Genomic DNA, 54,552 nt, shown 5'->3' with positions numbered 1-54,552 from the left:
CCTGACTTTCGACCATCACGACAGCATTCGGGTTCGAGGCCGACGGCCGCCCGCCGATCTGACGTCGGCAGAGAAGCGTCCACGGTCTCAAGGGAGACGAAACCCATGACGTCCTTCGCCCAATTTTCGCGCCGAGCGGCGCTGCTTGGAGCCGCGGTGCTGGCCGCTCCGTTCGCAGCATCTCCGGGCGCGGCCGCCGAGACGCTCAAGGTCTGCGCCTCCAAGATCGAGGCGCCCTATTCCACGGCGAAGGGCGACGGGCTCGAAAACAAGATCGCGAAGATCGTAGCCGGCGCGATGGGTCGCGATGTCGAGTTCGTCTGGTTCGACAAGGCCGCGATCTATCTCGTCCGCGACGGCCTCGACAAAAGGCTCTGCGACGTCGTGTTCGGCGTCGACGCCGACGACGAGCGCGTGAAGACGACGAAGCCCTACTTCCGGACCGGCTACGTCTACGTCACCAAGGTCGACGGGCCGAAGCTCGGCACGAGCTGGAAGGACATCGAGACGGCGCCGGTCAGCAAGATCGCCGTCCGCTTTTCGACGCCGGGCGAGCTGATCCTGAAGGCGACCGGCAAGTACGAGGAGAACGTCTCCTACGGCCTGTCGCTCGTGAACTTCGAGGATAAGCGCAACAAATACACGCAGGTCGCAGCCGACCGCCTGGTGAACGAGGTCGCGAACGGCGACGCCGACGCCTCGATCGCCTTCGCGTCCGACGTCGCGCGCTACGTCAAGGCGTCCGCGACGCCGCTCAAGATGACGATGCTCGACGACGATTTCGCGCGCGCCGACGGGCTCAAGATTCCGCTGCATTTCGACCAGGCGATCGGCGTCCGCAAGGACGACGCGGCGCTCGCGGCGGCGATCGACGAGGCGCTCGTCAAGGCGAAGCCGGAGATCGACCGAGCCCTCGCCGACGAGGGCGTCCCCGTGCTGCAGCCCAACACGTGACGCCGACGGCCCGTCAGCGCCGCTCCCGCCAACAATCAACGCGAGTTCTGATGCCGATACATCTACGCCTGAACGCCGTCGTCGCCTGCGTCGCACTGCTGGCCGGCGCGCCCGCCGCGAAGGCCGACATCACCCTGAACAACACGGTGACCGGAGAGCCGCTCAACCTCGACGACGCCCCGCCGGAGGGCAAGGACGCCGCCGCTTTCAAGGAGTTCATGCAGACCGGCAAGAATCCCTACGTCGGCAAGGAGGACTGCCTGGCGAAGGGCGAGGAGCTGTTCAACGGCGCCTGCTCCGGCTGCCACGGACACGTCGCGGAAGGAAAGATCGGGCCAGGTCTGAACGACGCCTATTGGACCTATCCGCAGAACGCCACCGACAAGGGCATGTTCGAAACCGTGTTCGGCGGCGCGAGCGGCCAGATGGGGCCGATGTACAACTCCGTCAACGTCGACGAGATGCTTCTCGCGATGGCCTGGGTCCGACATCTCTACAAGGACGATCCGAGCACCGCCGAGTGGCTCGAGGCCGACGCCCGATCAAAGCTCAAGCCGTATGACGGGAAACCTGCGCCGAAGCCCGGCCCGAACGCTCCCGAGGAGTGCAAGATCGGCGGCTGACGAGATCTGCGCCGGACACGGCGCGGGGCGGGACGCGAACGCAATCCGCGTCCCGGCGACTGCAAGACCACTGCAAGAACGCGCAAGAACCCTGCACAAGAAGGAAACGCCATGTCGACCCTGTCCCGTCTCCCCGGCGCCGTCCTCGCGGCCGCCTTCGCCCTCGGCCTCGCGGCGCCCGCGCTCGCCTATGACGGCACCAACTGCAAGGAGCCCGGCGTGTGCTGGGAGCCGAAGCCCGGATATCCGGAAAAGGCCAAGCTCGCGGGCTCGAAATACGATCCCAAGCACGACCCTAAGCAGGTCGCGAAGCAGGGCGACAGCATCAAGGCGATGGAGGAGCGCAACAAGAAGCGCGCCGACAACTTCGCCAAGACCGGCAAGTTCCAATACGACGTCTCGAAGATCGCCAACTGATCGTCGACGTCCGGCCGGAGCCCGCCGTTCGGCGGCGGGCTCCGAGGCCGCGCACAGATCCCGCCGTGGTCCGCATGTTTGTCGGACCGCTCCCTCTCGTCGTCGGGGCGGATGTCTTCCGGCCGCCCCATGGGATGACGACGCGCAACTGACGGCCGCCGGCGACCGAGCTGACGTGACGCGCGTTCGGCCCGGCGCGGCGGCCGCCTTTCCGACCCGCATGAAGGCTGCGCCCCATGGCCACCACCACGATCGCCGCCGAGCGCCGTCCTGAGGGAAGCGACGCGCTCGACCGCTGGCGCTCACAGGCCGTCGCTTTCGAGGCCGAAATCGGCCGCGCCATCGTCGGCCAGCCGCATGTCGTGCGGCTTCTGACCATCGCGCTGTTCGCCCGCGGCCATGTGCTGCTCGAGGGCGACGTCGGCGTCGGCAAGACCACCATTCTGCGCGCCGTGGCGCATGCGCTCGGCGGGCCGTTCGAGCGCATCGAGGGCACGGTCGACCTGATGCCGACCGACATGCTCTACACGGCCTTCGTCGACGACGAGGGCAAGCCGCGCGTCGAGCCCGGCCCCGTGCTGCGCCACGGCGAGGAGCTCGCGGTCTTCTTCTTCAACGAGATCAACCGGGCCCGGCCGCAGGTTCACTCCCTGCTGCTGCGTCTGATGGCCGAGCGCAGCGTCACCGCCTTCGGCAAGGAATGGAGCTTTCCCCACCTGCAGGTCTTCGCCGACCGCAACCGCGTGGAGAAGGAGGAGACCTTCGAGCTGCCGGCCGCCGCCCGCGACCGCTTCGTCATGGAGATCGGGGTCGAGACGCCGCGCGACGCCGAGGTGCGGCGCGAGCTGGTGTTCGACCCGCGCTTCCACGACGTCGACCGGCTGATCGGCGAGCTGCGCTCGGGCGTGCTCGACCACCGCGCCCTGAACGAGGCGGGGCGCGAGATCCAGTCCTCGGTCAGGACGAGCCGCGTGCTGGAAGGCTACGTGCTCGCGCTCTGGGACGCGCTGCGGGCGCCGGCCAGCGCCGGCGTCGCGATCGAAGGCGTCGACATGGACCGCCTGATCGTCGGAGGCGGCAGCCCGCGCGGCGTCAGCGCGCTCGTCCGCTGCGCGCGCGTCCGCGCCTGGCTCGAAGGCCGCGACATGGTGCTGCCGGAGGATCTGCGCGCCGTCTTCGCGCCGGTGATGGCGCACCGCATCTTCCTCGACCCGATCTACGAGATGCGCCGCGACCGGATCGTGCGCGACCTCTGCGGGCAGGTCTTCGAACGGGTCCCCGCGCCGTGAACTCCGCCGCGGAGAGGCGGGCGAGCGCGCGAACCGACCTCCCCTACCGCCTGTTCGGCCGCGCCCGCGGCGTCGCGCCCGGCGCGCACCGCGCGCTCGGCGCGGGCCAGAACGGCGCGTTCCTCAGGCATTCCTCGATCCTCGAGACGCCGGACGCGCGCCGGATCGACATGAGGGCCTCGCTGCTCGATCCGTTCGGCGGGCTGAAAGTCCGCCGCTTCGAGAACCGGGCGCGGATCGACGTCCAGATCGTGCTCGATCTGTCCGGCTCCATGGCGTTCGCCCGCGGCGACCGCGACGACGATCCGGTGGCCGAGCTCTGCGCCGCCATCGCGCACGCCGCGATCCGCGGCCAGGACCGCTTCGGCATGGTGGCCGCAGGTCCCTCCCCGCGCGCCGACCTCGCGATCCGCGCGACCCGGCGGCGCGGCGTGCCGGACGAGGTGTGGCGCCGCCTGACGGACGCGCCCGGCGAGGGCCAGGGGATCGCCAGTCTTCTCGCGGCCGTCGAGGAGCTGCCGCAACGCCGGTCGCTCGTGTTCGTGGTGTCGGACTTTCTGATGCCGGAGGCGACGGTCGAAGCGCTGCTCGAACGGCTCTGGCGCCACGACGTCGCGCCGATCGTCGTCCGCTCAAGCGCCTTCGAGACCCGCCTGCCGCGTTTCGGCCTGATCGAGACGCGCGACCTCGAGACCGGACGGCGCCGCCTCGTGGTGATGCGCCGGTCGCTCAGGGAGCGCTGGATCGCCCAAGCCCGCGCCCGCCGAACGGCGCTCGACGCGGTGTTTCGACGGCATGGCCGCGCGGCGTTCGACCTGGTGGACTCCTACGATCCGGACGCCTTCGCCGACCACCTGCTGACCGGAGGCTCGTGATGCGGTCCTTCGCAGCCGCTCTCGTCCTGGCGGCGCTCGCCGCCGCGTCGGCCTCGGCGCAGGTGAGCGGGCTGCAGATGACCGGCCCGCGACCGTTCGGGATCCTGCTCGGCGACGTCTTCACGCTGCGCACGCAGCTCGACGTCGCGGCTCCCTTCAAGCTGGAGCAGGCCGCGCTGCCGAAGCCCGGACCGGTGACCTATTCGCTCGATCTGCGCGGTCTCCGGGTCAGCGAAGCGGCCGGTCCGCCCGGCGCGACGCGCTACGTGATCGAAGCCGAGTACCAGACCTTCTACTCCGCGCTCGAGACGATCGAGCAGTCCGTGCCGCCCATCACGCTCGCGGTCTCCGACGGCGCGGGACAGCGCGTCGAGCGGCAAAGCGCGTCCTGGACCTATCTCACCTCGCCGCTGCGCCCGGTCGCGACGGTCGCGGGCGGCTCGGCCTACACTCTGAGGCCGGACGCGCGGCCTGCGCCTGTGAGCCTGCGCGCAGCCGAGCGTATGACCGCGGCGGCCGCCGGGCTCGCCGTCTTCGCTCTGGCGCTGCTCGCCTGGAGCCGGGCCTGGCCGCCCTTCCACGCGCGCCCCTCGCGGCCGTTCGCGGCGGCGGCGCGCGCGGTCGCGAAGGCGACCCGCTCCGGTGGCGAGGCCGGCTGGCGCGCGGCGCTGCTCGCGCTGCACCGCGCCTTCGACGCCGCGGCCGGCCGCCGGCTGCTCGGCGACGATCTTCCCGCCTTCCTGTCCGCGCGGCCGGCCTTCCAGCGGCACGCGGCGTCGATCGAGTCGTTCTTCGCCGTGTCGCGGCGCGCGTTCTTTGGCGGCGCCACGGGAACCGACGACCTGCCGCCGCATGCGCTGAGCCGGCTCGCGCGCGATCTCGCGGCCGCGGAGCGCGAGACGTGACCAGTTTCGGCCTCGACCATCCCTGGGCCCTGCTGCTTCTGCCGCTCGCCGCCCTGCCCTTCCTGGCCTCGCCGCTCCGGCTGTCGCCGGTCCCGTCCAGCGACGTCGCGCCGGACGATCCGCTGTCCGCCGCGATCGGGGCCGCGCTCTCGATCGCCGGCGCGCTCGCGATCCTCGCGCTCGTGCTCGGCCTGTCCGGCCTCCACCGCCGCGACCAGACGGTGGAGCGCCACGGCGCAGGCGCCAACATCGTGCTGCTGCTCGACCGCTCGTCCAGCATGGATTCGACCTTCGCCAACCGCTCGCCCGAGGGACGCGAGGAATCGAAGTCGGTCGCGGCGCGACGGCTGCTCACCGACTTCGCCTCCCGGCGCCCGGCGGACCGCGTGGCCGTCGCGGCCTTCTCCACCGCGCCGATGCCGATCGTGCCGATGACGGACCACCACGACGCGGTGCGCGCCGCGATCGGGGCGATCGACCGGCCGGGCCTCGCGCATACGGATGTCGGCCGCGGCCTCGTGCTGGCGTTCTCGATGTTCGACGACGCCTCCAGCGAGAGCTCGCGCGCGCTGGTGCTGGTCTCCGACGGGGCCGCCGTGATCGACCGCCGCGTGCAGGACGCGCTGCGGGACGCGGCGCGTCGGGAGCCGGTCCGGCTCTATTGGCTGTTCCTGCGGACGCAGGGCTCCAAGGGGATCTACGACAAGCCGCCGCCCGGCGAACCCGACACGCCGCAGATCTATCCCGAGCGCCATCTCGACGTGTTCCTCAAGAGCCTCGGCCTGCCCTACCGGGCGTTCGAGGCGAAGGGCGCCGCCGAAGTCTCGGCCGCGATCCGCGAGATCGACCAGCTCGAACAGCGCCCGACCGTCTACAAGGAGACGATCCCACGCCAGGATCTCGACTGGATCTGCTACTGGGCGGCGAGCTTCGCCCTGCTGCTGCTGCTCGCGGCCAAGCTGTCCGAGCGCCGGCTCGACCAGGACCGCGAGGACCATTTCGGCGAGCCGCGCGCGCGCTCCGCATCGTCTGAAAGCGGCGCGCCGCGGTCGAGAGCGCCCGCCTTCGACGATGCCCGTTTCGCTGCGAGGGCGTCGTGAGGCCGGCCGACCTCAAACCGCTCATCCCGGCGCTGATGCTCGCCGGGGCGCTGGCGTGGCTCGCGCAATCCGCGTGGACGCTTCGTGAGGCTCACGCGGAGCGCGCGGTCGCGCGCGCGCTGGCGTCGAACAGGGACGTCGAGCCGCCCCACGGCGCGAGCGGCGAGCTGCTGTTCGCCCGGGCGCATTTCCTGCTCGTCCGCGATCGCATCGACGAGGCCCAGGCGCTGTCCGGGCGCATCGTCGAACGCGGCGGGCCGAGCGTCGCGGCGCGCTTTTTCTACGACCTCGGCAACGCCCGCTCGCGGCGCGCGGTCGGCGCCGTGGAGTCGAGCCAGATCGACAAGGCGATCCCCGAAGTGCGGCTCGCCAAGGAGGCCTATCGCTCGGCGCTCCGGGCCGATCCCGAGCTGTGGGACGCCCGCTACAATCTCGACGTCGCGATGCGGCTGGTGCGGGATTTTCCGGAGCTCGAGGCCGGCGAGCAGGAGACCAAGGCGCAGCCGAAAAAGCTCTGGACCGATCTGCCCGGGCGCCCGCGGGGGCTGCCGTGACCCGGCCCGACTGGCGGACGCTCGCGCTCGGAGCGGCGCTCGCGCTCAGCGTCGCGGCGGCGCTGCAGCCGGAGATCGAGGCGAAGCGGGCGACCTACGACGTCGTCGCCTTTGTCGACGTCACGGGCAGCATGATGGCCCGCGACTATGGCGGGAGCGGCGCGCCCCAGAGCCGTCTCGACGCCGTGAAGGCGCGGCTCTCGACGGCTGTCGGCCGCCTGCCCTGCGGCTCGCGCTTCGGGCTCGGCGTGTTCACGGAACGACGCGTGTTTCTGCTGTTCGAGCCGATGGAGACCTGCCGCGGCTTCTCCGCCATCGCCGGCGCGATCGCCGGCCTCGACTGGCGGATGGCGTGGGAGGGCGACAGCCGGATCTCGGCGGGCCTGTTTCGCGCGATCGAGATGGCGGCGGGGCTGGGCGCCGACGTCGTGTTCCTCACCGACGGCCAGGAGGCGCCGCCGCTGCGCGCCGATCTCTCCGATCCGTTCGAGGGCGAAAAGGGCAAGGTCAAGGGCCTGATCGTCGGCGTCGGGGGAACGGAGCTCGTTCCGATCCCAAAGTTCGACGATTTCGGGCGGGAGTCCGGCTTCTTCTCGATGTCCGACGTGCCGCAGGCCTCGCGGCTCGGGCCGCCGCCCGAGGGCGCGGAGGAGCGTCCGGGCTACAACGCCCGCAACGCCCCGTTCGGCGAGATGCCCGAAGGCGACGAGCACCTGACCTCGGTGCGCGAGCCCTATCTGCGCCAGCTCGCGGGCGAGACCGGCCTGGGCTATGCGCGGCTCGCCGAACCCGACGCGCTCGCGGCGGCGATCGCGACCAACGCGAACCCGCGCCCGATCGCCGTGCCGGTCGATCTCTCACCCATCCCCGCGGCGCTCGCGCTGATCGCGCTGGCGGCGCTCTACGGCGCGCCGCTGACCGCGGGTCTCAGGCGGCGGCGCGCCGCTGCAAAAGGAGCCTCCTGATGCGTTTCAAACTGATCGCCGCCGCCGTCCTGGCGCTCGCGCCCTTTGCGGCGCAGGCGCACGGGCCGACGCCCCAGAAGGTCGAGGAGAAGATCGAGATCAAGGCCGAGCCAGCCAAGGTGTGGGCGCTGGTGAAGGATTTCGCCGCGCCGCAGGCCTGGCATCCCGCCATCGCCAAGGTCGCGGTCGCCGGAACCGAGCGCACCGTCACGCTGAAGGCCGGCGGCGTCGAACTGGTGGAGTCGCAGGACGAATCCGACGACGCCACGATGACGCTCGGCTACCGCCTGTCGAACGAGGGCGTCGACGCCTTTCCCGTGAGCTCCTACTCCGCGAGCCTGGTCGTGACGCCGAAGGACGGCGGCTCCGAGGTCGTGTGGCAGGGACGCGGCTACCGGCTCGACACCTCCAACGAGCCGCCGGAAGGCAAGGACGACGCCTCCGCCGTCAAGGCGCTGCAGGACTTCTTCCGGACCGGGCTTCAGGGCCTGAAGGCGAAGGCCGAGGGGGCGGGATGACCCTCCGGGCGCTCGCAGAGGCGTCGCGCGCGGTCGCGGCGGGCGTCGTCGGCGCGCTGTTGATGCTCGCAGGCGCCGCGGCGGCCGAGGAGCCGGTGCTGGCCGTCGTCTGCCAGACCGACGGCGCGGTGCGCCTGCTGCCGCTCGGCGAGGACGCTCCGGAGCGCGTCGAGGTCGGCGAGCTCCCCGCGGGCGTCGCGGTCGGCCCGGACGGCCGGACCGTGTACGTCACCTCGCCCGACCGCGGGCGCGTCACCGTGCTCGACGCGGTGACGAAGCGGGTCACGGCGTCCTTTCCGGTCAAGGGCCAGCCCTTCGGGGCGGCCGCGACCGACGAGTTCCTGCTCGTCACCGACTGGAGCCGCAGCGTCGTCCACCGGCTGGACGCGCTGACCGGCGCCACGATGGGGGAGATCGCGACCGGCAAGTCGCCCGCGGCCATCGTGATGGACCGGGCCGGCCGCCGCGCCTATGTCGCCGCCCGCGAAGACGACGTGGTCAGCGTCATCGACGTCGCGGCGAACGCCGAGATCGGCCGGATCCCCGTCGGCCGCGCGCCCTTCGCGCTCGCGCTGTCGCCCGACGAGCGGCGCCTCTACGTGGCGAACGTCCAGAGCGGCGATCTCTCCGTGATCGATGTGACGGACGGGCCGGAGGGCGGCCGCGAGGTCAAGCGCGTGCCCGTGGGCCGCATGCCCTATGGGGTCGCGGTCGCCCCCGACGGAGCGCGGCTCGCGGTGACGCTGCAGCACGACAACGCGCTCGCCATCGTCGACGCCGCGACGCTCGAGGTCACGGCGCGCGTCAAGGTCGGCTCCTATCCCGAAGGCGTGGCGCTGACCCCCGACGGCAAGCGCGCCGCGGTCGCCAACTGGTTCGACGACACGGTCTCGCTCGTCGATCTCGACGCAGGCCGGGTCACGGCCACGCTGAAGGCCGAGGGCGGGCCCCGCACCCTGCTCGCGCTCGCGCCGTGAGCCGGCGCGGTCCTTCACCGCATACGCAGTTACAGACTCCAGGAGACGACCCATGCGCATCCTTCTCTTCGGCGCGGCCTGCGCCGTTCCGCTCCTCGCGGCCGGGACCGCGGCCTTCGCCCAGCGCGCGGCCGACCTGCCGGCGCTCGACGTCGCGTCCGCCGTGGGCGAGCCCGGCCCCGGCTGGGTGAAGCGCCAGACCGGCGAGGAAGGCGTAACTTTCGTCTGCGAGAGCGAGGCCTGCGGCGGCCGCGGCGTGCTCGGCCTCGGCCAGGCCAAGGTGACGCCGGACTATGTCAAGGAGGTCGTGGCGGACCCGGAAAAGACGCTGAAGAGCTACCGTTACGCGACCGACGAATCGATGAGGCCCTCGGGCTGCACCTTCGCGAGCTACGAGATCCGCCGCCGCGGCGACCGGCGCGTGCAATATGACAGCAAGGGCGCCTGCAGCGGCGGGGCTGCGGCCGCGATGACGACGATCTTCGACCTCGACCGCCCCACCATGCTGTCGGTCCAGGTGCTGACCGGCGCCGAGGCCAAGGCCGTCGCCCTGCGCGACGCCTCGATCGAGAAGATCGTCACGGCGCTCGACGGGGGCGCCGCGGGCAAGTGAGCGCCGGCCGCGCTCGCGCTCCGCAAATGCGGCCGACCCTCGACGGACCGGGGCCCCGGTCGGCGCCGCCCGACCGATCCTCGCGACGCCGTTGGGGCTTGCCGCGGGAGATCGAAAACGGTAGAGGGACCGCTCCGAAGATCGGCGCCCGGCGCGCCGCGTCCGCGGACCCCTGCTGGGGGATAGTTTAACGGTAGAACCGCGGACTCTGACTCCGCTAGTCCTGGTTCGAATCCAGGTCCCCCAGCCAAGTTAACCCCTTCAAAAACCGAAGCTTTCGGCGCTATTATTTCCGGGGAAAGTCCCGCGAAACGAGAGCAAAACCGGAACAGAGCGCGGATGTCCGACGCACAGACGTCGCGCACCCTGGCGACTCGTGTTCCGGGGTCGTTCACCCGATTCCTTTCGGGCGGGCGTCATGACCACAACCGCTTCCCGCTCGCATGGCCGCTCGGGTCGGCCTCCCGGCTTGTTCTGGACCTCGACGGCTTCGCCGCCACCGCAACGCGTACGGCTGCCGCGCCACGGCGAAGGAGGCGCGGCGGAGGCCGAGGCGGCGTATGCCCGACCCCGGCGAGCCGCCATTCGACGAGGACACCCTGCAGGCCTTCAGCGACAAGCTCGCCGAGGATGCGCTCGAGGCGGAGCGCATGCAGGAACGGCCGAGGAGGCCTATCGCCGGATCGCGGAGATCAAGCGGCGGAACGACATCAAGCCGCCAGACCGTTCCGGACGCAAAACGCGCCCGCCCCGGCCGAAGCCGAGACGGGCGGCGCGATCCAGACGTGACCACTCCTCTGGCGGCCGTTCGTGAGTTCGGTCAGTTTGTCCTCAGCGCCGATAACAACCAGTCGAGCCGCACACGCGCTCGCACGGCGTCAGGGGGACGTTTCCATGCGCATGATCCTAGCCGCCGCCGCCTGCTGCGCTCTGCCCGCTTCGCCTGGTGCGGCCCAGACGCCGCCGCCCGAGACCGTCTTCACCGCCGTCGCACCGTGCCGCGCCTTGCTGACGCCGACCAAGATCCCGGCCAACACGTCGCGGCTGGTGCAGATCGTGGGCTCCGGCCTCGCCTCGCAGGGCGGCCCCGCCGCCGGCTGCGGCGTGCCCGCTTCGGCGACCGCCGTCGCAATGTCGTTCACCGCGTATGGAGCGTCGACGCCGGGCTACCTCACGGCCTACGCGGCGGGGTCGGCGCGGCCCACCATCATCACCGTCAGCTATCCCGGAAACGCGCCGGCGACGGCCGGAACCATCGTCCAGCTCGGCGATCAGGGCCGCATCTCGCTGTTCGCGGCGAAGGATGTCCACGTCGCCGGCGAGGTCACCGGATACTACGCTCCGCAGATAAGAGGGACGATAAACCTCGACGGGTCGATAAAGTACGCGACATCGAGAATCGTAAGCAGCACCAGTACAGGCACTGGCGCTTATAGCGTCACCCTTGATCGCAACGTCACTGGATGCGCCGCAAGTGCTGCGCCATTTGGCGCCGGCAGCTACATAATTAATGCATATCCATCGGGGAATACTATCTCGGCTTGGGCTTATAGGACGACCACAGGGGAGGCTGCCAACATCTACTGGCAGTTTCACGTAACCTGCTGACGACCGGCCAAGGAACGGAGGGGCGCATGTCGGAAAGCTCTCGTCAGCGATCCCAGCGCTCAGTCCGTCCGCGCCGAGCCTGGCCGCGTCGCGCTGTCAGCGCTCAGCGTCCGGAACGCAAAACGCGCCCGCCCCGGCCGAAGCCGAGACGGGCGGCGCGATCCAGACGTGACCACTCCTCTGGCGGCCGTTCGTGAGTTCGGTCAGTTTGTCCTCAACGCCGATCTCGACCCGACGAGCAGCCCCGCTCGCCCGATCGGCGGAGGGGGGATCTCATCATGCGCATGCTTCTTGCGGCTCTGGTCTGCTGCGCCCTGCCCGGTTCGCCGGCCCTGGCGCAGACGCCGCCGCCCGAGACCGTCTTCACCGCCGTCGCGCCCTGCCGGGCCCTGCTGACGCCGACCAAGATCCCGGCCAACACGTCGCGGCTGGTGCAGATCGTGGGCTCCGGCCTCGCCTCGCAGGGCGGCCCCGCCGCCGGCTGCGGCGTTCCCGCTTCGGCGACCGCCGTCGCGATGTCGTTCACCGCGTATGGAGCGTCGACGCCGGGCTACCTCACGGCCTACGCGGCAGGGGCGGCGCGGCCAGGCGTCACCACCGTCAGCTATCCCGTGAACGGGGCGGCGACGGCCGGGACCATCGTCCAGCTCGGCGATCAGGGCCGCATCTCGCTGTTCGCGGCGAAGGACGTCACCGTCGCCGGCGACGTCACCGGATACTATGCTCCGAAATTGTTCGCCTTCGTAGCCAAGAACGGCACGCTGTATCGTGGAAATCGCGTCACTGCCGTCATAAGGCCCACTTACGCGAAGTACTCGGTTTTTTTCGATAGAAATATCGACAATTGCGTTGCGCATGTTACCTCCGAGTACGCGCCATATTTTATGAGCGCTCAAGTTACTGGCGATAAAGTCGACGTGTACACGTATGATAAAACCGGCACGGCGAGCGAATATTATTTTTATCTGTCCGTTAATTGTTAATCATGATCCGGGCGGCCCGCCCGCCCCGGCCGACGCGGGGCGGACGCCTCCTCCCTCAGGGCGCCGGACGGGGCCGCGCCGTCTCGACCCGGCCGCGCCGATGCCGGAGGTTGAGGATCACGTCGGTGGCGAGGCCCGGGGGTGCGACCGGCGCAGCATTTTCGTCAGTCACTCGAACGCGCCCTTACGCCAGCGGCCGGGTGGCGGTTTTACGGCCATACCAAGCGAAGGCCGCCCGATCGGCGACACCGGGGGGTGGCGACCACGTCGCGGGCGTCGCCCTCGGCGATTTCGACGCCGGCAAGCCGGCCGACCGCGACGAGCAGCGTCGCCGCCAGGCGTTCGATCTGCCGGCGGGGCGTGGATCGGCGGGCATCACGCGACGTCAGCAGGACCCGAACGGCTCCCGCCAAAGACGGCTCTCACCCCCCTCATGCTAATCACCGGCAGGAACGCGGCGCGTGAGTCGGGGCGGGAGAGGAACTTCGTTGGAGACGGCGCTCTATCCTCCGGTGAAGCGGTTTCTTGAGGCGCTGGGCTACGCCGTGAAGGGCGAGATCGGCGGCTGCGATCTGCTCGGCCTCAAAGAGGGCGAGCCGACGATCGTCGTGGTCTGCGAGCTCAAGCTCGCCTTCAATCTCGAGCTCGTGCTGCAGGGCGTCGACCGGGCGGCGGCGGCCGACGAGGTGTGGCTTGCGGCCCGGCTGTCGCCTTCCGGCCGCGGCCGGGAGCGCGACGCGCGGTTTCGCAATCTGTGCCGCAGGCTGGGCTTCGGGCTGATCGGCGTGACCGCCTCCGGCCGGGTCGAGCTCCTGCTGTCGCCGGCGGCCCCCGCGCCGCGCCGCGACCCGCGCCGCCGCTCCCGGCTGATGGACGAGCACCGCAGGCGCCGCGGCGACCCGATGGCGGGCGGCGGTTCGCGCGCGCCGATCATGACGGTCTATCGCCAGCAGGCGCTGGCCTGCGCGGCGGCCCTCGAGGCCGGGCCGCGACGGCCGCGCGACCTGAAGCCGCTCGCGCCCGACGCGCCGAAAATCCTCGCGCGCAACGTCTATGGCTGGTTCGTCCGCGCCGAGCGCGGCGTCTACGCCCTGACCGACGCCGGCCGCGCCGCTCTGCTCCGCTGGCCGCAGGACCCGCCGGCCGAAGCGGCGGAGTGAGGCCGCCTCACAGGATGTCGAAGTCGCCCGCACGCAGCCGGGAGGAGTCGACGAGCGTGAGCAGGAACAGCGCGTCCTCCCCGCCTTTTCCGTCGGCGTCGAAGGAGAGACGCCCGGTGTCGGTTTCGAACAGGAAGGTCGGCGCGGCGGCCGTCGCGCGCGGGTCGGCGTTCTGCACGAGGCGCACCGTCTCCGTCATGCCTTCGAAACCCGCGGCGGTGAAGCGCAAGGTGTCCTCGCCGGACTCAAAGCCGAGCACCCGGTCGCGGCCGATCTCGAGAGTCGAACTCAGCACGCCGAGATCGGCGTATCTGCAGAAGGCGTAGACGTCCGATCCGTCGCCGCCGCGCATCTGGTCGATGGTCTCGCCGCTGATCAGCAGGTCCTGGCCGGCGCCGCCCTCGAGCGTGTCGACCAGGGAGACCGAAAACAGTCCGCGCTCGCCGCCATAGAGCGTGTCGTCGCCGACATTGCCGCGCAGCCGATCCGCGCCGGTCCCGCCGTCCAGGAGATCGTCGCCGCCGCGCCCGTCGAAGTCGTGGCCGTCACGCGCGACGTCGTCGCCCTTGCCGCCGCGGAAGATCGCCATCCCGCGAAACTCCTCGACGCCGCGATAGAGGTCGCCCTCGGCCTCGTCGGTCGAGCGCGAGGGCGTGGCGAGGTCGACCAGCGCGTTGGCGTCGATGAACGTCACGACGTCCCGGCCGGCGCCGCCGATCAGCGTGTCCGCGCCGTAGCCGCCGAGCAGCGTGTCGTTTCCGGCGCCGCCGTCGAGCCGGTCGTCGGCGAGGCCGGCCCTGAGGTCGTCGTCGCCCGCGCCGCCGGCGAGCGTCCCCGCCGCGAAGCCCGTGAAGGAGAAGGCGTTGCCGGCGCCGTTCCCGACGAAGCGGACGGTCGAGTCCGCGCTCAGGCCCATCGCATAGGCGTAATCCTCGATCCCGCGGATCGTGTCGTCCACATGCTCGCCGCGATTGGCGCCGGGGCGGACGAGGTCGACCACGACGTCGAAAGCCTGCGCGAAATTCTCCGGCGTCAGGCGGAGCAGATCCCGGCCGGCGCCGCCGTCGATGAAGTCCCGGCCGGTTCCCGGCGCGATCGTGTCGTCGCCGGCGCCGCCATAGAGCGTGTCGTCGCGTCCCGAAACCCGGTCGTCCGCCGCGACGATCGAATCGTCGCCGGCGCCGCCGTTCAGGCGCTCCCGGCCGCCGAACCCGCCGTCGAGCGTCTCGTCGCCGCGCCCGCCCAGCATGGTGTCGTCGCGCAACGTGCCGACGACCATCTCGACGTTGCGGACCATGTCGGTTCCGCCGAACGGGTTCGCGATGCGGCCGGTGACGAGATTGGCGTTGACGCCGAGCGGCTCGTCGAAGCCGCCATAGAGATAGAAGATGACGTCGCGGCCGGCGCCGCCGTCAAAGTGGATCACCCCGCCGGTCTTTGTGACCTCGACGGTCTCGTTGGCGGCGCCGCCGCGCACCGTGTCGTCGCCGCCGCCGACGAGATAGCGCGTGTAGACCTGGTCGCCGGCGCGGACGCCCGGACCGACGAACAGATCATCGCCTTTCATGACCTCGACGAACAGGTCCTCCGGGCCGTGCGGATCGTTGATCGAGTCCGGCGGGATGAACAGATAGTCGACGATCTTGGCGACGGACACCGAGACCTGGTCGACGATCCCCAGCAGCACGTTGTCCGGCGACCGCCACTCCACGCGGGTCACGACGCCGGTGGCCTCGCCCGTCACCACGTCGAAGGAGATGTTGCGGCCGGTCGCGATGAAGCGTTGACCGTCGACGCCGGTGAGCACCACGCGCGTCGACGTGCCCGACGTCAGCCGCTCCGCCGTGAACTCGCCGAAGCCGAGCGCGTCGGACGTCTCGGCCCCATTGTAGAAACGAACGCGCGCCATCGCCGTCTCTCCCCGACCCGGCGCGCTGCGGCGCGTGGTTCGATCGAAACGCGCGCCTCGGGTCCGGGCGCCCAGACCCGCGCGCGCGGAAGCGCGACAGATTTGGTCAGCGTTCGATCACTCACGACAGTCTTCGCAGGACGATTGGAGCACAAACGCAAGTCGAGCGCCAGTTTAATGAGACGCGTAGTCTTGCGGCGCGCGCCCCTCGCGTCGCTCAGGACGTCCGCGCGGCGAGGCCCTTGAACAGGATCGGCCCGGTCGGCTTGCCGATCGGCGACCCGCCATAGGGTTCGAGCGTGACCTCGAACAGCTGGCCCTCGGCGATCGACGGCAGCGCGTCGGCCTTGATCGTCGTCGGGCGGTCGCCCGGCACCAAGCCGAGCGACTTCGGACCCTTGGCCTTGTCCGCCAACGTCCAGAACTCGAGCGCCCTGCCCTCCCCGGCGGCCGTCGTCCCGAGCGGGACCAGCCGCATGGTGCGGTCGGCCGCGACCTCGACGAGGAAGCCCGGCCGGCGGTCGCCCTCGGGCGCCTGCAGCACGGCGACGAAGGCGGCGGCGCCCGTCGGCGTCGGCGCGCGCACGGAGACGACGGCGAGCGCAAGCGCTGCGGCGACGGCGGCGGCCGTCGCGAACCGCCAGAACCCGAGGCTCGCAAGCAGGCCGCCGGTCGCTTTCGGCGCAGGCCGGACGGTGGAGCGAGCCGGGGCGCGCTCCACGGAGGCCGCGATCCGGGCCCAGAGCTCCGGCGGGGCCGCGACCGGCGCGGCCGCCGTCGTCATGGGCTCGAGCTCGAGCTCCCAATGGGCGACCGCATCCGCGATCTCGGCGTCGCTCGCCACGGGCCGATCGGCCTCCTCGGCGTGACCGAGCACCGTCAGCATGGCGTAAAGGTCGATCTGGGGGTTGCGCGCGGTCATTGCAGGCACTCCCTCAGCGCCAGAAGCCCCCGCCGGATCCACGCCTTGACGGTGTTCTCCGGCGCGCCCAGCCGTCCCGCGATCTCGCTGCGCGAGAAGCCGTCGACATAGGCGAGCAGGATCGACGTCCGCTTCATGTCGTCGAGCCCGGCGAGGCAGCGCTTGAGCCGCGCCGCGTCGTCGATGCGTTCGAAAGCCCGCGCGGGATCGTCGGCGACGTCGGGCGTCGCGTCGAGCGCGCCGTCCGGAAGGCTTTCGATCCGGCCGCCGTCGCGCAGCACGTTGAGCGCGCGGTTCCGCACGATGGTCGAGAGCCAGGCCCGTCCGGAGCCGCGCTGCGGATCGAAGGTCTCCGCCTTTCGCCAGACCTGCAGGAAGCACTCGTGGACGATGTCTTCGGCGAGGTCGCGGCGACGGACGATGCGGAGCGCGACGCCGAACAACCGGTCCGCTTCGTGCTCGTAGAGCTGGCGCAGCGCGTCGAGTCGCTCGGCGGCGCAGGCGCGAAGCACGCCCTCGTAGTCGAAGGGATCAGCCGAAGCTGCTGACATGACGCGTTGTTCCCCCGCGTTTCTCATGGGCGCAGACGGGCGGCCAGGCGCCGCCGCCCGCCTCATCTGCGCATCGACGGCCGCTTCAGGGTCCGCCCCTGTGGTCCAGCCGTCGGTCATACGTGATTTTATTGCGCGCGGCTTGGTTTGCCCCAGTCCGGGACGGACATCCGATTGAGATCATCGTGATGACCGCCTCGCCGCCTATACGCGCGAGGATCGCTTTCGGGTGCGGATGCGGCGGATTAAAACGGGCCGTCGCCGCCACGGCCTTTCGGCTCAACGGCGCGCAAGCGCGTCGGCGAGCCGGACGAGCCGCACGAATCCCGCGCGATAGCCCCAGCGATCCGCGCCGCGCGCGCCCTCGGCGAGATCGGCGATCGCGGCCCACTCCATGCCTTCAAGCTGGCGCGCGCCTTTCAGCTTCTGCCCGAAGGCCGCGACGGCGGCCGCGAAGCGGACGTCGTCGGGCGCGGCGGCGAGGCTCTCCGGCTGTCCCTTTGACACGATCGGCTGCTCGATCAGCCGGCTCGCATCCTCGTTCGGCAGCTTGTAGCGCAGCTTCAGGAAGCCGAGCTCGCCCGCGCCCGCCCCCGCGGGCGCGGGCGCCGCGGGCGGGGCGTAGCGCAAATCGTCGGCGAGCCGGCCGCGGCCGCCCGCCGGCACGATCTCGTAGAGCGCGGTGACGGAGGCGCCGGAGCCGACCTCGCCCGCGTCGACCCGGTCGTCGTTGAAGTCGGTTCGCGACAGCGCGCGCGTCTCGTAGCCGATCAGCCGGTATTCCGAGACCTGGGAGGGATTGAACTCGACCTGGATCTTCACGTCCTTCGCGATCGGAAACAGCGTGGAGCCGGCTTCCTCGACCAGCACCTTCTGGGCTTCCTCGAGCTGGTCGATATAGGCCGCCTTCCCGTTGCCGTTCTGGGCGAGGCGCTGCATCAGCGCGTCGTTGTAATTGCCCTGCCCGAACCCGAGCACGGAGAGATAGACGCCGGATCTGCGCTCCCTCTCGACCAGCCGGGTGAGGCCGCCGTCGTCGGAGACCCCGACGTTGAAGTCGCCGTCGGTCGCGAGCAGCACGCGGTTGACGCCCTTGGCGTCGAAGTGCTTGCGGGCGAGCCGATAGGCCTCCTCGATGCCGGCGGCGCCGGCGGTCGAGCCGCCCGCCGTCAGCCTGTCGATCGCGGCCGTTATGTCCTCGCGGTCGGAAGCTTGCGTCGGCTCGAGCGCGATCCCGGCGCCGCCGGCATAGGTGACGATCGCGACGCGGTCGTCCGGCGCCAGCCGGTCGAGCAGCAGCTTCAGGCTGGTCTTGACGAGCGGCAGCTTGTCGGCCGCCTGCATCGAGCCGGAGACGTCGATCAGGAACACGAGGTTCGCCTTCGGCCGCGCGGCGGGCTGCGGCTCGAAGCCCTTGATCCCGATCCGCACCAGCCGCGTGTCGGCGTTCCATGGCGTCGGAACCACCGCGATCGAAGGCCTGAACGGCGCGTCGGCGCTGCCCGGCCGCGGATAGTCGTAAGGGAAGTAGTTGATCAGCTCCTCGACGCGGACCTCGTCCGGCGTCGGCTGGCGGCCGGCGAGCAAGGCGCGGCGGACCCAGGAATAGGACGCGGTGTCGGCGTCGATCGAGAAGGTCGAGACCGGCTCCTGCGCGGCGACCTTGACCTCGTTCTGCGGCTTGTCGACGAAACGGTCGCGCGGCGTCTCCTGGACAACGCCGTCTCGCTGCGGCGAAGGAGCGATCAGCGAGCGGGAGACAAACCCCTCCTGCCGGCGCGCCATCGGAGCGGCGGCGAGCGCGTCGGCCGGGCGCTGCGCCTGGGCCTGCCTCGGGGCCGCGGGCGGAGGCGGCGGAACCGGTTCGGCCGGCGCGCCGAAGCGCGGATCGGAGCGGCGGGCCGCTTCCCTCTCGGGCGACGCATCGGTGCTCTCCGTCTTCGCTTTCGCCCCCTCTTGCACGGAAGGCGGCGATGGCGGCGCCTGCCGCGCGAGCCGATCGGCCTCTGTCCCGAGCTTCGGCAGGCCGCCCTGCTGCTGCGCGAACAGAAGCGCGGCGATGGGCGCCGCCACGAGACAGGCGGCGGCCCCGCCGATGGCCATACGGTTCTGCATGATCGTCCTCCACGCCCATGAGGGGCTTGCGGAGGTGTGACGACCGGACGGCCGCGTTCCTTTGCGCGCCGTCGCGGCTTTTTCGGCGGCCTGCGCGTCGAACGCCGCCATGGCGGCGGCGAGCGCCGCCTCGCGCGCCTCCGCCGAAGGCGTCGGGGCCGGGGTCCGCCGCAGCCGTTCGAAATCGGGATCGCTCATGCGGTCTCCCTCGCAAGCGCGGACTTCAGTTTTCGCCGGGCGGAGAACAGCCGCCACGACACGGTCGCCTCCGCGCAGCCGAGCGCCTCCGCGGCGGCGCGATGCGAAAACCCTTCGACATGAACCAGCAGCACCGCCTCGCGCAGCGCTTCGGGCAGGCCGCGGACGGCCTCCCAGAGCGCCTCCTCAGGGCCCGCGTCGTCGCGGACCGAAGCCTCGATCTCGGCTTCCGTCCGCGCGTCCTCCAGCGACGCCACGCGGCGCCGCCGGGCGCGCAGGGCGTCGCGCGCGCAGTTCAGGGCGACGCCGGTCGCCCAGGTCGTGAAGCTCGACCGGCCCTCGAAGCCGTCGAGGCCGCGGGCGATCCGGATCAGCGCCTCCTGCGCCGCGTCCTCCGCCTCGGCGGCGTCGCCGAGGCAACGCCAGGCGAAGCGGTGGAGCGCGCCGTAATGCCGGTCAACGAGCGCCGCGAAGGCCCGGCGGTCGCCAGCCTTCGCGCGCTGCACCAGCGCCTGGTCGCTGTCGTCCGCCATCCGCTAGCGCATCGCCCCCGCCGCCTGTCGACCTCTAGGACGACGCGCCGCCGCCGATCCTTTGCGCCGCGGCGAAGATTTTTTCGGCGGCGCTCCGATCAGCCGAGGTAGAGCCGCTGATAGCGTCGGCTCAGCCCCGTCAGCACCTCGTAGCCGATCGTGCCGCAGGCGCGCCCGAGATCGTCCACGCCGAAATGGTCGCCGAGGATTTCGACCCAGCTTCCCCGCCCGACGGAGGCCGGGGCGTCCGTCACGTCGATCGCTATCAGGTCCATCGAGATCCGGCCGACATAAGGGCAGCGGACGTCGCCGACATAGGCCGCGGCGCCCGGCGCCCCATCCTCGGAGCCGCCGGCGCGCAGGATGCCGTCGGCATAGCCGATCGACAGGATGGCGAGCCGCGACGGCCGGGCGAGCGTCTCCACGCCGCCATAGCCGACCGCCGTTCCCGCCGCCGCGTCGCGGGTCTGGATGACGCGCGCTTCGAGCCGAACGACCGGCTTCAGCGGCGCAGGCCGACCGGCGACGGGGTTGGAGCCGTAGAGCGCGACGCCCGGCCGCCGCAGGTCGAAAGCGAGGTCGCCGCCCGCCGTGCGCGACAGCAGCGTTCCCGCGGAGTTGGCGAGGCTTGCCGGCGCGTCCGGAAGCAGCGCGCGAAGTCCGGCGAAGGCCGAGCGCTGGCGTTCGGTCTCCGGCCGCTCGGGCTCATCGGCGCAGGCGAGATGGCTCATCAGCAGCGCCGGCCGGAAGCCGAAGCCGCCGCCCCGCATCAGCTCCGCCGCCTCGGCAGGTTCGAGGCCGAGGCGGGTCATGCCGGTGTCGATATGGATCGCGGCGGCCGGGTTCGCGCCGGAGGCGGCGATGAAGCCCGCCCACTCCGCGATCTCCTCGCGGCTGCCCAGCACCGGCCGGACGCCGACCTCGGCGTAAGCTAGGGCCGCGCCCCGCGGCAGACCGTTCAGCACATAGACGACGGCCTCCGGAGCCGCGGCGCGGACAACGCGCGCTTCGGAAAGATGGGCGACGAAGAAGGTCTTCGCGCCCGCCGCCGCGAGCGCCGCCGCCGCCCGGTCGAGGCCGGTCCCGTAGGCGTCGGCCTTGACCACGGCCGCGCATTCGGAAGCCGGCGACAGCGCGGCGAGCGTCCGCCAGTTGTCGGCGAGCGCGCCCAGATCGATCGTCAGCCTTCCGCCGGCGAAGTCGTCGTCCGTCACATCCGCTCCGGCAGATGATCCTCGCGCGCGAGGTTGCCGAACCGCGTGTACTCCGCCTCGAACTGTAGCTCCACCGTACCCGTCGGTCCGTGCCGCTGCTTGCCGATGATCACCTCGGCCTTGCCCGACACGCTCTCCATCTCGGTCATCCACTGGTCGAACTCGGGCGTGCCTTCGCGGGGCTTCTTGTTCTTCACGTAATATTCTTCGCGGAAAACGAACAGCACGACGTCGGCGTCCTGCTCGATCGAACCGGATTCGCGCAGGTCCGAGAGCTGCGGCCGCTTGTCGTCGCGGCTTTCGACCTGGCGGGACAGCTGGGACAAGGCGATGATGGGAACCTGAAGCTCCTTCGCGAGCGCCTTCATGCCGGTGGTGATCTCGGTCATCTCCTGCACGCGGTTGTCGCCCTTCTTGGACGAGCCCGAGAGCAGCTGGAGATAGTCGACCACGAGCAGGTCGAGCCCCTTCGAGCGCTTGAGGCGGCGCGCGCGCGCCGCGAGCTGGGCGATCGAGATGCCGCCGGTCTCGTCGATGAACAGCGGGCAGCGCTGCATCTCGGCGACGGCCTCGGTCAGCTTGAAGAACTCGCCTTCGTTGATCGAGCCGCGGCGGATCTTCGACGAGGAGATCGACGCCTGCTCCGCGATGATGCGGGTCGCGAGCTGTTCGGCGGACATTTCCAGCGAGAAGAAGCCGACGACCCCGCCGTTCACCGTCTTGGTGCGGCCGTCCGGCTGCACCTCGCCCTGATAGGCCTTGGCGATGTTGTAGGCGATGTTGGTCGCGAGCGACGTCTTGCCCATGCCCGGGCGGCCCGCGAGGATGATCAGGTCGGAGGCCTGGAGGCCGCCCATCAGCCGGTCGAGGTCCTCGAGGCCGGTCGCGGTGCCGGACAGGCCGCCGTCGCGCTTGTAGGCGTTGGCCGCCATGTCGACGGCGGTCTTGAGCGCGTTCGAGAAGGTCTGGAAGCCGCCGCCATAGCGGCCGGTCTCGGCGAGCGCGAACAGCTTGCGCTCGGCGTCCTCGATCTGGTCGCGCGGCGTGGCGTCGACCGGCGCGTCATAGGCGACGTTGACGACCTCCTCGCCGATGCCGATCAGCTGGCGGCGCAGCGCAAGGTCGTAGATCGACCGGCCGTAGTCCTCGGCGTTGATGACCGTCGTCGCTTCCGCCGCGAGGCGCGCGAGATATTGCGGGACCGTGAGCCCGCCGAGATCGATGTCGACGGGCAGGAAGGTCTTGATGGTGACCGGCGTCGCCGCCTTGCCGGCCCGCACCAGGCTGGTCGCGATCTCGTAGATCCGGGCGTGCAGGCCTTCGTAGAAATGGCCGGGCTCGAGAAAGTCCGACACGCGCCAGAAGGCGTCATTGTTGACCAGCACCGCGCCGAGCAGCGCCTGTTCGGCTTCGACGTTGTGCGGGGCCTGCCGGTAGGCCGCCTCGGTCTCGGGCGTAGGCAGGCGGCGGACGATGGAATCGGCGGCGGGCATGAGCGTCGACTTCGATGGAGAACTTAGGTTAGCAAAGCCTTACCACGCCACCCCGCGGACATGGCCGCGCCGGCGCAACATGCGGGCGCGCCGCCCCGGTTGATACCGATTCCCACAGGGCGACGATTCGGCCGCCGAGATTACGCCGAAACGCTTGACGCCGCCGCCGGAGTCGAGTCGCCGATCCGGGCTGGAGGCATGTCCGGGGATCGCGGATCGCCGCGCGGACGAGAGACGGCGCGGGACGGCCGCTCTCAGGACTTCGCGTACGGGTTTTCCGCCGTTCGGAACGTCACCCGGATCGGCGCGCCGGGCAGGTCGAAGGTCTCGCGCAGCCCGTTCACGAGATAGCGGACATAGGACGTCGGCAGCTCGCTGGTGCGCGTTCCGAAGATGATGAAGGAGGGCGGCCGCGCCTTGGCCTGGGTGGCGTAGCGCAGCTTGATGCGCTTGCCCGCGACGGCGGGCGGCGGGTGCCGCTCGAGCGTGACTTCGAGCCAGCGGTTCAGCGCGGCGGTCGGGACGCGGCGGTTCCAGACCTCGTGCGCCTTGACGACCGACGCCATCAGCCGGTCGACGCCTTCGCCGGTTTCGCCGGCGAGCGGGGTCAGCGCGCAGCCCCTCACCTGCGGCAGCAGGCGATCGAGCGCCTCGCGCGCGTTCGCGAGCGCCGGACCGCGCTCGTCGATCAGGTCCCATTTGTTCAGGCCGATGACGAGCGCCCGGCCCTCGCGCTCCACGAGGTCGGCGATCGACAGGTCCTGCTTCTCGAACGGCACGGTGGCGTCGAGCAGCAGGACCACCACCTCCGCGAACTTGATCGAGCGGATGGCGTCGGCGACCGAGAGCTTCTCGAGCTTGTCGACGACGCGCGCCTTCCTGCGCAGGCCGGCGGTGTCGACGAGCCGCACCTTGCGGCCGCGCCACTCCCAGTCGACCGAGACGCTGTCGCGGGTGATGCCGGCTTCCGGGCCCGTCAGCATGCGGTCCGAGCCGACGAGGTTGTTGACCAGCGTCGACTTGCCGGCGTTGGGGCGTCCGACGATCGCGATCCGCAGGGGCGCGCCTTCGCCGCTCTCCTCTTCGTCGTCCTCATCCTCGTCCGGCTCGGGGAAGAAGGGCTTCAGCGCGTCGTAGAGGTCGCCCAGCCCCTCGCCGTGCTCGGCGGAGATCGGCATCGGGTCGCCAAGGCCGAGGCGATAGGCCTCGTAGGCCGTGTCGACCCCGGCGCGGCCCTCGGCCTTGTTCGCGAGCAGCAGGACCGGCCGCTGCGACTTCCGCACGAGCTCGGCGAATCGCTCGTCGTCCGCGGTCAATCCCGCGCGACCGTCGACCATGAAGAGAATGACGTCGGCTTCCGCGATCGCCGACTCCGTCTGCAGGCGCATCCGCGCCTCCAGCGAGCCGTCGACGGCGCTCTCGAGACCCGCGGTGTCGACGATGCGGAAGGTCAGGTCGCCGAGCCTGCCCTCGCCTTCGCGCCGGTCGCGCGTCACCCCGGGCCGATCGTCGACCAGCGCGAGGCGCTTGCCGACGAGCCGATTGAACAGCGTCGACTTGCCGACGTTCGGACGTCCGACGACGGCGAGGGTGACGAAAGGAGCGTCTGTCACGGCGGCCTTATACGGGCCCGAACGGCTCGGGCGGCCGGGGTTCGGCCGGCCGGCGATCAGGCGAGTTTCGAGGAGGATTCAATGCGCCAGGTAAGGGGCTGAGGCACCTCGTCGGGCGGCGACGGAGCGACTTTCGGGACCGGACGGCGTTCGCCCGGCAGGGGCTTCTTCTTGTCGCCGAAGGGGTTCATCCCCGAGAGCGTGTCGCAGCCGGCGACCGACGAGACCACGACGAGAGCGAACGCGAGGCGAAGAACTTTGACGAGGCGGCTTTCGGTCACGGACTGCGGTTCCCCCATTGATCGGCGGTGAAGCCGAAACGCGTCAGTTGGTCGGTTTGCCGTCGGCGCCCGCGGCGGCGGCCGGAGCCTCCGCCGGAGGCAGCACGGCGAGCATCAGGTCGGCGCGCTGGCGGGCGCCGGCCGGCGCGTCCGGATCGGATACGACGGCTTCGAAATTCCGGCGCGCCGCTGCGGCGTCGCCGTCTTTGTAGGCCGCCAGGCCGAGGGCTTCGCGGGCGAGGTGCCGCCACGGGCCGGAGCCTGCGACGAGCGGGTCGGCGAGCTTGCGGACATCTTCCGCGGTGCCGTCGTCGACCGCGAGATAGGCGCCGCGGACGCGCGCGGCGTCGCGCAGCATCGGATCGGAGGCGGAATCCTCGGCGATCGCCTGGTAGAGCTTCAGCGCGGCCGCCGGGTCTTCGGAGGCCGTCTCGTTCGCCTCGCGCAGCTTCGCGATCGCCCGATAGCCGGCCGGCCCGTCGGCGGCGATGGCCGCGAACGCCTCGCGGGCCTCCTTGGCCTTGCCGTCCTCAGCGAGCTTGCTCGCCGCCTGGAAACGGTCGCCCGCGGCCGCGGATTCGCGCGCCTTCCAGAATTCATAGCCCCGCCATCCGCCCACGGCGAGGACGAGGACCGCGGCCACGACGAGAACGAGCCCGCCCCAGCGGTCCCAGAACGCCTTCAGGCGGTCGCGGCGCAGGTCCTCCTGAACCTCATGGAAAATATCGGACATCGCTTCCAGTCAAAAGTCATGCGCAAGGCTTCGCGCAGAGCAGGCTCTCGCGGCGCGGCGGGCACCATAGCGACGGGGGCCCTCCCCCGCAAACGCTTTGCTTCCCTTGTCCTCAGAGCGTGAAGGCGGGAACGCCGATCAGGATGGGATGCAGGAACGCGCCGGTCAGCGCATAGAGCGCGGTTCCGATGAGAAGCGCGATCACGTCGTTCTGCCAGGAGCCCTTGCGAACGACCGGCGGGTTTTTCCGCTCCTCGCGCTTGAGCAGGATGCGGGCGACCACGCCATAGGCGAGCAGCGAGCCGAACAGCAGCATGCTCGCGAGGTCGCCGTTCGCGATCAGATGGGCCGTCGCCCACAGCTTGAGGGCGGCCAGCATCGGATGCTTGGCCTTCGCGCGGATGTTGCCCGGCAGATAGGCCGCGACCAGCAGCACGAAGGCCGGCCACATCAGCGTGATGACGAGATGGCGCGTCCAGGCCGGCGGCGCCCAGATCTCCACGAAGGGCGCGGCGCGGTAGCCGACCACGATCAGCACGAGGCCGAGAGCTGAGACCAGCGCGTAGGCGATCTTGTACGGCGTCTCGCCGAGCCGCGCGATCAGGCGTGCGCGCGCGTCCCGCGCCCGGGTGAAGAGATGAGCGCCCAGGAAGACGGCGAGCCCCAGAATTAGAACGCCCATAGCACGCACCCGCTGTTCGGAATGGCTCCAGACTAACGGAGCGGCACGCCCGACGCCATGCCAAGGCACGCGTCGCGTCCGTGTGATTCGACGTGACGCCGCATTTACGCCACACTTGCGGCGCGTTCGGGGCGGGATCGAGCGTGACGAGGATTTGTTATGCGGACTCTGTGGGTTGCCGCCACGCTCTTGTGTGGATTGGCTGTGTATCCGTCTGTGGGCAATGCGAGCGTCGTGGCGCGGATCAGCCTGTCGCAACAGCGCGTCGTGGTCTCGGTCGACGGCGAGCCGACCTATTCCTGGCCGATCTCCACCGCGCGTCGCGGCTACGTCACGCCGACCGGCAGCTTCCGGCCCTATCGAACCGCGCGGATGTGGTATTCGCGCAAATACGACATGTCGCCGATGCCCTATTCCGTGTTCTTCCGTGGCGGCTACGCGATCCACGGCACCGGCTATCTTCGCTCGCTCGGACGGCCCGCGAGCCATGGCTGCATCCGGCTTCATCCAAAGGCCGCGGCGACGTTCTACAATCTCGTCCGGACGCGCGGCATGGCCAACGCGCGCATCGTGATCACGCGCTGACGACGCCTCCTGCGCGGCAGCCTCGGGGGTCCCGTTACGCCGGCCCGGCCGTGACCGGCGCGTTCCAGACGCCCGACGCCGCCGTCGCGCGGGCGTAGTCCCGGAAGTCGCGGGGCGGCCGGCCGAGGGCCCGCTGCACGCCATCGGCGATATGGGCGTTCCGGCCGTCGAGGACCGTGTCGAAGAGATAGGTGACGAGCCGCGCCGTCTCCTCGGGAATCTGCTGCTCGCGCATCGCCGCGGCGTAGTCCGCGACCGGGACATGGTCGAACTGGACGGGCCGGCCCAGCGCGTCGGCGATCTCGTCGGCCGCCTCGCGGAAGGTCAGCAGGCGCGGCCCGGTGAGCTCGTAGAGGCGGCCGACATGGCCCTCCTCCGTCAGCGCGGCCACGGCCGCGTCGGCGATGTCGTCGCAGTCAACGAAAGGCTCGCCCACCGGCCCCGCGGGCAGAGCAAGCACGCCGGACAGGACGCCGTCGATCATGTAGCCCTCGGAGAAATTCTGCGCGAACCAGCTGCAGCGCAGGATGGTCCAGTCGGCGCGAGACTCCGTCAGCGCGCGCTCGCACTGTCGCGCCTCTTCCTCGCCCCGGCCGGAGAGCAGAACGATCCGCTTGACGCCCATCTCCAGGGCGAGCTCGACGAACGCCCTGATCTTGCCCGGCGCGCCGGGCGCCGCGAGGTCGGGATAATAGGCCACGTAGGCCGCCCCGACGCCGTCGAGGACTTGCGCCCAGCCCGCTTCGCGCTCCCAGTCGAAGGACGGATCGGCCTGGCGCGAGCCCAGCCGCACGGCGTATCCCGCCGCCGACAGCTTCTCCGCCACCCGCCGTCCCGTCTTGCCGGACCCGCCCACCACCAGTGTCGGCTTCGCCTTGCCGCCGTCGACGCCCTGCCCGTTCATGATCGCCTCCTGAAATATGAGCTTACCTCACATTCGAAATGTGATAAAAGCTCATATCCTTCGCGTCAAGCAAACATGTGAGCCTTCCTCATGTCATCAAAACCCGAGGCGCCGGCCCGATCGCTGCGGCGCGAGCCAAGCCAGCGCCGCGCCGTCGAGCGGGTCGAGACCATCCTGGACGCGGCCAGGGCGTTGATCGCGGAGAAGGGCAGCGACGCGCTGCGCATGGCCGAGGTCGCCGAGCGCGCCGGCGTGTCGATCGGATCGCTCTACCAGTACTTCCCGGACAAGGCGGCGATCGTTCGCGTCCTGGCCGAGCGTTTCAACGCCGAAGGCCTGCGATGCATGGACGAGGAGTTCAAAGGCGTCGGCGATCTGACCGGGCTGCGCGAGGCCTTCGCCCGGTTGATCGGCATCTATTACGGCATCTTTCTCGCCGAGCCCGTGATCCGCGACGTCTGGTCGGCGACGCAGGCCGACAAGGCCCTACGCGAGATGGAGCTCGGGAACAGCCGCGTGAACGGCGCCCTGCTCGCGGAGACGATGGCGCGCGTGCGCCCGGCGGCCGATCCCGCGGCGCTCGAGGCCTCCGCGTTCCTCGTGATGCAGCTCGGCGAGGCGACCATGCGGATCGCGGTCTCGGTCGACCGCGCCGAGGGCGACGCGTTGGTCGCGACCTATCTGCGGATGGCGCTCGGCGAAATCGCCCCGCCCGACGATTTAGGGGCGTGAGGATGCGCGTCGCGGCGCTCGCGTCATGTCGCGAACGCCGCCGCGTAGATCTCCGGCTTGAAGCCGACGAGCAGCTTGCCCTCGGCCTCCAGCACCGGGCGCTTGATCATCGAGGGCTGCGCGAGCATCAGCGCCAAGGCCTTGGCGGCGTCGAGCCCGACCTTGTCCGCGTCGGGCAGCGTGCGGAAGGTGGTTCCAGCCCGGTTGAGCAGCGTCTCCCAGCCCACCGCCCTCTCCCACTCCTCAAGTTTTGAAGGGTCGACACCGTCGGCCCTGTAGTCGTGGAAGCGGTAGGCGACGCCGCGCGCCTCGAGCCAGGCGCGGGCCTTCTTCATCGTGTCGCAGTTCCTGATGCCGTAGATCGTGACGGTCATCCCCGGCCTCGCGCGTCCTTACGCCTCGTCATGCGACTCAGTCGCGCCCGAGATAGTCGAGCTTGCCGAGCGGGACGCCCTTGTGGCGCAGGATGTCGTAGGCCGTGGTGACGTGGAAGAACACGTTCGGCAGCACGAACTGCAAGGCATAGGCGCGCCCCGTGAAGCGACGGTCGCCGCTCGGCGTCGGGAGGATCACCTCGGCGTCCTCTTTGCCCTCGAACGCCTCGCGCGGCGCCGACTTCACGAAGGCGACGGTCTTGTCGATCCGCGCGTAGAGATCGGCGAAGCTCGTCTCGACGTCCTCGAAGCGGGCGTTGGCGACGCCGCCCAGCCGGACCGCGGCCCCCTTGGCGCTGTCGCTGGCGCGCTGCACCTGGCCGGCGAGCGGCAGCATGTCCGGAGCGAGGCGCGCCTGCACGAGCGCGCCCGGATCGAGTCCCTCGGACTGAGCGAACGCCTCGCCCTTGGCGAGGATCGCGGAGAGATTGTCGAGGGCCCGGAGCAGCGTCGGGATCGTGACGTCGTAGAGAGACAAGGTCATCGCGGGGGCTCCGGGCGCTGCGCGCCGGTGAAGTCGGAAGGAGAGGCGTCGGGATCGTTAGCGGACCGGGTCGACGCGGTCGGGGTAGAAGGCGACATGGTCCTTGATCGCGGCGACCGCCGGGTGCGGCGACGGATAGGTCCACACGGCGTTCTCGGACCGCGGACCGCCGATGGGGATGCTGTAATAGGCGCAGTCGCCCTTGTAGGGGCAGTAGGTGGCGTGGTCGGTCGGCCGAAGCAGCGCGACGTCGACGTCGGCGAGCGGGACATACTGCACCGGCGGGTAGTTCGCTTCGCGCAGCGTGAGCGCCGCGGCGGTGTCGGCCACGACGCGCCCGGCGACGGTGACGACGACGCGCGCCGGGTTGGGTTCGATCGAGATCGGATGATCCGGTCCCGGCGTCTTGATGGTTCGGGGCGTCATCGCCGTGGTCCCGCTCTGCCGCGTTTGCGGCTGAGGTAATCCTCCTTTTCCGGAATCAAAGCCCTGGGCCGTAGCGCGGGGACGGAGCCCGGCCGGCGACGCCGGCCGCGCCGGTCCGCCGTTCTTGACAGGCGCGGCGCCGCCGCCTCTCTACGCGGCGATGACGGGCCAGACCGAAGCGAGCGAACGAAAGACCGACGGCGTCCCGGTCCGGCTCCGCTCGCTCACCAAGGCGTTCGGATCGAAGCCGGTGCTCGACGATCTCACGCTGGAGGTCGCAGCCGGAGAGATCCTCAGCCTCGTGGGCGAATCCGGCTGCGGGAAGTCGACCCTGTTGCGGCTGATCGCGGGCCTCGACGCGCCGAGTTCGGGCGAGGTCTGGATCGACGGCCGGCAGGTGGCCGGGCCCGCCGGCTTCGTCGAGCCCGAGCGCCGCCGGGTCGGCTACATGTTCCAGGATTACGCCCTGTTCCCGCATCTCTCGGTGGCCGACAATGTGCTCTTCGGCGTGCGCGGCAAAGCCCGCGACAGGGTCGTGGGCGACTGGCTGGAGCGCGTCGGCCTCGAAGGCTTCGCGGAGCGCTTTCCGCATGAGCTGTCGGGCGGCGAGCAGCAGCGGGTCGCTCTCGCTCGGGCGCTCGCGCCGCGGCCCGCCGTGCTGCTGATGGACGAGCCGTTCTCGAATCTCGACCGGCGGCTCGGCGCTCGGGTCCGCGAGCGCACGCTCAGCCTGATCCGCGACGTCGGCGCCACCGCGATCCTCGTGACCCACGACCCGCAGGAGGCGATGGCGAGCGGCGATCGCGTCGCGGTCATGCGCTCCGGCTCGATTCTCCAGATCGGCCCCGCGGAAGAGCTGTACGCACGTCCGGCCTTCCCGGAGGTCGCCGATTTCTTCTGCGCGGCGACCGCCCTCCCCGGCCGGCGCGTCGACGGCGTGGTCCAGACGCGGCTTGGCGTTTTTCCGGCCCCGGCCTTCCTTGGCGACGGGGAGGCCGCGACCGTGTTCGTCCGCGCCCGGCATGTGCGGCTGGTCGGGGCCGGCGGCGGCGTCCCCGCCCGTCTCCTCGCGCGGCATTTCGTAGGCCACGCCCACGAGTTGCTTCTGCGCGTCGAGGGCGTCGATGACCCGATCCGCGCCGAGACGGCCGATGCGCCCGCCTGCGAGGTCGGGGAACTTGTTCACATCTGCGTCAATCCTTCGGAGGGACTGGTCTTTCCGAACGCGCCCAAGTCCCGATAGCGCCGCGTCTTAGGTTGCGCGGCCCCGCCCGCGGGGCTCGTCCCGAGCAACGACTTAGAACCACTCTAATATAGAGCGCTTGATCTTGGCCGCGCCATGTCGCCATTGCTCGGCGGCCGTGGAGCTCGCGGCGTTGTATGAGGAGATCACATTGAGCGCGCGACGTTTCATCCGTCTGATGGTCGCCGGATGCGCAGCCTGGGCGACGCCGGGATTCGCTTCCGCGGCCGAGGTCAACCTCTACACGACCCGCGAGCCGGGGCTGATCAAGCCGCTGCTCGAGACCTTCGAAAAAGAGAGCGGGACCAAGGTCAACACCGTGTTCCTGAAGGACGGGCTGGCCGAGCGGGTGAAGGCCGAGGGCGAAGGCTCGCCGGCCGACGTGCTGATGACGGTCGACTTCGGCAACCTCGTCGATCTCGTGGACAAGGGCGTCACCCAACCGACCAAGTCCGCGGCGCTGGAGCAGGCGATCCCTGCCCCTCTGCGCGACGCCGACGGCCGGTGGTTCGGCCTGTCGCTGCGCGCCCGGGCGCTCTACGCCGCCAAGGACCTCGACCTGACGAGCTTCACCTATGAGGAGCTCGCGGACCCGAAGTGGAAGGGCAAGGTCTGCATCCGCGCCGGCCAGCACCCCTACAACACCGCGCTGATCGCAGCCTTCGTCGCGAAGCGCGGCGCGGCGGCGACGGAGGCGTGGCTGAGCGGCGTGAAGGCCAATCTCGCCCGCAAGGCCGGCGGAGGCGACCGCGACGTCGCCCGCGACATTCTGGGAGGCCTCTGCGAGATCGGCGTCGCCAACACCTATTATGTCGGCCTGATGCGCAGCGGAAAGGGCGGCAAGGACCAGCAGGAATGGGGCAAGGCGATCAAGGTCGTGCTGCCCACCTTCGCGAATGGCGGCACGCATGTGAACATCTCGGGCGCGGCGATCGCGAAGAACGCGCCGAACCGGGACGCGGCCGTCAAGCTGCTCGAATTCCTGGTGTCCGACGAGGCGCAGAAGATCTACGCCGAAGCTAATTACGAGTATCCCGTCAAGGCGGGCGTCGCGCCGGATCCGCTGATCGCCGAGCTCGGCGAGCTCAAGATCGACGACACCCCGCTCGCGACCATCGCCGCGCACCGCAGAGAGGCGAGCGAACTCGTCGACAAGGTGGGTTTCGACAGATGACGGCGTCGTTCTCCTGACGCGTCCGGCGTGACCGCCGCACAGGCGTCCGCCGGGAGCCCCCGCCGGACCCCGCCCCGCCATCTCGGCTGGATCGTCGCCGCAGGCGGCGTCGCGCTCCTGCCGGCGGCGCCGGTGCTGTCGCTCGTCGCGACCGCGCTCGGCGGGTCGTTCGCCCAGTGGCCGCATCTGATCGCCCATGTGCTGCCGGACGCGGCGCTCCAGACCGCGACGCTGCTCTTCGGCGTCGGCCTGTTCGTGTCGGTCGTCGGCTGCGGGACGGCGTGGCTCGTCACGGCCTATGACTTTCCCGGCCGGCGGGCGCTCGAATGGGCGCTGCTGCTGCCGCTCGCGATCCCCACTTATGTCGTGGCTTACGCCTATCTCGACCTGCTGCACCCGGTCGGCCCCGCCCAAAGCGCGATCCGGGCTCTGCTTGGCTACTCCAGCCCGCGCGACTTCCGGCTGCCCGACCTTCGCTCCATGACCGGCTGCGTGCTGCTGCTCGGGCTCGTGCTCTACCCTTACGTCTATCTCTCGGTCCGAGCGGTGTTCCTGACGCAGTCGGCCGGACTGATCGAGGCGGCGCGGACGCTCGGCATGAGCCGACGCTCCGCTTTCTGGCGCGTCGCGCTGCCGCTCGCCCGCCCGGGCGTCGCGCTCGGCGTGAGCCTCGCCCTCATGGAGGCGCTGAACGACATCGGCGCCTCGGAGTTTCTTGGCGTCCGCACCCTGACGGTGTCGATCTACACGACCTGGGTGACGCGCTCGGACCTCGGCAGCGCGGCGCAGATCGCTCTGGTCATGCTCGCCCTCGTCACCGCGCTGATCGCGCTGGAGCGTTGGGCGCGTCGTCGGCAGCGCTTCGCGACGGCGGGCCATGGCGCCCGCCGGATGACCCCGCGGCGGCTGCCGCCGCTGCAGGCCGCGCTGGCGCTTTGCTTTTGCCTCTTGCCCGTCCTTTTCGGCTTCTTCGCGCCCGCGGCCCACGTCGCGGTCCAGGCGGCCAAGCGCGTGAGCTTCGCCGGCCTCTCCGACGAGATTCCCCGCGAGATCCTGAACACCGTGCTGGTCTCGTCGGCGGCCACCGTGATGGTCGTCGCGCTGGGCGCGCTCGCGGCCTTCGCCGCCCGCCTCGCGCCCCGATCCGGGACCCCGGCCTTCGCGCGCATCGCCGCGCTCGGCTACGCCATGCCGGGAACGGTGGTCGTGATCGGACTTCTCGGCCCGGTCGGCGCGCTTGACGGCCTGATCGCGGCGGCGGCGCAAGCGGGTTTCGGCGCGCAGGCCGGCGTGGCGCTGATCAGCACGGGGACCGCGCTGGTCGCGGCTTACACGATCCGCTTTCTCGCCATCGGCGTCGGCGGCGCGGAGAGCGGACTGGCGCGCATCCCGCCTTCGGTCGACGGCGCGGCGCGCACCCTCGGACAGACCGCGGCCGGCGCCTATCTCAAGGTGCATCTGCCGCTGTCGAAGAGCGCGCTCGCCGCCGCCGCGCTGCTGGTGTTCGTGGACTGCCTGAAAGAGCTGCCGGCGACGCTTCTGATCCGCCCGCTCAATTTCGAAACGCTCGCGACCCATCTCTATGGCGAGGCGGCGCGCGGGACCTACGAGGACGGGGCGGTCGCCGCCCTCATCATCGTGGCCGTGGGGCTGCTGCCGGTGATCCTCCTGTCGCGCGTCGGCCGGGCGCGGGACACGCCGGCGCGCGCGCGGCCAAGGCCTATGCGGGCGGCGCCCTTGGGAGACCTGGAGATCGGTCCCGCCCGCTGATCGGAGCCTTACGGCCGCCCCATCCGCACCGCGAGGTCGAGCAGGGCCTCGTCGCAGCCGCGCGCCGCGATGATCGACAGTCCGACCGGGAGCCCGTCGACCTTCGCCAGCGGCAGCGAGATCTGCGGCATTCCGGCGTGACCGGCGCAGCACAACAGCTCGAGCGCGCGTCCGCGGAAGTCGTTGAGCGTCGGCTCCGGGGTTCCGCGCAAGGGCGCGACCCCGGGCGAGGTCGGCAGCGCAAGGACGGTTCCCGGTCCGACGAGCTCCTCCATCCGCGCCCGCGCGCGCTGCCGAGCCGCACGCGCGGCGTCGAGCTCCGCGGCGGACAATGTCGAGGCCGCCTCGAACCTCTCCTTCACGCCCGGGCCGAAGGCGGGCTTCGCCGCGCGGACCCAATCCGCATGCGCGGCCCACGCCTCGCCGGACTGGATCAGGCGGAAGATCTCGCGCCAGGCCATGCCGATCTCGGTTTGGACGATGACATGCTCCGCTCCGCCGAACAGGCCGACGAGCCGGTCGAGCGACGGCTGCAACGCCGCCCGCACGGGCGCGTCGGCCTTGGCGAACAGGTCGTCGGCGACGAGCAGCCGAGTGGGCGCGGGCGCGTCACTCGCCGGGTCGAGCAGGACCCGTCCGACCCGCCGGAGCAGATCCGGATCGCGCGCGAACCAGCCGACCGTGTCGTAGCTCGGCGCGAGCGGCGCGGAGCCCTCGAGCGAAATGCGGCCATGCGTCGGTCGAAGCCCGTAGACCCCGCAATAGCTCGCCGGCAGACGAACGGAGCCGCCGGTGTCGGAGCCCACGGCGAAGTCGACCAGACCCGCCGCCGTCGCGGCGGCCGAGCCGGACGAGGAGCCGCCGGGAATCCGGCCGGGGGCCGCGACGTTGACCGGCGTCCCGTAATGGGCGTTTTCGCCGTTCAGGCTCCAGGCCATCTCGTCGGTGTGGGTCTTGCCGACGAGGCGGGCGCCGGCGTCGAGCAGGCGCTGCGCCGCCGGCGCCGTGCGGACCGGCGCGTCGTGGGTGGCGAGCCATTCCGGGCTGCCGAAGCCGGTCTTCACGCCTTCGAGGTCGAACAGGTCTTTCAGCGCGAAGATCAGGCCGGACAGCGGACCCTCGCCGGTCGGCGCGCGCTCGACGAGTCCATGGGCGACGAAAGCGTCGACGGTGTCTGTGATCGGCATGGGAGGCGGTCCGGGGTCAGGGATGAGGCGGCGGGCGCGGCCCGCTTGGCTTATAGCTCGCCGGCGCCCGGCGCCAACGGGTCGCGGGATCGCCGGCTCGGCCCCGGGGCGCGTCGCCGTTTCGCCGTCCGCGAAGGTCAGCCGCGGGCGGCTCTTCGCGCCAGAAGGAAGCCCGGACCTGCGATCGCGGCGTAGGCGGCGACCGCGGCCAGGCCGATCGCCGCCGCTGGCGCGAGATCCGGGAACTGCGGAATGACGCCGCTCAGTCGCGCCGCCGGGCCCAGCGTCAGCCGGATCGCGCCGACGGAGGCGGCCGTGGCGAGGGCGAGCGCGGCCATGGCGAGCCAGAACCGGCGGTCGGGCGCAAAACCCTTCCGCCGCGTGAGGAGGCCGACGAGCAAAGCGAGGTTGACCCAGGCGCCGACGGACGTCGCCAAGGCGAGGCCGGCGTGCAGGAACGAGCCCACCAGAAGCACCTTCAGCGTCACATTGGCGATGGTCGCGACCGCGAGAGCCTTGACGGGCGTAACCGTGTCCCCCGAGGCCTGGAAGGCGCGCGTGACGCAGCCCACCGCGATGACGGCGGGCAGGCCGACCGCATAGGCCTGCAGAGCCGCCGCCGCTCCTTCTACCGCCTTAGCGTCGAACGCGCCGCGCCCGAACAGCGCCGCGACCACGGGGCCGGAGGCGGCCGCGAACAGCGCGACGAAGGGCAGCGACATCAAGAGCGCGCCCTCGAGCGCGCGGTTGAGCTGCGCGCGGGCGCCGGCCATGTCGTCGGCCGCGATGCGGCGCGCGAGCTCCGGAAGCAGCACCGTGCCGATCGCGATGCCGACGACCCCGAGCGGCAGCTGGTAGAGCCGGTCGGCGTAATACAGGTAGGACACCGAACCCGTCGGCAGGAACGAGGCGATGATCGTGTCGGCGAACATCGCGATCTGGATGCCCGCGGAGCCGATCACCGCGGGGCCGAAGCCGCGCAGGAACTCCCGGACGTTCGCGGTGATCCTGGGAAGCCGGAGCTTCAGCGAACGTCCGGAGCGGCGGAGGTCCCACCAGACGAGCCCGAGCTGGGCGAAGCCCGAGACCAGCACGCCGACCGCAAGCGCGTGCGCGACGGTCGGGAAGAAATCCTTCAGCAGCAGCGCGCCGATCATGCAGACGTTGAGCAGGATCGACGCCGAAGCCGCCGCCGCGAACCGGTCATGGGCGTTGAGCACGGCCGCGATCAGCGTCATCACGGAGATTAGGAGCAGATAGGGGAACGTGATGCGGGTGAGGCCCGCGGTCAGCGCGAGCTGGCCGGGCTCCTCGGAGAACCCGGGCGCGAGCGCCGCGACCACGAGCGGCGCGAAAGCGAGCGCCAGCACCAGCAGGACGAGCTGAGCCGTGACGGTCAGCGCCAGCACGTCCTCCGCGAAGCCCTTCGCGGCGCCCTCCCCCTCCCGCGTCAAGGCTCGGGTGTAGCGCGGCACGAACGCGGCGTTGAACGCGCCCTCGGCGAAGATCGCGCGGAAATGGTTGGGCAGGCGGAAGGCGACCATGAAGGCGTCGGCGAGCGGCCCCGCGCCGAGCAGCGCCGCCATCAGGATGTCGCGCGCGAAGCCGAAGGCGCGCGAGACCAGCGTCAGCCCGCCGACGGAGGCCGCCTTACGCCACATTCTGGTTCATCGCGCCGCCGTCCCGCCTCGTGGGCCCGAATCTCCTCGGGCGCCGCCTCGGCGGACACTAGCCGCCGAAGCGGCCGGCGCGTAAGCGCGATCGCGCGCGCCTGCGTTCCGGCGGCGGCTCAGGCCGCCTTGCGCGCGAGGCCGAGCTTCGGCGGTTCGTTGGTCTCGGGGAAGGCCGCGAAGCGCTGGAAGGCGATCCCGACCCTGTCGCCGACGGCCACCTCGACCTCGGGGGCGAGCAGCGCCTCGATCCGGGTGCGCCGGTCGCCGACGGCAAGGTCCGCCCGGCGATAGGCGCCGGTGCGCCGCAGGGCGACGATCTGGCCCCGCGTCGTCGCCGATCCGTCGTCCGGGCCGATCACGATGTCCTGGGGCCGGACATGGATGCGCGCCGGCCCGTCGGGGGCCTCAACCCGCGACAAAGCGAGCGGCGCGCCGTCGAGCGAGGCGACGCCGTTCCTGACCGTCACGGGCAGAGAGGTCGATTCGCCGATGAAGGCGTAGACGAAGGGCGTCTCCGGCCGGTCGTACACGTCGTCCGGGGAGCCGACCTGCTGCAGGTCGCCTTTGTGCAGGATGGCGACGCGGTCGGCGAGCTCGAGCGCCTCCTCCTGGTCATGGGTGACGAAGACCGTGGTGTGGCCGGTCTCGTCGTGGATCTGACGCAGCCAGCGCCTGAGCTCTTTGCGCACCTGGGCGTCAAGCGCGCCGAAGGGCTCGTCGAGCAGCAGCACCTGCGGTTCGATGGCGAGCGCGCGGGCGAGCGCGACGCGCTGGCGCTGGCCGCCCGAAAGCTGCGCGGGATAGCGGCCTTCCAGGCCTTTCAGCTGCACGAGATCGAGCAGCTCGAGCACCTTGCGGCGGATCTCGCTCTCGGCGGGGCGCCGCGCGCGGCCGCGCACCCTGAGGCCGAAGGCGATGTTGTCGAACACCTTCATGTGCCGGAACAGCGCATAGTGCTGGAACACGAAGCCGACATTGCGCTCCTGGACGCTGCGGTGCGAGGCGTCGAGATCGCCGAACAGGATCTGCCCGCCATCCGGAATCTCGAGCCCCGCGATGGAGCGCAGCAGCGTCGTCTTTCCGGACCCCGAAGGTCCGAGCAGCGCGATCAGTTCGCCCGAGCGGATGTCGAGGTTGACCCCGTTCAGCGCCGGGAACTGGCCATACTCCTTGCGGAGATTCCGAATCTTGAGGTCCATCGGTTCGCTCCGTCCGTTCAGTGGCGGTGGGCCGCGGAGATCTCGTCTCCGTAGCGCCATTCGAGCCCCGACTTGATCGCGAGCGTGACGAGGCCGAGGCCCGCCAGCACCGAGGCGACCGCGAAGGCGGCGATGAAGTTGTAGTCGTTGTAGAGGATCTCGACCTGCAGCGGCACCGTGTTCGTCACGCCCCGGAGATGGCCGGAGACCACCGAGACCGCCCCGAACTCGCCCATCGCGCGGGCGTTGCAGAGCAGCACGCCGTAGAGCAGCGCCCAGCGCACATTGGGCAGCGTGACCGACCAGAAGGTCCGGAAGCCGCCGGCGCCCAGCGACAGCGCCGCCTCCTCCTCGCTCGTGCCCTGCTCCTGCATCAGCGGGATCAGCTCGCGCGCGACGAAGGGGAAGGTGACGAACATGGTGGCGAGCACGATGCCTGGGACCGCGAAGATGATCTGGACGTCATGCTTCACGAGCCAGGGGCCGAGATAGCCGTTCGCTCCGAAGAGAATGACGTAGCACATGCCCGAAACGACCGGCGAAACCGAGAATGGCAGGTCGATCAGGGTGATGAGGAAGCTCTTTCCCCAGAAGTCGAACTTCGTGATCGCCCAGGACGCCGCCAGCCCGAAGACGATGTTGAGCGGCACAGCGATGGCGGCGACCGTGACGGTGAGCTGGATCGCGGCCAGCGTGTCGGAGTCCTCGAAGGATTCGAGATACTGCGCGACGCCGCCGCGAAGGCCTTCCGCGAACACCGCGAACAGCGGGAGCATGAGGAAGAAGGCGAGGAAGCCGACGGCGACCGCGATCACCGCGGCTCGGGCGGCCGGGCTCTCGCTCGTCGGGCTCGGCAGGCGCATGGCGGCTTCAGCGGGCATGTCCAAGCCTCCGGCGCGACCATGATTCGATCAGGTTGATGAGCAGCAGGAGCGCGAAGGACAAAGCGAGCATGATCGTCGCGATCGCCGTCGCCGAGGCGTAGTCGAACTCCTCGAGCCGCATGATGATCAGCAGGGGCGCGATCTCGGAGACGTAAGGGATGTTCCCGGCGATGAAGATCACCGAGCCGTATTCGCCGACCGCCCGGGCGAAGGCGAGCGCGAAGCCCGTCATCAGCGACGGCAGCAGCGTCGGGAGCACGACGCGGAACACGGTGACCATGCGCGTCGCCCCGAGCGTCGCCGACGCCTCCTCGAGCTCACGGTCGACGTCGGCCAGCACCGGCTGCAACGTGCGGACGACGAAGGGCAGGCCGATGAACACCAGCGCGACGAAGATGCCGAGCGGCGTGAAGGCGACCTTGAACGGCAGGAGGGAGCCGACCAGCCCGTTCGGCGCGTAGATCGCGGTGAGCGCGATGCCGGCGACCGCGGTCGGGAGCGCGAACGGCAGGTCGACCGCGGCGTCGAGCAGACGCCGCCCGGGAAAGCGGTAGCGCGTCAGCGCCCAGGCGACGATCAGCCCGAACACGGCGTTGAGGGCCGCCGCCGCGAGCGACAGGCCGAACGAGACCTTGAGCGCCGCGAAGGTGCGCGGCTCCATCGCGATGGCGAGGATCCGCGCCGGTCCGAGCGACGCCGCCCACAGCACGACCGCGCCGAGAGGCAGGAGAATGACCAGGCTGAGATAGAGCCAGACGAAGCCGTAGGTCAGGCCGAAGCCCGGGATGGCGCTTGGGGAGCGGAAACGCAGCGTCCTCATGCGTCCCCGTCGTGTCTTGCGGGCGGCGGCGCCGAGCGTCTCGGGCCCGGACGCGCCGTCCGCGGCGATGCTGAAGGGTGCGTTCGACACGAAAACCTCAGAGGCGGCTCGGACGCAGAAAGCCGCGACCGGCGCCGGACCGGCTGCGCCAAGGTGAGGGAGAACCCGCGGGCTACTTCGGCTTGTAGATCTGGTCGAAGGTGCCGCCGTCGCCGAAATGTTCGACCTGCGCCTTCTTCCAGCCGCCGAAATCCTTGTCGATCGTGACGAGCTTCAGCTCCTTGAACCTGGCGACGTCGGCCTTGTCGGCGAGTTCGGGCTTGATCGGCCGATAGAAATTCTTGGCGGCGATGGTCTGACCTTCCCGGTCGTACAGCAGGTTCAGATAGGCCTCGGCCGCCTTGCGCGTGCCGTTCTTGTCCACATTGGCGTCGACGATCGCGACCGGCGGCTCGGCCAGGATGGAGATCGAGGGATAGACGATCTCGAACTTGTCCTCGCCGAACTCCTTGAAGGACAGGAAGGCCTCGTTCTCCCAGGCGAGCAGCACGTCGCCGATCTCGCGCTGCGCGAAGGTCGTGGTCGACCCTCGGGCGCCGCTGTCGAGCACCGGCACGTGCTTGAAGAGATCGGCGACGAAGGCCTGCGCCTTCGTCTCGTCGCCGCCGTTTTTCTCGCGGGCGTAGGCCCAGGCGGCGAGGTAGTTCCAGCGCGCGCCGCCCGAGGTCTTGGGGTTCGGCGTGATCACCTGGACGTCGGGCTTCACGAGGTCGTCCCAGTCCTTGACGCCCTTCGGATTGCCCTTGCGGACCAGAAACACGATCGTCGAGGTGTAAGGCGAGGAGTTGTGCGGCAGCCGTGACTGCCAGTTCTCCGGCAGCTTGCCGGTCGCCTTGGCGATGGCGTCGATGTCGGCGGCGAGCGCAAGCGTCACGACGTCCGCGTTGAGGCCGTCGATCACGGAGCGCGCCTGCTTGCCCGAGCCGCCATGCGAGGCCTGCACGCTGATCGTCTCGCCGGTCTCGGCCTTCCAGTTCTTGGCGAAGGCGGCGTTGAACGCCTTGTAGAGCTCACGGGTCGGATCATACGAGACGTTGGTGATTTTCGTCTGCGCCGCGGCCGGGGCGACGCCTGCGAACAGCGGAGCCGCGAGGGTCAGCGCCGCGAGGATGCGGGCGGCGTGGCGACGGTTCATCGGAGATGTCTCCCGTGATGCGACGCACAATACTCGACATGATCAGTCGGGATTGTCAACGCAAGACGACCTCATTCTATCGATTTTGTTCCAGCCAGTGTTCTTCAATTGATCACTCGCCGGCGACGAGCGCCTGCGTCGGTTCGGGCGCGACGAGCGCGTCCTGGAGCGTGGTCCGGTCGAGGATCTCGACCGTCGCCTCGTACATCTCCGAAAGGATCCGGCGCACCGTGCAGGAGCCTTCATCCGCGCAGTCGCCGCACTTCCGATACGCGGTGCGCGAGAGACAGGGCAGCGGCGCCAACGGTCCGTCGATCAGGCGAAGCACCCGTCCGAGCCCGATCTCGGCGGCCGGGGCGGCGAGGAGATAGCCGCCGTCCTTGCCGCGTCGGCTCTGGATGACGCCGGCCCGCCGAAGCTCGATCAGGATCTGCTCGAGAAAGCTTTGCGGAATGCCCTCGCTGGTCGCGATGTCGCGGATCGACAGCGGTCCCGTCCCGTCCGCGCGGCCGAGCGCGACCAGCGCCTTCAGAGCGTATTTGGCCTTCTGGGTGATCATGGCCCGACGTCTCGACGGATGAGCGGCCGCGCGGCGGAGATCCGCCGCGACTCGTCGCGCCGAACTTCGGGCGCGGCTCTAACATCGTTGGTCGGGGGACAAAAAAATAGGCCCGGTCGTTCCCCAACGACCGGGCCAAGCGTTCGAGAGTTTGGAGCGAAGAGGGGCGGTATCCGCTCCATGCGCCCTTTCGAGGCGTGGGGTTAACTCGACGTGGGGGGACGTTAGACGAGCCCTCCTGAACGAAAACCGGGCGGATCGTTCATCTGGCGTTCAGCCAAATCGCCCCGCGTTCCGAACGTCGCACGCAGGTCAGCGCGCCGGCGGAAGGGCATAGCGGACCTCGCGTGCTCGCTCAGGCGACGACGAAGTCCGAGAATTTCAGGTTGAGGTTCGCCGACAGCAGGGCGAACTGAAGCGGGTCATAGGCGTCGGCGGTTCCGTCGCGGTCGAAGAACAGGCCGCCGCTCTCGCGATCGTAGAGGATGCGGTCGGCCGCGTCGGACGCGATCTCGCCGATCGCGAAGGCCGAGGCCGCCAGCGCGCCCTTCGAAAGCTCCGGAAAGAACCGCGCCGTAAGCTCGATCTCGTCCACGCCGATCGCGAAGTCCGTGATCCGGTCGATATTGCCGGGGCCGAGGCCGTTCGCGAACACGAAGGCGTCCGACCCGCCCCCGCCGGTCAGCGCGTCCGCGCCCTTCGACCCGTCCAGCCGGTTGTCGCCGCCATTGCCGACGATGATGTTGGCTTGCCCGTTGCCCTTCCCGTCGACGTCCGCGCCGCCGACGAGCATCAGATTCTCGACGTTCTTTCCGAGCGTGAAGCTCGCCTGTGACCGTACGAGATCGACGCCGCCGCCGGCGGACTCGCTAACGCGATCGCCTGCGACGTCGACGAGATAGACGTCGTCGCCCTTGCCCCCCGTCATCGAATCCGCCCCGCCTCCGCCGTCGAGAAGATTGTCGCCGGCGTTTCCGTAGATCCGGTTGGCGAGGCCGTTGCCATAGCCCTGGAGGTCGGCCACGCCGAGAAGCGTAAGCTGTTCGACATTGGCGCCAAGGCGGTAGCCGACGGTGGATTGCACGAGGTCGAGACCGCCGTCGGCCCCCTCGCTCACCGCATCGTTCTTCGAGGTGACGACGTAGCGGTCGTCGCCCGCCCCGCCGAGCATCGTGTCCGCTCCGCCGCCGCCGTTCAGCGTGTCGTTCCCGTCAAGACCGGACAGCCGGTTGCCGGCGCCGTTGCCGGTCATGAGGTTGTCGAGCGCGTTGCCGACCCCGACGACGCGCGCGCCGCCCGTCACGACGAGATTCTCGACATTGTCGGCGAGCGTCACGTCGACGGAGGCCCGGGCCTCGTCCACGCCGCCGCCCGCCTGCTCGACGATCGTGTCGCCGCCGGAGTTGATCACGTAGACATCGTTTCCGGAGCCTCCGACGAGCGTGTCAGAGCCGGAGCCGCCCGTGAGCGTGTCGGCGCCGGCAAGCCCGGTCAGAAGGTTCGCCGACGCGTTGCCGACAAGCGCGTTCCCGAGTTCGTTGCCCGTCAGGTTGAAGGCGCCGGAGAGCGCGACGACGCCGTTCTCCACGCCCGCGGTGAGCGTGTAGCTCGTCAGCGCCACGGTCGAGCCGGGGATCCCCTTGCCCCCGGTCGCGATCCGCACGGTGTCGACGCCGCCGCCGCCGGCCGCCGCGCTCTCGTCGACGACGTCGAAGACGTGGACCGGACGGCCTTTTGGACCAAGGACGGCGGTCGTGTCGGCCAGCACATAGGTGTCGTCGTCGCGCCCGCCCGCCAGCGTGTCCCAGCCGAGGCCGCCGGCGATCGTGTCGTCGCCGGAGGATCCGGCGAGCACGTTCGCGCCCGCATTGCCGATGATCAGGTTCGCGAGCCCGTTGCCGGACGCCCTGCTTGCGACCGCGCCGCCCAGAACCATGTTCTCGACATTCGCCGCCAGCGTGTAGACGAAGCCTGCGGGAACCGTGAGATAGACCGTGTCCGTTCCGCCGCCCGCGGCTTCCCCGATCCCGTCGTAGAAGATCGACCGCGTGCCGTTCGGGAAGACGAGGGTCCGGTAGTCGCTGAGATAATAGTCGTCGTCCCCTGCCCCGCCTTCCAGGCGATCGATCCCGAGGCCGCCCGAGAGCGTGTCGGAGCCGTCGCCGCCCTTGAGGATGTTCGCTGCGGCGTTGCCGGTGAGCCTGTTGTCTAGGCCGTTGCCCGTAAGGTCGAAATCGCCGGTCCCGCGAATCTCGCCGTCCTCGACATTGGCGGTCAGCGTGTAGCGGACCCCGAGATCGCCGACGCGCTCCACCCGCACCGTGTCCCGGCCGGCGTCCGCACTCTCGACCACGTCGTCGTAGCGGAAGAAGAACACGTTCGGGCTGCCGGTCGGAAACGCCGGATAGTCCTGCAGGACGTAGACGTCGTTTCCGAGCCCGCCTTCGAGCCGGTCCGGCCCCGAGCCCCCCGTCAGCGTGTCGTTCCCGTCGCCGCCGATCAGCGTGTCCCCGCCCGTCCCGCCCAAGAGGCTGTTCGACAATGCGTTGCCCGAGAGCTTGAACGCCCCGCTCCCGACGATCACGCCGGCCTCCACATTGGCGGCGAGCGTGTGGGAGGTTCCGAACAGGCCCGAGGACCGCTGGACCCTGACGGTGTCGTAGCCGCCGCCGACCTCCTCGATCACTTGATCGAAGCCTGAGAAGATGCCTGGGGGCGTGCGGACGCTGGTGACGCTATCCAGCTCGTAGACGTCGTTCCCGGCCCCGCCCGCCAGCGTGTCCAGCCCCGCCGCGCCGTAAAGCGTGTTGTCCAGCGCGTTTCCGACGATGCGGTTGAAGCCCGCATTGCCCCCGCCATATCGCGCCGATCCAAGCAACGTCAGAAGCTCGACATTCGCCGAGAGCGTGTAGTCGACATAAGACTCGACCCCATCGGCCCCGGCGTCCGCGGCCTCGATGACGAGGTCTCCGCTCGCAGAGACGACATAGGTGTCGTTTCCGGCGCCTCCCGACATGGTGTCCGACCCGAAACCGCCGTCGAGGCGGTTGGCGTACATGTTGCCGACGAGCACGTTTGAGAGCGAGTTGCCCGTCGCGTTGAAGGCCGGGCCGCTCAACCGGAGCTCCTCGACGTTCGCGCTGAGCGTCATGCTCACATTCGACCAGACGATGTCGTAGCCTTCGCCGGCCTGCTCCGCGACCAGGTCGAGAGCCTCGAGCACGTAGTAGATGTCGTTCCCCTGATTGCCCCGCATCGTGTCGGCGCCGATCCCGCCGTTCAGGATGTCGTCGCCGACGTCGCCCACCAGAAGGTCGGCGCCCGCCTCGCCGTCGAGCACGTCGTTGAAGGCGCCGCCGTACAACTGGTCGGCGCCGCCGCCGCCCTCGAGCGTGTCGTTTCCGGAATAGCCGAAGGCGGTGTCGTCGCCCAGGCCGCTCGTCAGCCGGTTCGCGATGATGTTGCCCTGGAGACGGTCCGCGCCCGCGCCCGTCCTTGCGTTCTCGATGAGCGAGCGGACGTCGCTGTTATGGGCAAGCGCGTTGTAAACGGAGCCCTTCGCGAAGGCGTCGAAGGTCTCGCCCGGAACGCCCGTGCCGTGCGTGCCGAGGAAGGCGCGCTGGTCGTCGGCAGGCGTCGACCACGCCCCCGGGTCGAGATTGACCCGGGCATTGGTCCCGTAATTCGAGAAGTCGTAGGTGTCGATCCCGCCGCCGTCCCAGATGGTGCGGAAGATATAGTTCGCGAACGGGACGCCCTGTTTGACGCCGTTGACGGACATCTCGCCCGACCAGCGGTCGAAGGAATAGGTCGTGTTGGTGTTGTTCGTCCCGTAGTCCGCGCCGTAGAGATACTGCAGCGCCGAGATGTCCGACATCATCAGCGACTGCGGCAGCTCCATGCTGCTGGTCACGTCCCGACCGGGCGCGGCGGTCGTCGCCCGGTAGGTCATGACCGAGTATTCCTGCCCGTTGAAGATCGAGCCCAGGGCGGGAAAAACCTCGCCATGCGTCGTCTGCTCGGCGTGGCCGTGCTTGAGGCCTAGGGAATGCCCGATCTCGTGCAAGACGCCGGCCGTGTAGCCGAACTCGCCGAAATCGGGATCGTTGTAGGTTCTCTTGTTGAACCACATGTCCCCGAACGCCTGGGAGTCGAATCGGGTGGGATCGTTCGGCGTGGCCTCGGCCGAGTCGTTCGAGCCGCCGGGCTTGTGCAGCGTGTCCTTTGCGCCGGTGTCGAACGTGTCGGCCATCGCAAACCGGAATGTCGGGCGTCCCGACGTAGCCTCGGTGGCGACGATGCCGCAGACCTGATCGACATTCGCCATGGCGACGCGGACGGCGGCTTGCTGATCGGCGTTGAACGCCACGAAGCCGTTGACCGCGGCATAGCCGACATAATCGTCGTCCGTGGTGGGAAACCCATAGGTGACGTTCAGATCGTCGAGCTTCACCCCCCACAAGACGCCGTCGATCCGGTCGTTGCCGCTCTTGCCGACGTCGGACATCGTTCCCTCCCCGAGGATCAAGCCGGCGAACGCCCCGACGGGCATGCGCAGGCGACCGCCGCCGGCGGCGCGTCAAGGGGCCCCGCGGGTCGCCAATTCGGTCGCGATCGTCCGGCGACGCTAGGCCCTGCCCGTCGACCGGGCAAGACCAAAAGAGAGCCAAACCCACGCCGTCGTCGTCCCGCCGGGGGCGGGTCGCCCGACCTTCTCGCCGCTCGGGCCCGCCGGCCGGCGGGCGGCGAGATTCCGCCCCTCCACGCGTCGCCTGGAAGGGCGCTCGTCGGCTCGGCTCGCGCGTTGGTGTCCGGGAAGCGCATGGCGGCCGGGCGCGGCATACGCGATAAAACGGATCCGGACTTCCCCACCGTCGAGGCGGACGAATGCATCACGAAACGCCGCTGATCTCGATCCTGGTCGGGGGTTTCGTACTTGCTTTCGTATTCGGCGCCCTCGCCCACAGGCTGCGCCTGCCTCCGCTGGTCGGCTACCTCGTCGCGGGCGTCCTGGTCGGGCCGCACACCCCTGGCTTCGTCGCCAACCAGCAGCTCGCTCCGCAACTCGCGGAGATCGGCGTCATCCTGCTGATGTTCGGCGTCGGCCTGCATTTTTCGGTCAAGGAGCTCTGGGCGGTGCGCGCCGTGGCGCTGCCCGGCGCGATCGCCCAAATGGCGGTCGCGACGGCCCTCGGCTGGGGACTGGCCGCCCTCATGGGCTGGTCGTTCGGCGGCGGGATCATCTTCGGCCTCGCTTTGTCGGTCGCCTCGACCGTCGTGCTGCTCAAGGCGCTCCAGGAGCGCAGGCTCGTCGACAGCGAGCGCGGCAAGATCGCGGTCGGATGGCTGATCGTCGAAGATCTCGCGATGGTGCTGGCGCTTGTCCTGCTGCCCGCCGCCGCCAGTCTCAACCCGTCGGATCACGGCGCGGCCGATCCGCTCGCCGCCACTATCGGCCAGGCTCTCGGGCTTGACCTCGGGCTGTCGGGCCTGGTGGCGGTCACGCTCGCCAAGGTGGCGGTTTTCGTCGGGCTGATGCTGGTCGTCGGCCGCAGGCTGGTTCCAGCGCTGCTGCACTGGATCGCGCACTCCGGCTCGCGCGAGCTGTTCCGGCTGGGCGTGCTCGCCATCGCGCTCGGAATCGCCTTCGGGGCGGCGCAGCTCTTCGGCGTCTCGCTCGCGCTCGGGGCGTTCTTCGCCGGCATGGTCCTGTCGGAGAGCCCGCTCAGCCAGGCCGCGGCCAGTGAAAGCCTTCCGCTGCGCGACGCGTTCGCCGTCCTGTTCTTCGTTTCGGCCGGCATGCTGTTTGATCCGACGATCGCGCTGCGCGACCCTTGGCCGGTGCTCGCGACGGTCTTCGTGATCGTCATCGGCAAGTCAATCGCGGCGTTCCTGATCGTCCTCGCCTTCCGGCGCAGCGTCGGGACGGCGCTCACGATCTCCGCGAGCCTCGCGCAGATCGGCGAGTTCTCCTTCATCCTCGCCGAGCTCGGGCTGAAGCTGAACCTGCTGCCGTCGGAGGGACGCGACCTCATCCTCGCCGGCGCCATCATCTCGATCATCCTGAACCCGGCCGTCTTCTATCTGACCGACAGGCTGCGCCCCAGGCTGGAGGCGCGTTTTCCAGGTCGCGCCGTGCGGGCCGCGAGCGCTGCGGAGCGCGACGCGACCGCGCCCGAGCCGACGGCCGAGACGCAAGGGGATCGCACGGAAACGCCGACCGCTCTCACAGGCCATGTCGTGCTCGTGGGGTCGGGCCGGGTGGGCGGCATCGTCGCCGAGCATCTGAGGACGGCGCAGGCGCCGTTCCTCGTGATCGAGGACGCCGAGGCCCGGATCGCCGCGCTGCGGGCGGCCGGCGTCGAGGTCATCGCTGGCAACGTGGCCGCGGCCGGCACGCTCGACCTCGCCAACATCGGCGCGGCCGCGACTTTCGTGATCGCCATCCCGAACGCCTTCGAGGCCGGCCAGGCCGTGGAGCAGGCGCGCGCGAGCAACCCGCCTTTGCACATCGTCGCGCGCGCCCATTCGGACGCGGAGGTCGAGCATTTGCGAGGCCTGGGCGCCGACGTGGTGATCATGGGCGAGCGGGAGATCGCGCGGGCCATGCTTGTCTTGCTGCGGGAGCGCGGCGTCGCGCCGGACGAGGCCGCGGGCCCCCCGTTGATCCGCCCGGCGCCGCCCGCCGCATGATCCGAAAGACCGGGGCCCTTCGGCGCGTCGCGCGACCGGCGCCCTCGCCCGGACCGAGATCCGGAGCGTTTCGATCTTGCGCCGCCGACCGGTTCGCGTCGCGCTCCTGGATCGTGTTGTCGCTTGCGCGCAGGCCGGAATGGCACTAGAGCATCCACGCCCCTCAGGGGCGTCGGAGCGTGGCGCAGCCCGGTTAGCGCACTAGTCTGGGGGACTAGGGGTCGTGGGTTCGAATCCCGCCGCTCCGACCAGCTTCTTCGTGCGATGGGCGGCGACGATTCGCAGCCCATCGCCGTTCCCCCCCGCCTTGCTCGAAAGCGCCTTATCAAAATGGACGATTACACTGCCCTGCTCGAGCGTATGAAAGTCGCCCAGGTCGAGCTCATCGCCGCGGCCGCGAAGGCGAAGACGCTGCCCTCCGACGGCGCGCTTCGCAAGATCGCCGACCTGGAGGTCGCGATCGGCGCTCTCGAGCACCTGATCGAGGACGGCGCGCTCCCGCAGCGCTGAGCCGCGACGGAGCAACTGTAAACATTCCGTGAAATTTCCACGGCTTCGGGGAACTCGAAGCCGTGACGTGCGTTTGCAGACTGAAAACAGACAGCGCACGTCGAGAACATACGATGTTCTACGTACTTGACATCTCCAAGACGACCTCCTCTCGCGACATTGTCGTCGATCCGAAACTTGTCGATGATTTTGATGCGGTCGGCGAGTCCAAGGTTCTCGGCGATAATTACGCCGACGAGGACATCGATCTCGTCGACGACTCGCTTCTGAACACGACCCCGCACAATGCGATCGAGCGGCAGTTGCTGAACGGCGACATGATTGGACTTGCCCTGATGTCCGGCGCGATCATCTGGAGCGCCATGGGCGCGTTCTGACGGCGGCGATAAGGCGGCTCGCTTTCGCTCACCGCACCTTCCGCCTCTTCACATGAACATCGCGCCCGCCTGTGAGCCAGCGCAGCAAGGATGCGGCGTGCGGGTTCTGTATGTCGATGACGAACCCGACATCCGCGAGATCGCGCGCCTCGCTTTATCGCTCGACGCCGGCATAGAGGTCGAGACCGCAGGGTCCGGCGCGGAGGCCGTGTGGCGCGCCGGCGAGTGGCGGCCGGACATTATCCTGCTCGACGTGATGATGCCGGAGATGGACGGGCCGACAACCTTGGCGGCGCTGCGGGCGGACGCCCAGACCGCGAACATCCCTGTCGTCTTCATCACGGCCCGGACGCAGGCGCAGGAGGTCGAAACATTCAAGCGGCTCGGAGCCGTTTCGGTGATCCCCAAACCCTTCGATCCGATGGCGCTCGCCGCGCAGGTGCGTAGCCTCGGCGGAGCGTAGCGGCGGCGGACTTTCCCCGCTGTTCAGGGCGTCTTCCGCACGAATCGGCCAAAAGCTCTGGGCCCGTCGCCGGTCGCGAGTTCGCTGATCACCTTCAGCGTCTCCGTGTCGATCACGGCGACCGTGTTCGCCTCCCAGCACGCGACGTAAATGAGCCGGCCGTCCAAGGAGGCCTCGACGCCTTCGGGATAGGCCCCGACCGGTATTTCCGCGACGGGCTTCAGCGTCGCGAGATCGAAGACCGAGACCTGTTCTTCGTACTGATCGCTCACGAAGCCCCGGCCGTTCGCGAGACCTACGGCGTAGGGCCGCTCGCCGACCTTGACGGTCCCGACGACCGCCCGAGCCGACAGGTCGATCACCGAGACGTCGTTCGAGCCGACATTGGCGGTGTAGGCGCGCTCGCCTTTGGCGTCGATCGTGACGCCGAACGGCCGCTCGCCGACCTTGATCTCGGCCACTCGCCTTCCCGTCCCGGCATCGACGACCGAAACCTGATTGGAGTCGCGGTCGGCCGACAGCAGGAACTTGCCGTCGGGCGTGACGGCGAGGCCCGACGGCGATTTGCCGACGTCGTAGCGCGCGGTCACCGCCTTCGACGCGGGATCGACGACCAGAATGTGCTGCGAGTACCAGTCGGCTACGTAAAGCGGCTGGCCCGACGGATGAACGGCGACGCCGAGGGGGCCGCCCTCGACCGGAATCCGACCGAGGGACGACCGCTTCGCCGTGTCCAGAACGGTGACGTATTTTCCCTCGGGGCTCGTCACATAGGCGCGCGAGCCGTCGGCGGACACCGCGATCCCGGCCGGCCGGCCGCCGATCGGGATGGTCGCCACGGCCTTGCCCGCGGCGAGATCGAAGACCGTGAGATCGTCGCCGTTCTGATTCGTGACGAAGGCCTCGTCCGCGCGAGCGGCGCCGGCGAGGACGAGGCCGAGCGCCGCGAGGGCGACGCGCGCGGTCAGGATCAGCTCCCGCCTTCGATCTTCTTCTTCAGGCTTTCGAGCGTCGTCTTATAGAGCCCGGTGACGGCCTTCACGGCGGCCTCGTCGTTCAGCTCCGGCGGCGGATCGTTGTTGGGGTAACCGCGATAGAACGCGCCCTGCCAGGTCACGGTGCTCTTGTCGCCTTCGCCCTTGACGGTGACGGTGGACGAGTAGTTGTTGACCGGCAGCACCTTCACGTCGACCTTGTCGATCCGATAGCTGTAGGTCATCGTCGCTTCGTCGTATTTGGAGAGCTCTTCCTCGACCGTCGCGCCTCCGTCCTTCAGCGTCAGCTTGCGAGTCGCGCCCTTCTCGTTGCCCTTCTCGCCCTCGGTCTTGTCGACGATCGGGATCCAGCTCGCGTCCTGAAAATTGCCGACGACCTTCCACACCTTGTCCGGCGCGGCGTTGATCTGGACCTCTTCCTTGACCTTCTGTCGCGAAGGCCCGTGGGCGTCGGCCACGCCGACAAGTCCGACCGCCGCCGCCGTGGCGAGGGCCGCGAGCAGATGAAGTTTCATCAGGTTGCTTCCTTCCTGTTCCGGCGTCCCGGAGCGACGGTCCGCCGCGCCGTTCGCGCATTTGGGCCTCGCGACCGTGGCGCATAGAACCAAAGCGGGGCGTGGGGATAAAGCCCCGAAAGCATGTCCCTTCGACGCACCCGCGCCTGAATCTCTCTGCAGGATCCTATGCTTCGCGTAGCTTGCAATCCGCCTTCCCACGCCGCGCCCTCTCCGCCCCTATGACAAGCGATCAGACCTTCCGCGCCCGCGTCGTGCCGCGCATCGCCGACATCGACGGCGCTCTCTGGAACGCCTGCGCCCTCTCGGGAGAGCCGGCGGCGAACCCCTTCGTCGACCATCGTTTCCTGACCGCGCTCGAGGAGTCCGGCTCGGTCGCGGGCGAGACCGGCTGGGCGCCGGCGCATCTCGCGCTGGAGCGCGCGGACGGAACGCCCGCCGGCTTCGCGCCGTGCTACCTCAAGTCCCACAGCCAGGGGGAGTACGTCTTCGACCACGCCTTCGCGGACGCCTATGAGCGGGCGGGCGGCGACTACTACCCCAAGCTCCAGGTCGCCGTCCCGTTCACGCCGGTGACCGGCCCCCGCCTCCTGGTCGCTCCAGGCCAGGACGCAGCCCCCGCGCGCAAGGCGCTCGCGGCCGCCTTGAGGGGCTTCATGTCGCAGACCGACGCGTCGTCGGTTCACGTCACCTTCGCGACCGAGGACGAACGCGAGGCGCTCGTCGGCGAAGGCTTTCTTGCGCGCGACGACCAGCAGTTTCACTGGAGCAACGAGGGCTACGGGAGCTATGACGACTTCCTCGGCGAGCTCGCGTCGCGCAAGCGCAAGCAGCTCAAGCGCGAGCGCCGCGAGGCTCTCGGCGACGACATCTCGGTGCGGCATGTTACCGGCGCCGATCTCACCGAAGCGCAGTGGGACGCGTTCTACGCGTTCTATATGGACACCGGCGCCCGCAAATGGGGGCGGCCCTACCTCAACCGCCGCTTCTTCAGCCTCGTCGGCGAAGCGATGCCGGAGAAGATCCTGCTGGTGTTCGCCGAGCGCGACGGTCGTCCGATCGCCGGCGCGCTCAACTTCATCGGCGAGGACGCGATCTACGGACGCTACTGGGGCGCGGTCGAGGATCGGCCCTTCCTGCATTTCGAGATCTGCTACCACCAGGCGATCGAGGCCGCGATCGAGCGCGGGCTCGCCCGCGTGGAAGCCGGCGCGCAAGGGCAGCACAAACTTGCGCGCGGCTACCGCCCCGTAACGACGCGCTCGGCGCATCTGTTCGCCGACCCCGGACTCCACACGGCCGTCGCCGACTATCTCGTGCGCGAGCGCCGTCAGATCGCCGCGATGCACGACGTGCTCGACGAGTCCGCCCCTTTCCGGCGTGGTCCGGCTTGACGCGATGGCCGCCCTGCGGTCCCTTTCGCGCCCGATCCCGGAGGACGCCATGGCCGCCTACGATCCCGACAACGTCTTCGCGAAGATCCTCCGCGGGGAGTTGCCGTCCCACAAGGTCTACGAGGACGCCGCGACGCTCGCCATCATGGACGTGATGCCGAGGGGCGACGGGCACGTGCTGGTGATCCCGAAGGCGCCGTCGCGCAACGTTCTGGAGATGGATCCCGGCGATCTCGGGCCGCTGTTCGCGGCGGTCCAGAAAGTCGCGCTCGGGGTGAAGGCCGCGATGAAGGCCGAGGGCGTCACGATCCAGCAGTTCAACGAAAGCGCCGGCGGCCAGGTGGTGTTCCACACCCATGTTCACGTCCTGCCGCGGTGGAGCGACGTGCCGCTCCGGCCGCACACCGGCGAAATGGCCGACCAGAAAGCGCTCGCGGCGCAGGCCGCCACGATCCGCGCGGCGTTCGCCGAGGACGGACCGAGCACGGAACGCTAGAACGGATCACGGGGTCGAAAATTGTTCGGCCTCACGGCGAGCCGTCGTTCCGGGCTTGTCCCGGAACCCATTTCCGCTGCGTCTCCAATAGCATGGCGCCAGGGCGGAAATGGATTCCTGGACCGGCCCGGGATGACGGTTGGGGATGTCCCGCTTCAAAGAGAGCCCCTCGAGCTAGGCCGTGATCGCCAGCATCCCGCCGATCAGGACGGCCTCGCCCGCAAGCACGCCGAGCGCGAGGGACCGTCGCCCCAGCGCATAGCCCGCGGAGCCGAAGGCGAGCGCGCCGAGGCGCAGCCACAGCGGGGCGGTCGCGAGTCCGCCGGTCGGCGACACCAGGAATTTGGCGACGAGGCCGGCGACCAGGGCCGTCGCCACGAGCTTCACCCAGACGAACGCCGTGCTGCTCTCGTCGATGCGCGCGGCGAACACCACGCCGAGCATCCGCCAGACGTCGTTCGCGACGAAGGCGATCAGCACGGCCAGGACGAGATAGACGGCGTCGTGCCCGTTCATGCGGAGGGCGACCGGCGCCGGCGAACGCGATCGATCGCGAAGGCCGCCGTGCCGCCGATCAAGCCGGCCCAGATCAGGTCGAAACGCGGCGACAGAAGGCCGATCGCAGGCGCGAGCACGAAACCGAACGCCATGGCGAGACGCTCCCCGAACCCGTCGGCGCCGCGCTCGAGCGACAGAAAGAAGTACATCGGCGTCAGGCCCAGAAGTCCGACGGCCAGCGCTGGCGGCAGGACGCCGGCGACGGCGTGGCCGATCGCGGTGGCGAGGGTGCTCCCGACCAGAAGAACATTGGCCAGCCCCAGAAAGAACGGCATGCGCGCAGGGCGCGGCACGGTCGGCGCGAGCCTCAGACCCTCGAACCAGACGGTGACGGCGACGTAATGGGCGGCCAGCAGCCGCGCGCCGAGCGACGTGCGTTCGGCTTTCAGGATCGGCATGATCGACACGACCATGGGCAGCAGGCGGACGCCTGACACGCTGACCGCGAGCGCCATGGCGGCAAGCCCGGCGCCGCTGACCAGCGCGCCGGCGAGCACGAGTTGTGCGGGCGCGGCCCAGATCAGCGCGGTCGAGAGCGCCGCGACCCAGATCGGCCAGCCGAAATCATGCGCCATCGCGCCGAAGCCGATGAAGCTGCCGAACAGCACGACGGCCGGCACGCCGAGCGCCGCGCGCGCCCCGCGCGCGGCCCATGCCAGATTGCTATGGGCCGCGTCGCCGCCCGCCTCCGCGTCACCCATGCGAAGCTCAGTCGCGCACGGGCGACGGGAATGCCATCATCGGCCGTCAGCTCTCGCTGCGGACGAGCGGCGGCGCCTTCGCGCCTCCGCGGCGGGGGCCTTCGGATTTCCGCTTCGACGCGGGCTTGTCGCCCTTGGAGCCCCGTTCGATCTTCTCCGGCTTGGGCATGACCGGCCCTTCCGGGAAGGTGAAGCCGAGCTTCGGAGATCCGCCTTCGGGCGTCTCGACGATCACGCGCACGGCGCCGCCGCCCTTGAGCTTGCCGAACAGCACCTCTTCCGCGAGCGGCGTCTTGATCGTCTCCTGGATCAGTCGCGCGAGCGGCCGCGCGCCCATCGACGGGTCGTAGCCTTTGTCCGCGAGCCAGTCCCGCGCTTCGTCCGACAGCTCGATCGTGATGTTGCGATCGGCGAGCTGGGCCTCGAGCTGGAGCACGAACTTCTCGACGACCTGACGGACCACCTCGATCGGCAGATTGCCGAAGGCGATGATCGAGTCGAGACGGTTGCGGAACTCCGGCGCGAACAGGCGATTGATCGCGTCCGAGTCCTCGCCGGAGCGCTTCGCCCGCCCGAAGCCGATCGGTTCCTTGGCGAGGTCGGACGCGCCGGCGTTCGTCGTCATGATCAGGATGACGTTGCGGAAGTCGACCTGCTTGCCGTTGTGATCGGTCAGCTTGCCGTGGTCCATGACCTGCAGGAGGATGTTGAACAGATCCGGGTGCGCCTTCTCGATCTCGTCGAGCAGCAGGACGCAATGCGGGCTCTGGTCGATCCCGTCGGTCAGCAGGCCGCC

54 protein-coding genes and 2 tRNA genes (1 of these 56 only partly in view) are annotated in these 54,552 nt (G+C 69.9%); 28 read left to right on the top strand and 28 right to left on the bottom strand.

Annotated features, from left to right (window positions below; genetic code table 11):
* The first annotated feature begins 105 nt into the window (after positions 1-105).
* The 16 genes from moxJ to ACO2RJ_RS03360 all read left to right on the top strand — a co-directional run bounded on the left by moxJ (position 106) and on the right by ACO2RJ_RS03360 (position 13,541).
* Complete coding sequence (gene moxJ, locus ACO2RJ_RS03435; RefSeq protein WP_423266602.1) at positions 106-954, top strand: methanol oxidation system protein MoxJ; 849 nt, start codon at positions 106-108, stop codon at positions 952-954.
* Between the two features lie 50 nt (positions 955-1,004).
* On the top strand, positions 1,005-1,577 hold the full coding sequence (gene moxG, locus ACO2RJ_RS03430) for a cytochrome c(L), periplasmic (protein WP_423266601.1): 573 nt from the start codon (positions 1,005-1,007) through the stop codon (positions 1,575-1,577).
* Between the two features lie 111 nt (positions 1,578-1,688).
* Positions 1,689-1,994 carry a methanol dehydrogenase gene (locus ACO2RJ_RS03425; protein WP_423266600.1) on the top strand — a complete coding sequence of 102 codons (306 nt, stop codon included), beginning with the start codon at positions 1,689-1,691 and terminating at the stop codon, positions 1,992-1,994.
* Between the two features lie 236 nt (positions 1,995-2,230).
* Positions 2,231-3,283 (top strand): AAA family ATPase, encoded by a 1,053-nt coding sequence (locus ACO2RJ_RS03420; RefSeq protein WP_423266599.1) that lies wholly within the window; start codon positions 2,231-2,233, stop codon positions 3,281-3,283.
* Positions 3,280-4,158 (top strand): DUF58 domain-containing protein, encoded by an 879-nt coding sequence (locus ACO2RJ_RS03415; protein WP_423266598.1) that lies wholly within the window; start codon positions 3,280-3,282, stop codon positions 4,156-4,158. The genes ACO2RJ_RS03420 and ACO2RJ_RS03415 overlap by 4 nt, the downstream gene beginning before the upstream one ends.
* A complete protein-coding gene (locus ACO2RJ_RS03410) occupies positions 4,158-5,063 on the top strand; it encodes a hypothetical protein (protein WP_423266597.1) in 906 nt (301 codons plus the stop codon). The genes ACO2RJ_RS03415 and ACO2RJ_RS03410 overlap by 1 nt, the downstream gene beginning before the upstream one ends.
* Positions 5,060-6,163, top strand: coding sequence for a vWA domain-containing protein (locus ACO2RJ_RS03405; protein ID WP_423266596.1), 1,104 nt, complete (start codon positions 5,060-5,062; stop codon positions 6,161-6,163). The genes ACO2RJ_RS03410 and ACO2RJ_RS03405 overlap by 4 nt, the downstream gene beginning before the upstream one ends.
* On the top strand, positions 6,160-6,717 hold the full coding sequence (locus ACO2RJ_RS03400) for a hypothetical protein (protein WP_423266595.1): 558 nt from the start codon (positions 6,160-6,162) through the stop codon (positions 6,715-6,717). The genes ACO2RJ_RS03405 and ACO2RJ_RS03400 overlap by 4 nt, the downstream gene beginning before the upstream one ends.
* Positions 6,714-7,682, top strand: a complete 969-nt coding sequence (locus ACO2RJ_RS03395) for a vWA domain-containing protein (RefSeq protein ID WP_423266594.1) — start codon at positions 6,714-6,716, stop codon at positions 7,680-7,682. The genes ACO2RJ_RS03400 and ACO2RJ_RS03395 overlap by 4 nt, the downstream gene beginning before the upstream one ends.
* A complete protein-coding gene (locus ACO2RJ_RS03390; RefSeq protein ID WP_423266593.1) occupies positions 7,682-8,200 on the top strand; it encodes an SRPBCC family protein in 519 nt (172 codons plus the stop codon). The genes ACO2RJ_RS03395 and ACO2RJ_RS03390 overlap by 1 nt, the downstream gene beginning before the upstream one ends.
* Positions 8,197-9,177, top strand: coding sequence for a YncE family protein (locus tag ACO2RJ_RS03385; protein ID WP_423266592.1), 981 nt, complete (start codon positions 8,197-8,199; stop codon positions 9,175-9,177). Before ACO2RJ_RS03390 ends, ACO2RJ_RS03385 begins: the two co-directional genes overlap by 4 nt.
* Before the next feature lie 52 nt (positions 9,178-9,229).
* Positions 9,230-9,790, top strand: coding sequence for a hypothetical protein (locus ACO2RJ_RS03380; RefSeq protein WP_423266591.1), 561 nt, complete (start codon positions 9,230-9,232; stop codon positions 9,788-9,790).
* Between the two features lie 176 nt (positions 9,791-9,966).
* Positions 9,967-10,040, top strand: a tRNA-Gln gene (locus ACO2RJ_RS03375).
* 644 nt (positions 10,041-10,684) lie between these two features.
* On the top strand, positions 10,685-11,398 hold the full coding sequence (locus ACO2RJ_RS03370; RefSeq protein ID WP_423266590.1) for a hypothetical protein: 714 nt from the start codon (positions 10,685-10,687) through the stop codon (positions 11,396-11,398).
* Positions 11,399-11,676: 278 nt separating this feature from the next.
* A complete protein-coding gene (locus ACO2RJ_RS03365) occupies positions 11,677-12,381 on the top strand; it encodes a hypothetical protein (RefSeq protein ID WP_423266589.1) in 705 nt (234 codons plus the stop codon).
* Positions 12,382-12,869: 488 nt separating this feature from the next.
* On the top strand, positions 12,870-13,541 hold the full coding sequence (locus tag ACO2RJ_RS03360) for a DUF2161 domain-containing phosphodiesterase (protein WP_423266588.1): 672 nt from the start codon (positions 12,870-12,872) through the stop codon (positions 13,539-13,541).
* A gap of 7 nt (positions 13,542-13,548) precedes the next feature.
* On the opposite strand, the gene ACO2RJ_RS03355 is transcribed toward ACO2RJ_RS03360, so the two are convergent.
* The 11 genes from ACO2RJ_RS03355 to ACO2RJ_RS03305 all read right to left on the bottom strand — a co-directional run bounded on the left by ACO2RJ_RS03355 (position 13,549) and on the right by ACO2RJ_RS03305 (position 25,785).
* Entirely contained in the window at positions 13,549-15,450 is a 1,902-nt protein-coding gene (locus ACO2RJ_RS03355; protein WP_423266587.1) for a calcium-binding protein, read from the bottom strand.
* Between the two features lie 217 nt (positions 15,451-15,667).
* Positions 15,668-16,372 carry an anti-sigma factor gene (locus tag ACO2RJ_RS03350; protein WP_423266586.1) on the bottom strand — a complete coding sequence of 235 codons (705 nt, stop codon included), beginning with the start codon at positions 16,370-16,372 and terminating at the stop codon, positions 15,668-15,670.
* Positions 16,369-16,923, bottom strand: a complete 555-nt coding sequence (locus tag ACO2RJ_RS03345) for a sigma-70 family RNA polymerase sigma factor (protein WP_423266585.1) — start codon at positions 16,921-16,923, stop codon at positions 16,369-16,371. Before ACO2RJ_RS03345 ends, ACO2RJ_RS03350 begins: the two co-directional genes overlap by 4 nt.
* A 279-nt stretch (positions 16,924-17,202) precedes the next feature.
* Complete coding sequence (locus tag ACO2RJ_RS03340; RefSeq protein WP_423266584.1) at positions 17,203-19,236, bottom strand: vWA domain-containing protein; 2,034 nt, start codon at positions 19,234-19,236, stop codon at positions 17,203-17,205.
* Positions 19,233-19,769: an RNA polymerase sigma factor gene (locus tag ACO2RJ_RS03335; RefSeq protein WP_423266583.1), complete on the bottom strand. Its 537-nt coding sequence runs from the start codon at positions 19,767-19,769 to the stop codon at positions 19,233-19,235. Before ACO2RJ_RS03335 ends, ACO2RJ_RS03340 begins: the two co-directional genes overlap by 4 nt.
* Before the next feature lie 98 nt (positions 19,770-19,867).
* Positions 19,868-20,983, bottom strand: a complete 1,116-nt coding sequence (gene alr, locus ACO2RJ_RS03330; RefSeq protein WP_423266581.1) for an alanine racemase — start codon at positions 20,981-20,983, stop codon at positions 19,868-19,870.
* A complete protein-coding gene (locus ACO2RJ_RS03325) occupies positions 20,980-22,476 on the bottom strand; it encodes a replicative DNA helicase (protein ID WP_423266580.1) in 1,497 nt (498 codons plus the stop codon). The genes alr and ACO2RJ_RS03325 overlap by 4 nt, the downstream gene beginning before the upstream one ends.
* A 254-nt stretch (positions 22,477-22,730) precedes the next feature.
* Positions 22,731-24,089, bottom strand: coding sequence for a ribosome biogenesis GTPase Der (gene der, locus ACO2RJ_RS03320; RefSeq protein WP_423266579.1), 1,359 nt, complete (start codon positions 24,087-24,089; stop codon positions 22,731-22,733).
* 56 nt (positions 24,090-24,145) lie between these two features.
* Entirely contained in the window at positions 24,146-24,370 is a 225-nt protein-coding gene (locus ACO2RJ_RS03315; protein WP_423266578.1) for a hypothetical protein, read from the bottom strand.
* 43 nt (positions 24,371-24,413) lie between these two features.
* A complete protein-coding gene (locus ACO2RJ_RS03310) occupies positions 24,414-25,103 on the bottom strand; it encodes a tetratricopeptide repeat protein (RefSeq protein ID WP_423266577.1) in 690 nt (229 codons plus the stop codon).
* 112 nt (positions 25,104-25,215) lie between these two features.
* Positions 25,216-25,785, bottom strand: a complete 570-nt coding sequence (locus ACO2RJ_RS03305) for an NnrU family protein (protein WP_423266576.1) — start codon at positions 25,783-25,785, stop codon at positions 25,216-25,218.
* Between the two features lie 159 nt (positions 25,786-25,944).
* Here ACO2RJ_RS03305 and ACO2RJ_RS03300 point away from each other — a divergent pair, with 159 nt between their 5' ends.
* Positions 25,945-26,370: a L,D-transpeptidase gene (locus tag ACO2RJ_RS03300; RefSeq protein ID WP_423266575.1), complete on the top strand. Its 426-nt coding sequence runs from the start codon at positions 25,945-25,947 to the stop codon at positions 26,368-26,370.
* A gap of 34 nt (positions 26,371-26,404) precedes the next feature.
* Here ACO2RJ_RS03300 and ACO2RJ_RS03295 read toward each other — a convergent pair whose 3' ends face one another.
* Positions 26,405-27,274: an NAD(P)H-binding protein gene (locus tag ACO2RJ_RS03295; RefSeq protein WP_423266574.1), complete on the bottom strand. Its 870-nt coding sequence runs from the start codon at positions 27,272-27,274 to the stop codon at positions 26,405-26,407.
* A gap of 90 nt (positions 27,275-27,364) precedes the next feature.
* On the opposite strand from ACO2RJ_RS03295, the gene ACO2RJ_RS03290 reads away from it, so the two are divergent.
* Positions 27,365-28,006, top strand: coding sequence for a TetR family transcriptional regulator (locus tag ACO2RJ_RS03290; RefSeq protein ID WP_423266573.1), 642 nt, complete (start codon positions 27,365-27,367; stop codon positions 28,004-28,006).
* Between the two features lie 23 nt (positions 28,007-28,029).
* Here the strand turns inward: ACO2RJ_RS03290 and ACO2RJ_RS03285 are convergent, their stop codons facing one another.
* From ACO2RJ_RS03285 to ACO2RJ_RS03275, 3 genes are read right to left on the bottom strand one after another with little or no spacing between them, the layout of a single operon-like run.
* Positions 28,030-28,380: an ArsC family reductase gene (locus ACO2RJ_RS03285; RefSeq protein WP_423266572.1), complete on the bottom strand. Its 351-nt coding sequence runs from the start codon at positions 28,378-28,380 to the stop codon at positions 28,030-28,032.
* 37 nt (positions 28,381-28,417) lie between these two features.
* Complete coding sequence (locus ACO2RJ_RS03280; RefSeq protein WP_423266571.1) at positions 28,418-28,924, bottom strand: DUF1993 domain-containing protein; 507 nt, start codon at positions 28,922-28,924, stop codon at positions 28,418-28,420.
* 57 nt (positions 28,925-28,981) lie between these two features.
* Complete coding sequence (locus ACO2RJ_RS03275; protein ID WP_423266570.1) at positions 28,982-29,350, bottom strand: DUF427 domain-containing protein; 369 nt, start codon at positions 29,348-29,350, stop codon at positions 28,982-28,984.
* A 160-nt stretch (positions 29,351-29,510) separates the two neighbouring features.
* Here ACO2RJ_RS03275 and ACO2RJ_RS03270 point away from each other — a divergent pair, with 160 nt between their 5' ends.
* From ACO2RJ_RS03270 to ACO2RJ_RS03260, 3 genes are all read left to right on the top strand, one after another.
* Complete coding sequence (locus ACO2RJ_RS03270) at positions 29,511-30,593, top strand: ABC transporter ATP-binding protein (RefSeq protein ID WP_423266569.1); 1,083 nt, start codon at positions 29,511-29,513, stop codon at positions 30,591-30,593.
* 178 nt (positions 30,594-30,771) lie between these two features.
* The gene (locus ACO2RJ_RS03265; protein WP_423268899.1) at positions 30,772-31,767 is read left to right on the top strand and encodes a Fe(3+) ABC transporter substrate-binding protein; all 996 of its coding nucleotides are present in this window, start codon (positions 30,772-30,774) and stop codon (positions 31,765-31,767) included.
* Between the two features lie 27 nt (positions 31,768-31,794).
* On the top strand, positions 31,795-33,537 hold the full coding sequence (locus tag ACO2RJ_RS03260; protein WP_423266568.1) for an ABC transporter permease: 1,743 nt from the start codon (positions 31,795-31,797) through the stop codon (positions 33,535-33,537).
* Positions 33,538-33,545: 8 nt separating this feature from the next.
* Here the strand turns inward: ACO2RJ_RS03260 and ACO2RJ_RS03255 are convergent, their stop codons facing one another.
* The 8 genes from ACO2RJ_RS03255 to ACO2RJ_RS03220 all read right to left on the bottom strand — a co-directional run bounded on the left by ACO2RJ_RS03255 (position 33,546) and on the right by ACO2RJ_RS03220 (position 45,561).
* Positions 33,546-34,724 carry an amidase gene (locus ACO2RJ_RS03255; RefSeq protein ID WP_423266567.1) on the bottom strand — a complete coding sequence of 393 codons (1,179 nt, stop codon included), beginning with the start codon at positions 34,722-34,724 and terminating at the stop codon, positions 33,546-33,548.
* 137 nt (positions 34,725-34,861) lie between these two features.
* The gene (gene murJ, locus ACO2RJ_RS03250; protein WP_423266565.1) at positions 34,862-36,385 is read right to left on the bottom strand and encodes a murein biosynthesis integral membrane protein MurJ; all 1,524 of its coding nucleotides are present in this window, start codon (positions 36,383-36,385) and stop codon (positions 34,862-34,864) included.
* Positions 36,386-36,513: 128 nt separating this feature from the next.
* Complete coding sequence (locus ACO2RJ_RS03245; protein WP_423266564.1) at positions 36,514-37,596, bottom strand: sulfate/molybdate ABC transporter ATP-binding protein; 1,083 nt, start codon at positions 37,594-37,596, stop codon at positions 36,514-36,516.
* Positions 37,597-37,613: 17 nt separating this feature from the next.
* Complete coding sequence (cysW, locus tag ACO2RJ_RS03240; RefSeq protein ID WP_423266563.1) at positions 37,614-38,477, bottom strand: sulfate ABC transporter permease subunit CysW; 864 nt, start codon at positions 38,475-38,477, stop codon at positions 37,614-37,616.
* Positions 38,467-39,300 (bottom strand): sulfate ABC transporter permease subunit CysT, encoded by an 834-nt coding sequence (cysT, locus tag ACO2RJ_RS03235; RefSeq protein ID WP_423268898.1) that lies wholly within the window; start codon positions 39,298-39,300, stop codon positions 38,467-38,469. The genes cysW and cysT overlap by 11 nt, the downstream gene beginning before the upstream one ends.
* A 172-nt stretch (positions 39,301-39,472) precedes the next feature.
* On the bottom strand, positions 39,473-40,495 hold the full coding sequence (locus ACO2RJ_RS03230) for a sulfate ABC transporter substrate-binding protein (RefSeq protein ID WP_423266562.1): 1,023 nt from the start codon (positions 40,493-40,495) through the stop codon (positions 39,473-39,475).
* A gap of 112 nt (positions 40,496-40,607) precedes the next feature.
* Positions 40,608-41,054, bottom strand: coding sequence for an RrF2 family transcriptional regulator (locus ACO2RJ_RS03225; protein WP_423266561.1), 447 nt, complete (start codon positions 41,052-41,054; stop codon positions 40,608-40,610).
* A 355-nt stretch (positions 41,055-41,409) separates the two neighbouring features.
* Positions 41,410-45,561 (bottom strand): M10 family metallopeptidase C-terminal domain-containing protein, encoded by a 4,152-nt coding sequence (locus tag ACO2RJ_RS03220; RefSeq protein ID WP_423266560.1) that lies wholly within the window; start codon positions 45,559-45,561, stop codon positions 41,410-41,412.
* 380 nt (positions 45,562-45,941) lie between these two features.
* Between ACO2RJ_RS03220 and ybaL the strand changes: the two genes are divergently transcribed.
* The 5 genes from ybaL (at position 45,942) to ACO2RJ_RS03195 (ending at position 49,097) form a co-directional block, all read left to right on the top strand.
* The gene (ybaL, locus tag ACO2RJ_RS03215; RefSeq protein ID WP_423266559.1) at positions 45,942-47,747 is read left to right on the top strand and encodes a YbaL family putative K(+) efflux transporter; all 1,806 of its coding nucleotides are present in this window, start codon (positions 45,942-45,944) and stop codon (positions 47,745-47,747) included.
* A 173-nt stretch (positions 47,748-47,920) separates the two neighbouring features.
* Positions 47,921-47,998 (top strand) — tRNA-Pro (locus ACO2RJ_RS03210).
* 79 nt (positions 47,999-48,077) lie between these two features.
* Positions 48,078-48,257 carry a hypothetical protein gene (locus ACO2RJ_RS03205; RefSeq protein WP_423266558.1) on the top strand — a complete coding sequence of 60 codons (180 nt, stop codon included), beginning with the start codon at positions 48,078-48,080 and terminating at the stop codon, positions 48,255-48,257.
* A gap of 113 nt (positions 48,258-48,370) precedes the next feature.
* Entirely contained in the window at positions 48,371-48,634 is a 264-nt protein-coding gene (locus tag ACO2RJ_RS03200) for a hypothetical protein (RefSeq protein ID WP_423266557.1), read from the top strand.
* A gap of 97 nt (positions 48,635-48,731) precedes the next feature.
* Positions 48,732-49,097: a response regulator gene (locus ACO2RJ_RS03195; RefSeq protein ID WP_423266556.1), complete on the top strand. Its 366-nt coding sequence runs from the start codon at positions 48,732-48,734 to the stop codon at positions 49,095-49,097.
* 23 nt (positions 49,098-49,120) lie between these two features.
* Here the strand turns inward: ACO2RJ_RS03195 and ACO2RJ_RS03190 are convergent, their stop codons facing one another.
* Both ACO2RJ_RS03190 and ACO2RJ_RS03185 read right to left on the bottom strand, forming a co-directional pair.
* Positions 49,121-50,065: a cytochrome D1 domain-containing protein gene (locus ACO2RJ_RS03190; protein WP_423268897.1), complete on the bottom strand. Its 945-nt coding sequence runs from the start codon at positions 50,063-50,065 to the stop codon at positions 49,121-49,123.
* A gap of 2 nt (positions 50,066-50,067) precedes the next feature.
* A complete protein-coding gene (locus ACO2RJ_RS03185; RefSeq protein ID WP_423266555.1) occupies positions 50,068-50,607 on the bottom strand; it encodes an SRPBCC family protein in 540 nt (179 codons plus the stop codon).
* Between the two features lie 221 nt (positions 50,608-50,828).
* On the opposite strand from ACO2RJ_RS03185, the gene ACO2RJ_RS03180 reads away from it, so the two are divergent.
* Together ACO2RJ_RS03180 and ACO2RJ_RS03175 are read left to right on the top strand one after the other, a co-directional pair.
* Positions 50,829-52,001 carry a GNAT family N-acetyltransferase gene (locus ACO2RJ_RS03180; protein WP_423266554.1) on the top strand — a complete coding sequence of 391 codons (1,173 nt, stop codon included), beginning with the start codon at positions 50,829-50,831 and terminating at the stop codon, positions 51,999-52,001.
* Between the two features lie 49 nt (positions 52,002-52,050).
* Complete coding sequence (locus ACO2RJ_RS03175; protein ID WP_423266553.1) at positions 52,051-52,497, top strand: HIT family protein; 447 nt, start codon at positions 52,051-52,053, stop codon at positions 52,495-52,497.
* 174 nt (positions 52,498-52,671) lie between these two features.
* Here the strand turns inward: ACO2RJ_RS03175 and ACO2RJ_RS03170 are convergent, their stop codons facing one another.
* The 3 genes in view from ACO2RJ_RS03170 to clpA are tightly spaced (at most 46 nt apart) and all read right to left on the bottom strand, a layout consistent with a single transcriptional unit that may run on beyond the window.
* Positions 52,672-53,013, bottom strand: a complete 342-nt coding sequence (locus ACO2RJ_RS03170; protein WP_423266552.1) for an AzlD domain-containing protein — start codon at positions 53,011-53,013, stop codon at positions 52,672-52,674.
* Positions 53,010-53,756: an AzlC family ABC transporter permease gene (locus ACO2RJ_RS03165; protein WP_423266551.1), complete on the bottom strand. Its 747-nt coding sequence runs from the start codon at positions 53,754-53,756 to the stop codon at positions 53,010-53,012. Before ACO2RJ_RS03165 ends, ACO2RJ_RS03170 begins: the two co-directional genes overlap by 4 nt.
* Positions 53,757-53,802: 46 nt before the next feature.
* Positions 53,803-54,552 carry the 3' end of an ATP-dependent Clp protease ATP-binding subunit ClpA gene (gene clpA, locus ACO2RJ_RS03160; protein ID WP_423266550.1) on the bottom strand. Its footprint extends 1,668 nt past the window's final position, so 750 of the gene's 2,418 nt are visible here — the last part of the coding sequence; its start codon lies off the right edge, out of view; it ends in the stop codon at positions 53,803-53,805.

Origin of the sequence: Hansschlegelia sp. KR7-227 (assembly GCF_049446035.1) — a bacterium.
Taxonomy (GTDB): domain Bacteria; phylum Pseudomonadota; class Alphaproteobacteria; order Rhizobiales; family Methylopilaceae; genus Methylopila.
This window is presented reverse-complemented; position numbering and strand designations above follow the sequence as displayed.

What these genes read in the sequence shown, in the direction of transcription:
- moxJ (WP_423266602.1), top strand. Translation starts at nt 106, where the DNA reads ATGACGTCCTTCGCCCAATTTTCGCGCCGAGCGGCGCTGCTTGGAGCC.
- moxG (WP_423266601.1), top strand. Translation starts at nt 1,005, where the DNA reads ATGCCGATACATCTACGCCTGAACGCCGTCGTCGCCTGCGTCGCACTG.
- ACO2RJ_RS03425 (WP_423266600.1), top strand. Translation starts at nt 1,689, where the DNA reads ATGTCGACCCTGTCCCGTCTCCCCGGCGCCGTCCTCGCGGCCGCCTTC.
- ACO2RJ_RS03420 (WP_423266599.1), top strand. Translation starts at nt 2,231, where the DNA reads ATGGCCACCACCACGATCGCCGCCGAGCGCCGTCCTGAGGGAAGCGAC.
- ACO2RJ_RS03410 (WP_423266597.1), top strand. Translation starts at nt 4,158, where the DNA reads ATGCGGTCCTTCGCAGCCGCTCTCGTCCTGGCGGCGCTCGCCGCCGCG.
- ACO2RJ_RS03390 (WP_423266593.1), top strand. Translation starts at nt 7,682, where the DNA reads ATGCGTTTCAAACTGATCGCCGCCGCCGTCCTGGCGCTCGCGCCCTTT.
- ACO2RJ_RS03385 (WP_423266592.1), top strand. Translation starts at nt 8,197, where the DNA reads ATGACCCTCCGGGCGCTCGCAGAGGCGTCGCGCGCGGTCGCGGCGGGC.
- ACO2RJ_RS03380 (WP_423266591.1), top strand. Translation starts at nt 9,230, where the DNA reads ATGCGCATCCTTCTCTTCGGCGCGGCCTGCGCCGTTCCGCTCCTCGCG.
- ACO2RJ_RS03370 (WP_423266590.1), top strand. Translation starts at nt 10,685, where the DNA reads ATGCGCATGATCCTAGCCGCCGCCGCCTGCTGCGCTCTGCCCGCTTCG.
- ACO2RJ_RS03365 (WP_423266589.1), top strand. Translation starts at nt 11,677, where the DNA reads ATGCGCATGCTTCTTGCGGCTCTGGTCTGCTGCGCCCTGCCCGGTTCG.
- ACO2RJ_RS03355 (WP_423266587.1), bottom strand. Translation starts at nt 15,450, where the DNA reads ATGGCGCGCGTTCGTTTCTACAATGGGGCCGAGACGTCCGACGCGCTC.
- ACO2RJ_RS03350 (WP_423266586.1), bottom strand. Translation starts at nt 16,372, where the DNA reads ATGACCGCGCGCAACCCCCAGATCGACCTTTACGCCATGCTGACGGTG.
- ACO2RJ_RS03345 (WP_423266585.1), bottom strand. Translation starts at nt 16,923, where the DNA reads ATGTCAGCAGCTTCGGCTGATCCCTTCGACTACGAGGGCGTGCTTCGC.
- ACO2RJ_RS03340 (WP_423266584.1), bottom strand. Translation starts at nt 19,236, where the DNA reads ATGAGCGATCCCGATTTCGAACGGCTGCGGCGGACCCCGGCCCCGACG.
- ACO2RJ_RS03335 (WP_423266583.1), bottom strand. Translation starts at nt 19,769, where the DNA reads ATGGCGGACGACAGCGACCAGGCGCTGGTGCAGCGCGCGAAGGCTGGC.
- ACO2RJ_RS03325 (WP_423266580.1), bottom strand. Translation starts at nt 22,476, where the DNA reads ATGCCCGCCGCCGATTCCATCGTCCGCCGCCTGCCTACGCCCGAGACC.
- ACO2RJ_RS03310 (WP_423266577.1), bottom strand. Translation starts at nt 25,103, where the DNA reads ATGTCCGATATTTTCCATGAGGTTCAGGAGGACCTGCGCCGCGACCGC.
- ACO2RJ_RS03305 (WP_423266576.1), bottom strand. Translation starts at nt 25,785, where the DNA reads ATGGGCGTTCTAATTCTGGGGCTCGCCGTCTTCCTGGGCGCTCATCTC.
- ACO2RJ_RS03300 (WP_423266575.1), top strand. Translation starts at nt 25,945, where the DNA reads ATGCGGACTCTGTGGGTTGCCGCCACGCTCTTGTGTGGATTGGCTGTG.
- ACO2RJ_RS03295 (WP_423266574.1), bottom strand. Translation starts at nt 27,274, where the DNA reads ATGAACGGGCAGGGCGTCGACGGCGGCAAGGCGAAGCCGACACTGGTG.
- ACO2RJ_RS03290 (WP_423266573.1), top strand. Translation starts at nt 27,365, where the DNA reads ATGTCATCAAAACCCGAGGCGCCGGCCCGATCGCTGCGGCGCGAGCCA.
- ACO2RJ_RS03285 (WP_423266572.1), bottom strand. Translation starts at nt 28,380, where the DNA reads ATGACCGTCACGATCTACGGCATCAGGAACTGCGACACGATGAAGAAG.
- ACO2RJ_RS03280 (WP_423266571.1), bottom strand. Translation starts at nt 28,924, where the DNA reads ATGACCTTGTCTCTCTACGACGTCACGATCCCGACGCTGCTCCGGGCC.
- ACO2RJ_RS03275 (WP_423266570.1), bottom strand. Translation starts at nt 29,350, where the DNA reads ATGACGCCCCGAACCATCAAGACGCCGGGACCGGATCATCCGATCTCG.
- ACO2RJ_RS03270 (WP_423266569.1), top strand. Translation starts at nt 29,511, where the DNA reads ATGACGGGCCAGACCGAAGCGAGCGAACGAAAGACCGACGGCGTCCCG.
- ACO2RJ_RS03265 (WP_423268899.1), top strand. Translation starts at nt 30,772, where the DNA reads ATGGTCGCCGGATGCGCAGCCTGGGCGACGCCGGGATTCGCTTCCGCG.
- ACO2RJ_RS03255 (WP_423266567.1), bottom strand. Translation starts at nt 34,724, where the DNA reads ATGCCGATCACAGACACCGTCGACGCTTTCGTCGCCCATGGACTCGTC.
- murJ (WP_423266565.1), bottom strand. Translation starts at nt 36,385, where the DNA reads ATGTGGCGTAAGGCGGCCTCCGTCGGCGGGCTGACGCTGGTCTCGCGC.
- ACO2RJ_RS03245 (WP_423266564.1), bottom strand. Translation starts at nt 37,596, where the DNA reads ATGGACCTCAAGATTCGGAATCTCCGCAAGGAGTATGGCCAGTTCCCG.
- cysW (WP_423266563.1), bottom strand. Translation starts at nt 38,477, where the DNA reads ATGCCCGCTGAAGCCGCCATGCGCCTGCCGAGCCCGACGAGCGAGAGC.
- cysT (WP_423268898.1), bottom strand. Translation starts at nt 39,300, where the DNA reads ATGAGGACGCTGCGTTTCCGCTCCCCAAGCGCCATCCCGGGCTTCGGC.
- ACO2RJ_RS03230 (WP_423266562.1), bottom strand. Translation starts at nt 40,495, where the DNA reads ATGAACCGTCGCCACGCCGCCCGCATCCTCGCGGCGCTGACCCTCGCG.
- ACO2RJ_RS03225 (WP_423266561.1), bottom strand. Translation starts at nt 41,054, where the DNA reads ATGATCACCCAGAAGGCCAAATACGCTCTGAAGGCGCTGGTCGCGCTC.
- ACO2RJ_RS03220 (WP_423266560.1), bottom strand. Translation starts at nt 45,561, where the DNA reads ATGTCCGACGTCGGCAAGAGCGGCAACGACCGGATCGACGGCGTCTTG.
- ybaL (WP_423266559.1), top strand. Translation starts at nt 45,942, where the DNA reads ATGCATCACGAAACGCCGCTGATCTCGATCCTGGTCGGGGGTTTCGTA.
- ACO2RJ_RS03205 (WP_423266558.1), top strand. Translation starts at nt 48,078, where the DNA reads ATGGACGATTACACTGCCCTGCTCGAGCGTATGAAAGTCGCCCAGGTC.
- ACO2RJ_RS03200 (WP_423266557.1), top strand. Translation starts at nt 48,371, where the DNA reads ATGTTCTACGTACTTGACATCTCCAAGACGACCTCCTCTCGCGACATT.
- ACO2RJ_RS03185 (WP_423266555.1), bottom strand. Translation starts at nt 50,607, where the DNA reads ATGAAACTTCATCTGCTCGCGGCCCTCGCCACGGCGGCGGCGGTCGGA.
- ACO2RJ_RS03180 (WP_423266554.1), top strand. Translation starts at nt 50,829, where the DNA reads ATGACAAGCGATCAGACCTTCCGCGCCCGCGTCGTGCCGCGCATCGCC.
- ACO2RJ_RS03175 (WP_423266553.1), top strand. Translation starts at nt 52,051, where the DNA reads ATGGCCGCCTACGATCCCGACAACGTCTTCGCGAAGATCCTCCGCGGG.
- ACO2RJ_RS03170 (WP_423266552.1), bottom strand. Translation starts at nt 53,013, where the DNA reads ATGAACGGGCACGACGCCGTCTATCTCGTCCTGGCCGTGCTGATCGCC.
- ACO2RJ_RS03165 (WP_423266551.1), bottom strand. Translation starts at nt 53,756, where the DNA reads ATGGGTGACGCGGAGGCGGGCGGCGACGCGGCCCATAGCAATCTGGCA.